The 49,416-nt window shown below is 71.7% G+C and carries 38 protein-coding genes; 29 read left to right on the plus strand and 9 right to left on the minus strand.

What is annotated here, in order from left to right; translation table 11 throughout:
* The 12 genes from ABZ833_RS44095 to ABZ833_RS44150 all read left to right on the plus strand — a co-directional run.
* Window positions 1-917, plus strand: a 917-nt coding sequence (locus ABZ833_RS44095; RefSeq protein WP_361059302.1) for a carboxyl transferase domain-containing protein, incomplete at its 5' end; no start/stop codon positions are given.
* 67 nt (window positions 918-984) lie between these two features.
* Window positions 985-1,596, plus strand: a complete 612-nt coding sequence (locus tag ABZ833_RS44100) for a ScbR family autoregulator-binding transcription factor (protein WP_361059306.1) — start codon at window positions 985-987, stop codon at window positions 1,594-1,596.
* A gap of 378 nt (window positions 1,597-1,974) precedes the next feature.
* Window positions 1,975-5,259, plus strand: a complete 3,285-nt coding sequence (locus ABZ833_RS44105) for a condensation domain-containing protein (RefSeq protein WP_361059308.1) — start codon at window positions 1,975-1,977, stop codon at window positions 5,257-5,259.
* 408 nt (window positions 5,260-5,667) lie between these two features.
* Window positions 5,668-6,498 (plus strand): AfsR/SARP family transcriptional regulator, encoded by an 831-nt coding sequence (locus tag ABZ833_RS44110; protein ID WP_361059310.1) that lies wholly within the window; start codon window positions 5,668-5,670, stop codon window positions 6,496-6,498.
* Between the two features lie 179 nt (window positions 6,499-6,677).
* Complete coding sequence (locus tag ABZ833_RS44115; protein ID WP_361059312.1) at window positions 6,678-7,427, plus strand: acyl carrier protein; 750 nt, start codon at window positions 6,678-6,680, stop codon at window positions 7,425-7,427.
* An 80-nt stretch (window positions 7,428-7,507) separates the two neighbouring features.
* Window positions 7,508-8,338 (plus strand): 4'-phosphopantetheinyl transferase superfamily protein, encoded by an 831-nt coding sequence (locus tag ABZ833_RS44120; protein WP_361059314.1) that lies wholly within the window; start codon window positions 7,508-7,510, stop codon window positions 8,336-8,338.
* Window positions 8,339-8,557: 219 nt separating this feature from the next.
* Window positions 8,558-9,379, plus strand: a complete 822-nt coding sequence (locus ABZ833_RS44125) for an AfsR/SARP family transcriptional regulator (protein WP_361059316.1) — start codon at window positions 8,558-8,560, stop codon at window positions 9,377-9,379.
* A 123-nt stretch (window positions 9,380-9,502) separates the two neighbouring features.
* A complete protein-coding gene (locus ABZ833_RS44130) occupies window positions 9,503-10,267 on the plus strand; it encodes a thioesterase domain-containing protein (RefSeq protein WP_361059318.1) in 765 nt (254 codons plus the stop codon).
* A gap of 55 nt (window positions 10,268-10,322) precedes the next feature.
* Window positions 10,323-11,588 carry a beta-ketoacyl-[acyl-carrier-protein] synthase family protein gene (locus ABZ833_RS44135; RefSeq protein WP_361059319.1) on the plus strand — a complete coding sequence of 422 codons (1,266 nt, stop codon included), beginning with the start codon at window positions 10,323-10,325 and terminating at the stop codon, window positions 11,586-11,588.
* The gene (locus ABZ833_RS44140) at window positions 11,585-12,841 is read left to right on the plus strand and encodes a beta-ketoacyl synthase N-terminal-like domain-containing protein (RefSeq protein WP_361059321.1); all 1,257 of its coding nucleotides are present in this window, start codon (window positions 11,585-11,587) and stop codon (window positions 12,839-12,841) included. The genes ABZ833_RS44135 and ABZ833_RS44140 overlap by 4 nt, the downstream gene beginning before the upstream one ends.
* Window positions 12,842-12,913: 72 nt before the next feature.
* On the plus strand, window positions 12,914-13,177 hold the full coding sequence (locus tag ABZ833_RS44145; RefSeq protein ID WP_361059323.1) for an acyl carrier protein: 264 nt from the start codon (window positions 12,914-12,916) through the stop codon (window positions 13,175-13,177).
* 35 nt (window positions 13,178-13,212) lie between these two features.
* The gene (locus tag ABZ833_RS44150; RefSeq protein ID WP_361059325.1) at window positions 13,213-14,130 is read left to right on the plus strand and encodes an MBL fold metallo-hydrolase; all 918 of its coding nucleotides are present in this window, start codon (window positions 13,213-13,215) and stop codon (window positions 14,128-14,130) included.
* Window positions 14,131-14,154: 24 nt separating this feature from the next.
* On the opposite strand, the gene ABZ833_RS44155 is transcribed toward ABZ833_RS44150, so the two are convergent.
* Window positions 14,155-14,637, minus strand: a complete 483-nt coding sequence (locus tag ABZ833_RS44155) for a nuclear transport factor 2 family protein (protein WP_361059327.1) — start codon at window positions 14,635-14,637, stop codon at window positions 14,155-14,157.
* Window positions 14,638-14,797: 160 nt separating this feature from the next.
* Between ABZ833_RS44155 and ABZ833_RS44160 the strand changes: the two genes are divergently transcribed.
* The 13 genes from ABZ833_RS44160 (at window position 14,798) to ABZ833_RS44220 (ending at window position 34,737) form a co-directional block, all read left to right on the plus strand.
* Window positions 14,798-16,399, plus strand: coding sequence for an AMP-binding protein (locus tag ABZ833_RS44160; RefSeq protein ID WP_361059329.1), 1,602 nt, complete (start codon window positions 14,798-14,800; stop codon window positions 16,397-16,399).
* Window positions 16,400-16,448: 49 nt separating this feature from the next.
* Window positions 16,449-18,218: an FAD-dependent oxidoreductase gene (locus ABZ833_RS44165; RefSeq protein ID WP_361059331.1), complete on the plus strand. Its 1,770-nt coding sequence runs from the start codon at window positions 16,449-16,451 to the stop codon at window positions 18,216-18,218.
* Window position 18,219: 1 nt separating this feature from the next.
* Entirely contained in the window at window positions 18,220-19,002 is a 783-nt protein-coding gene (gene fabG / locus ABZ833_RS44170; RefSeq protein WP_361059332.1) for a 3-oxoacyl-ACP reductase FabG, read from the plus strand.
* A 34-nt stretch (window positions 19,003-19,036) separates the two neighbouring features.
* The gene (locus ABZ833_RS44175) at window positions 19,037-19,993 is read left to right on the plus strand and encodes an aromatase/cyclase (RefSeq protein ID WP_361059375.1); all 957 of its coding nucleotides are present in this window, start codon (window positions 19,037-19,039) and stop codon (window positions 19,991-19,993) included.
* Between the two features lie 109 nt (window positions 19,994-20,102).
* Window positions 20,103-23,666, plus strand: a complete 3,564-nt coding sequence (locus tag ABZ833_RS44180) for a DUF5302 family protein (RefSeq protein WP_361059334.1) — start codon at window positions 20,103-20,105, stop codon at window positions 23,664-23,666.
* Window positions 23,667-23,905: 239 nt separating this feature from the next.
* Window positions 23,906-25,660 carry an acyl-CoA dehydrogenase gene (locus ABZ833_RS44185; RefSeq protein WP_361059336.1) on the plus strand — a complete coding sequence of 585 codons (1,755 nt, stop codon included), beginning with the start codon at window positions 23,906-23,908 and terminating at the stop codon, window positions 25,658-25,660.
* Window positions 25,661-25,694: 34 nt separating this feature from the next.
* Complete coding sequence (locus ABZ833_RS44190) at window positions 25,695-26,525, plus strand: 4'-phosphopantetheinyl transferase superfamily protein (RefSeq protein ID WP_361059338.1); 831 nt, start codon at window positions 25,695-25,697, stop codon at window positions 26,523-26,525.
* A gap of 271 nt (window positions 26,526-26,796) precedes the next feature.
* Window positions 26,797-27,960, plus strand: a complete 1,164-nt coding sequence (locus ABZ833_RS44195) for an acyltransferase (RefSeq protein ID WP_361059340.1) — start codon at window positions 26,797-26,799, stop codon at window positions 27,958-27,960.
* A 607-nt stretch (window positions 27,961-28,567) separates the two neighbouring features.
* Window positions 28,568-29,650, plus strand: coding sequence for a bifunctional DNA primase/polymerase (locus ABZ833_RS44200; protein WP_361059342.1), 1,083 nt, complete (start codon window positions 28,568-28,570; stop codon window positions 29,648-29,650).
* Entirely contained in the window at window positions 29,647-31,212 is a 1,566-nt protein-coding gene (locus ABZ833_RS44205; protein WP_361059344.1) for a phage/plasmid primase, P4 family, read from the plus strand. Before ABZ833_RS44200 ends, ABZ833_RS44205 begins: the two co-directional genes overlap by 4 nt.
* A 148-nt stretch (window positions 31,213-31,360) precedes the next feature.
* Window positions 31,361-31,750, plus strand: a complete 390-nt coding sequence (locus ABZ833_RS44210; RefSeq protein ID WP_361059346.1) for a DUF6009 family protein — start codon at window positions 31,361-31,363, stop codon at window positions 31,748-31,750.
* A gap of 169 nt (window positions 31,751-31,919) precedes the next feature.
* A complete protein-coding gene (locus ABZ833_RS44215; RefSeq protein WP_361059348.1) occupies window positions 31,920-34,172 on the plus strand; it encodes a helix-turn-helix domain-containing protein in 2,253 nt (750 codons plus the stop codon).
* 7 nt (window positions 34,173-34,179) lie between these two features.
* Window positions 34,180-34,737, plus strand: coding sequence for an XRE family transcriptional regulator (locus ABZ833_RS44220; protein ID WP_361059350.1), 558 nt, complete (start codon window positions 34,180-34,182; stop codon window positions 34,735-34,737).
* Between the two features lie 84 nt (window positions 34,738-34,821).
* On the opposite strand, the gene ABZ833_RS44225 is transcribed toward ABZ833_RS44220, so the two are convergent.
* The 3 genes from ABZ833_RS44225 to ABZ833_RS44235 all read right to left on the minus strand — a co-directional run bounded on the left by ABZ833_RS44225 (window position 34,822) and on the right by ABZ833_RS44235 (window position 38,912).
* Complete coding sequence (locus ABZ833_RS44225; RefSeq protein ID WP_361059351.1) at window positions 34,822-36,189, minus strand: FG-GAP and VCBS repeat-containing protein; 1,368 nt, start codon at window positions 36,187-36,189, stop codon at window positions 34,822-34,824.
* 579 nt (window positions 36,190-36,768) lie between these two features.
* The gene (locus tag ABZ833_RS44230) at window positions 36,769-37,209 is read right to left on the minus strand and encodes a peptidase inhibitor family I36 protein (protein ID WP_361059353.1); all 441 of its coding nucleotides are present in this window, start codon (window positions 37,207-37,209) and stop codon (window positions 36,769-36,771) included.
* A gap of 221 nt (window positions 37,210-37,430) precedes the next feature.
* Window positions 37,431-38,912, minus strand: coding sequence for an MFS transporter (locus tag ABZ833_RS44235; RefSeq protein WP_361059355.1), 1,482 nt, complete (start codon window positions 38,910-38,912; stop codon window positions 37,431-37,433).
* A gap of 619 nt (window positions 38,913-39,531) precedes the next feature.
* Here ABZ833_RS44235 and ABZ833_RS44240 point away from each other — a divergent pair.
* A complete protein-coding gene (locus tag ABZ833_RS44240) occupies window positions 39,532-40,635 on the plus strand; it encodes a DNA alkylation repair protein (RefSeq protein ID WP_361059357.1) in 1,104 nt (367 codons plus the stop codon).
* A gap of 1,119 nt (window positions 40,636-41,754) precedes the next feature.
* On the plus strand, window positions 41,755-42,093 hold the full coding sequence (locus ABZ833_RS44245; protein ID WP_361059359.1) for a MerR family transcriptional regulator: 339 nt from the start codon (window positions 41,755-41,757) through the stop codon (window positions 42,091-42,093).
* A 118-nt stretch (window positions 42,094-42,211) separates the two neighbouring features.
* On the opposite strand, the gene ABZ833_RS44250 is transcribed toward ABZ833_RS44245, so the two are convergent.
* Window positions 42,212-42,850 (minus strand): DUF4232 domain-containing protein, encoded by a 639-nt coding sequence (locus ABZ833_RS44250; protein WP_361059361.1) that lies wholly within the window; start codon window positions 42,848-42,850, stop codon window positions 42,212-42,214.
* A gap of 751 nt (window positions 42,851-43,601) precedes the next feature.
* The gene (locus ABZ833_RS44255; protein WP_361059363.1) at window positions 43,602-44,021 is read right to left on the minus strand and encodes an ester cyclase; all 420 of its coding nucleotides are present in this window, start codon (window positions 44,019-44,021) and stop codon (window positions 43,602-43,604) included.
* A gap of 99 nt (window positions 44,022-44,120) precedes the next feature.
* Between ABZ833_RS44255 and ABZ833_RS44260 the strand changes: the two genes are divergently transcribed.
* Complete coding sequence (locus ABZ833_RS44260; protein ID WP_361059365.1) at window positions 44,121-44,699, plus strand: PadR family transcriptional regulator; 579 nt, start codon at window positions 44,121-44,123, stop codon at window positions 44,697-44,699.
* 20 nt (window positions 44,700-44,719) lie between these two features.
* Window positions 44,720-45,703, plus strand: a complete 984-nt coding sequence (locus ABZ833_RS44265) for an NADPH:quinone reductase (RefSeq protein ID WP_361059367.1) — start codon at window positions 44,720-44,722, stop codon at window positions 45,701-45,703.
* Here ABZ833_RS44265 and ABZ833_RS44270 read toward each other — a convergent pair.
* The 3 genes from ABZ833_RS44270 to ABZ833_RS44280 all read right to left on the minus strand — a co-directional run bounded on the left by ABZ833_RS44270 (window position 45,687) and on the right by ABZ833_RS44280 (window position 48,764).
* Complete coding sequence (locus ABZ833_RS44270; protein ID WP_361059369.1) at window positions 45,687-46,232, minus strand: hypothetical protein; 546 nt, start codon at window positions 46,230-46,232, stop codon at window positions 45,687-45,689. The two genes, ABZ833_RS44265 and ABZ833_RS44270, sit on opposite strands and share 17 nt — an antisense overlap.
* 84 nt (window positions 46,233-46,316) lie before the next feature.
* On the minus strand, window positions 46,317-47,585 hold the full coding sequence (locus ABZ833_RS44275) for an MFS transporter (RefSeq protein WP_361059371.1): 1,269 nt from the start codon (window positions 47,583-47,585) through the stop codon (window positions 46,317-46,319).
* Between the two features lie 300 nt (window positions 47,586-47,885).
* Window positions 47,886-48,764 (minus strand): helix-turn-helix transcriptional regulator, encoded by an 879-nt coding sequence (locus ABZ833_RS44280; RefSeq protein WP_361059373.1) that lies wholly within the window; start codon window positions 48,762-48,764, stop codon window positions 47,886-47,888.
* Window positions 48,765-49,416 lie beyond the last annotated feature (652 nt).

Below are 49,416 nucleotides of genomic sequence, written 5' to 3' on the forward strand. Positions count from 1 at the left end.
GCCTGGGCGGCGCGGACGTGCACGCCGAGACGTCGGGCGTGTGTCACTTCGCGTACGACGACGAGGAGACCTGCCTCGCCGAGGTCCGCTACCTCCTGTCGATGCTGCCGCAGAACAACCGCGAGGCCGCGCCGGTGATGCGGGGCGGGGACGCTGCCGACCGGCGAACCGACGCCCTGATCGAACTCGTCCCGGTCGAGGGCAACAGGCCCTACGACATGGCCGAGGTCATCGAGGAGCTCGTCGACGACGGCGACTTCCTGGAGGTCCACGAGCGCTGGGCCCGCAACATCATCTGCGCCCTGGCCCGCCTGGACGGCCGCGTCGTCGGCATCGTCGCCAATCAACCCCATGTCCTGGCAGGGGTGTTGGACATCGAGGCGAGCGAGAAGGCCGCCCGCTTCGTCCAGATGTGCGACGCCTTCAACATCCCGATCGTGACGCTGCTCGACGTTCCCGGCTTCCTGCCGGGCGTGGACCAGGAGCACGGCGGGATCATCCGCCACGGAGCCAAGCTCCTGTACGCGTACTGCAACGCCACCGTGCCCCGCATCTCCCTGGTCCTCAGGAAGGCCTACGGCGGCGCGTACATCGTCATGGACTCTCAGTCGATCGGCGCCGACCTGACCTACGCCTGGCCGACCAACGAGATCGCGGTGATGGGCGCCGAGGGCGCCGCCAACGTCATCTTCCGCCGTCAGATCGCGGCCGCCGAGGACCCCGAGGCCATGCGGCAGAAGATGGTCAAGGAGTACAAGGCCGAGCTGATGCACCCCTACTACGCCGCCGAGCGCGGCCTGGTCGACGACGTCATCGACCCCGCGGAGACCCGCGAGGTACTCATCCGTTCTCTGGCGATGCTGCACACCAAGCACGCAGAACTGCCGTCGCGCAAGCACGGCAACCCCCCGCAGTGACCACGCCCCCCGCATCACCAGGACGGTCGTAGACGCCTCGCCCGTCGGCGACCACAGGAGAAGTCGAATGGTCAAGCAGGAACGTGCGGTGCGCACGAGAAAGTCGTTGATCGATGCCGCAGCCGCGGTGTTCGCGGAGGAGGGCTACGTCCCCTCGTCACTCACGACGATCAGCAAGCGGGCAGGTGTCAGCAACGGGGCGCTGCACTTCCACTTCGAGAACAAGAAGGCGCTCGCCCACGCGGTCGAGGAAGCAGCCACCGACGTGATCCACGAACTCGTCAAGCTCTCCAGCCACGCCAGGGCGAGCGCGCTGCAGGTCCTCGTCTACGCGACGCACGGCCTGGTGGGCCGCCTCTTGGACGACATCGTCGTCCGGGCCGGCTTCGATCTCAGCTTCGAGCGTGCGCTGGGTGCCGAAGCCGGCCCGGTGCGGACCTGGCACGGGTGGGTCGAGGAGACGCTGCACCGCGCCGAGTCGGAGGGCCACCTGGCCCCCGGTGTGTCGCCGAGCGACGCCGCGGCGGCGATCGTGGCGGCGACCGTGGGCTTCGAGGTGCTGGCCGGGGCCGATCCGCAGTGGCTCGCCGAGCGGCGGATCATCGGGTTCTGGGAGTTGCTGCTGCCCGGAATCGCGACCGGGGACGTCGTGGTGTCCGCCCGCCCCGAACGCAGGTGAGGTCAGACCACACCGCCCCCGCCCCCGCGTGGCCTCCGGCGCCCGCCACGGCATCGCTGCCGGTGCCGTCCGCTGCAGTGCAGTGGGACTCAGGTGCTTCTCAAGAGCGCGCTGCCACTGTGGGACGTGGCGGCAACTCCGCCCCACGGCCCGTCCCCCCTTCATTCCCCCGTCAGGGGGGCGGGCTACGCCTCGCCCTCTCCTGACGGAATGCCGACGCCGTTGCGGCGGGAGCTCCTGCGTCCGCCTGAGGGCCGGTGGGGGAGCGCTTCAGGGACGCTGGGGAAATCGGACGCGCCGAGCGAGCGCCGCTACCGTGCTGAGCAGGGCGAAAGCGTTTCGCTGTGAGAGGGGGTAGGGGCCCCGCCCCGGATGCCGATGAGCGACAGCCGTGCCACAGCCGAGCGCTTCGCCGACGGGCCGACGACCGTGGTCGTCGACCCCGGCCAGGCGCCCCCTCACGTCCCGCCCGTCCTGGAGGTCCGGGGCCCGCTGGCCGTCGGCCGCGTCTCGGCGGCGCTCGACCACGCCGCCAGGCGCACTCCCGGCGGCGGCCCTTGGCACCACAGGCTGCAAAGGCTCGGGCCCGACCACCACCTGCTGCACGTCGAGCCGCGGACAGGCGCCGCGGTCCCCGGTGCCCCGCATGAGGACCCCGCCCCCTTCCCGGCCGGTCTCGTCGCCGACCTGCTCACCGCCCCCGGCGGTCCGGCCGTCCCCCTCTCGCCGGCCCAACTCGACCTGGCCCGGCGCGCCGACGGCGAGGACGCCCCCGGCCCCGGCCTCTTCCGGGCGCTGAACGCCGCCGAGCCGTTCGACCCGGCCGCGGTGGACGCCGCCCTGCGGGCTCTGGCCCGGGCGCACCCGCTGCTCGGAACCCGAATCGACACGACAAAGGGCGGCGCCCTGCACACGGAGCCGCTCGCGTACACGGCCCAGTGCGTGGTCCTCACCGACGTCGCGCGCGCCCGCGAGCACGAGGCCGTCGCCGCGGCGGCCCGCCGCCTGGATCCCGCCACCGGCGGCTCCCTGTGCGCACTGCTGCTGCGCAAGCGGCACAGGCTCGTGCTGGTGGCCCACGAACTCGTCGCCGACCAGCTCTCGTTGGACATCCTCATGGCCGACCTCCGGGCCACGCTCGCCCGGCCCGGCGAGGAACCCGCGGCCGAGCACGTGCGGTACGCGGACTGGAGCGCCGCACTGCCCGTGGTGGCCACCGATCCCCGGGAGACCGGCCGCTGGCACGCCGTCGCCGAAGGCCGTGCGGCCGCCCGGGCCTTTCGCCCGCGTGCCCCGCTGCCGGACAGCGCCCCGCACCGCCACGCCGGCTTCAGCCTGGGCCGTGCGGCCACCGGGCGGCTGACCGGAGCCGTGCCCCGGGACCTGGGCCTCACACCTGCCCAACTGCTCACCGGTGCCATGGGGTTGGCACTGATCCGGTGGCGCGGCACCCAGCGCGCCTCCTTCGACGTGTTCCTCGACGGACGGCAGGGCGGCCCCGCCCTCGCCCGGACGGTCGGACCGCTCGCCGAGACCGAGCCCGTGCTGCTCGAGGGCGGGGACGAGGAGAGCGCGCGCCAGTTCATCGCCCGGCTCGCCCCGGCGCTGGGCGACCTGGGCCGCGGCGCGTTCGGCGCGTGCCGCGAGCACGCCCCCGACCCGGTGCTCCGGCTCGCGCTGCGCGAACCCGTGCCGGTGCTGGTGCGCTTCACCCCGGACGCGCGCTCCCGCGCGGCGCGACAGCAGCCGCAGCGGGGCGCCGTCTCGTACGCCCTGGACGTCGACGCGCGGATCCGCGGCGGCCGCCTGTGCGTCGGGCTCGACTGGCTGCCCGCCGTACGCGACGGCGTCACCGAGGAGTCCGCCGGCCGGCTCCTGGCCGTACTGCGGGACGTCCTGGACGAGCTGTCGGGCGGCGCCCGCCTGTCGCACCCCACGACGGGCAGCGTCGCCCCCAGCCCGGTGCAGCGCGAACTGCTGGCCGACGCCGACGCGCACCCCGGGACCGGACGGCAGATCGAACAGCTCAGCTGGATCTGGCACGGGCCTTTGGACGTCGCCCGGTTCACCGCCGCGTGGCAGTCCGTCTTCGACCGCGAGGCCGCCCTGCGGTCCGCGTTCGACCACGGCCCGGACTCCATGATCACCATCCATGACCGGGTCGTGCCCGAGGTGGTGCGGACGAGGAACGGGGGCGCCGGGCCCGGCGCCCTCGCGGACGACCGGCGGCGCGGGCTCGATCCGCGCTCCCCGGGGCCGTTGCGGATCACGCTGCTCGACGGCCCCGGCGACATCGGCGCGGCCGTGCCGGCCACGCGGGTGCTGCTCACGTACCACCTGGCGCTGCTCGACACCTGGAGCGTGCGCCTGCTCGTGGCGGAGTTCTGCCGCGCCTATCTGGCGGACGGCCCGCTGCCGGGCGGAGACCGGCGTCCGGACGTACGCGACTACGCGCACTGGATCGAGGGCCAGGACCTCGCCGCCGCGGGGGACTTCTGGCTGCACTCCGCGCTGCGGCCCGCGGCCGCGGTGCCGTCCCACGTCATCGCCTCGCCCGTCGCCCGGGGAAGCGGTTCCGGGCGGGCGCGGGTGCGGCTCACCTCCTCCGAGGCCGCCCGCCTCGACGCGTGGGCCGCCCGGTGGGGCGCCACGGAGAGCGGCGCGCTGCAGGCCGCCTGGGCGCTGCTGCTGTACCGGTCGGCCGAAGCGGACGGCTCGATGCCGGTGCGGTTCAGCGTGGCGGTCTCCGGGCGGGGCATCCCGCTGGAGGGCGTGGAGCTCCTGCCCGGCGCCCTGCGCAACTCGCTGCCCGTCTCGGTCGAGGTCGACCCCGCCGCCACCGTGCCCGACCTGCTGGCCGCCCTGCGGGACCAGGCCATCGACGTGTCGTCGTACGAGTGGGTCTCGGCCGGTCAGATCCACGGCTGGACCGGCGCGGTGCCGGACGGGCCTTTCGGGCAGGAACGGACAACGGAGAGCCTGCTCGTCTTCGAGAGCGGCCCGGACCCGCTGCGACGGTTCGAGCCCTCGTTCGCCGCGGACGGCATCCGCATGGAGTTCCCCGAGACCACGGGCGCCGCGAGCGCCTTCCCTGTCACCCTCGTCGCGCGCCGCGACGGGGCCGGCGGCCTGGTGCTCTCCGTGATCCACGACCGTGCCCGGCTGGCGGACGGCACCGGTCTGCTGTCCGACTGCGCCGACCTGCTGCGTGAACTGCCCCACGAGGCCGACGAGTCGACGCCCATCGCCGAGCTGCTCGGCAGACTGACGGTCACGGCGGCCGCCCAGCCCGCCTTCCTGACGCTACGTCAGGGAACGGGCGGAGTCATCTGCCTGGTGCCCTCGCCGGACGTTCCCCGGGCCTGGTACGCCCGCCTCGCCCGGCAGCACGCGGGGCCGGAGACGGTGATCCTGCTGCGGTTCTCGCCGGAGGGGCCCCGGGCCTGGCACCGGGCGCTGCGCGCGCCGGCCGAAGCGGGGCCGCTGCTGCTCGTCGCCTTCTCGGGCGGCGGTGCGGGCGCCTACGAGACGGCCCGCCGCCTCGCGGCGGACGGATTGCGCACCCGGACGGCCGTGCTGACGGCCGACACCGGTACCGACGTGACGGTGGGCGGCCTGGCGTGCCTGCTCGGCGAGACGGCCCGGCGGCCCGGCGACGCCTGAGCCAGATGTCCCTGTCCGGATGCTCACCCCGGTCATCCCCAGTCATTCGAACGCTCTGGACTCGTGACGGGCTAGAGCGCGGATCGTCCCGTGGGGAGGGCTGCGCGGCACGGCCTGGCCACGGACATCCCCAATAACAGACCGCATGGACTCTTTACCTGCACCTTTGAGGGTGAGGGAACGGCAACATTCCCTGTTTACATCTGTGTTCAATGTCCATGTTTGACCAGTTAAAAGCCTGATTCTCTCCAGCCGGGAAGCCGACGAGGGGCATGATGGGCAGTCAAAACAGCACGGTCGGTTTAGTATTGACAAACCGTCCGTCCTGTTTTTAACTCAGCATACCGAGACAGGGTGAGGGACGGGCCTCGGGCGACTGATGACTCAGGCACGAAGAGGGGAAACGCCGTGGACATCGAAGTACTGGGCACATTGGCCGTCAGGGAGAACGGGGTCTCGGTGACGCCGCGGGCCCCGAAGCCGCGACAGGTGCTGACGCTGCTGGCGCTGCACGCCGATCAGGTCGTGCCCGTCGACTCGCTCATAGAGGAGCTCTGGGGCGACCGCCCGCCGCGCAGCGCGCGGACCACCCTGCAGACGTACGTACTGCAGCTGCGCGAAATGATCGCGACGGCACTGGAGAAGGACCCCGCGGGCGCCCCGGCGCGTACGCCGAAGGACGTCCTGGCCACCGCCCCGGGCGGCTACATGCTCCGCACCTCCGGCGGCTCCAGCGACGTCCGTGAGTTCGACCGGCTCGCCGGACTCGGCTACCGCGCCATGGATGCGGGTGACTTCCCGCGTGCGGCCCGCGAGCTGGGCGACGCCCTCGCGCTGTGGACCGGCTCCGCACTCGCCGATGTGCAGGCGGGGCCGCAGCTGGAGATGCAGACCAGGCGCCTGGAGGAGACCCGGCTGTGCGCGCTCGACCAGCGCATCGAGGCCGACCTGCGGCTCGGCCGCCACCGTGAACTCCTCGGCGAACTGACCGTCCTGGTCAGCCGCTACCGCACGCACGAGAACCTGCACGCCCAGTTCATGCTCGCCCTGCACCGTTCGGGGCGCCGCAGCGAGGCGCTCGACGTGTACCAGCGGCTGCGGGCAACTCTCGTACGGGAGCTGGGACTTGAGCCCTCCTCCGGTCTGCGCCGACTGCAGCGGTCGATCCTGATCGCCCATCCGGAGCACAGCACGGAGCCCGCCGGCGCCGATCGGGAGCGGCTGACCCGCGTGGGCTGACGGCCGCACCCGAGGTCCCTGGGGTGATGGTGTGCCGGCTCACCGCCGTGGCCAGGGCGCTGCCCCCGGCGGCGAACGCGCCCAGCGGCTCGCCGCGTCGCGGGACCTGCTCCTCACCATGCCCGTACCACCGGACGAAGCCGCCCGGTACCGCACCCAGGACCATTGGAGCCCCCCTCATGCCCCGTGAACCCCAGATCGTCCTCACGGCGGCACCCGCCGCCCACGATGCCGACGTGCTCGCCCGGGTCGTGCGCATGCTCGCCGACGTACTGCGCATCAAGCCGGAGAAGATCGACCCGGAGCACACGTTCCGCACCTGCGAGGTCGACTCGCTGCTCGCCGTGGAGTACGTGGCCACGGTCAACGCGTACTACGGCACCGCGATCAAGCCCGCCGCCCTCCTCGACCACCCCACACCGCAGCGCTTCGCCCGGTACGTGGCCCGCGAGACGGCGCCGGCACCGGCCCGCGCGATGCCCGCGCAGCCGGCCACGGTGCCGATGCCGTCCGTGGCGGCGTCCGCGGTGCCCGCACCCGCCTCCCGCGCCTCCGTGCCCGCACCGCCGGTCCTCGACATCCTGCGCGAGGAGATCGCCCGCCTCCTGTGCTGCGACCCGTGGGACGTCGACACCGACGAGCCCTTCTCCGCCCTCGGCGTGGACACCGGGCTCGCCGGGGAGTTCGTCTCCGTCATCAACCTCGTGTACAAACTGCGCGAGCACTCCGGGGTGCTGTACGACCACCCCAGCCTCAGGGCGCTGGCTGCCCACATCGCCGCGCAACTGCCCGCGCCCGGCCCCGACCCGGCCGCCGTGGCGCCGCCCCGGGCCGCCGGACCGATGCCGCTGGAGGAGCTGCTCGACGCGGTGCGCGACGGGCGGGTCACCGTGGACCAGGCCCTCACCCTGCTTCCCCGTCAGGACTGAGACGGCACGCACATGGGCCACAGCGACACACTCATCCGATGCGAGACCGGCGGCACCGGCCGGGGGAGCGAGCCGCCCGCATGACGTCTCCCGCACCGGTGGACCCGACCGAGCGGGTGCCGCAGGCCGCGGCACCCGTCAAGCTGTGGTTCTGCCCCAACGAGGCCCTCGGTCCGGCCATCGCCACCGTGCTCGCGACGAACTGGCTGGACGAGGAGGAACAGGAGACCGCCGGGCGCTTCCTGTTCGACCGTGACCGGCGCCAGTACCTGGTGGCGCACGCGCTCGTCCGCCGGGTCCTGGCTCTGGAGAGCGGCATCCCCGAGGCGGAGGCCGTGCTCTGGCGCTCGTCGCGGGGCCGGCCGTTCCTGCGCAAGCCCGTGGAAGGGCTGCCGCGCGGCGGCCGGGAACTGGACTTCAACCTGTCGCACGCGGGCGGGTACAACCTGCTCGGTGTGGTGCGCCGCCACCGCATCGGTGTCGACGTGGAACGGCTCGACCGCGGCGACCGGGGCCTGGACGCCATCGTGGAGAGCTTCGCGCCCCAGGAGATCGCCTGGGTGGCCCAGGCCGCCCCGGGCCGGGCGCGCGATCGCCGGGTCCTGCGGCTGTGGACGCTGAAGGAGGCGTACGCCAAGGCACGCGGCATCGGCCTCGGACTCGCCTTCGACTCCTTCGTGTTCACGCTCGCCGATGACCGGGGCGTGCTCGCCTTCCAGCCGCCCGACGACGAACCCCCCAGACGGTGGCGCTTCGCGGAGCTGGAGCCCGAACCCGGCGTGCTCGTCGCCGTCACCGTCATGACGGGCCCCGACGAGGACCCCGTCCTCCACCTGCACCACGGCTTCCCCTGGAGCCGGGAGGCACCGCGGCGGCTGCGCCTGCCGCAGCCGGTGGGAGCCCCCGGCTAGAGCCCGTCCCCGGGCGCGCGCCGAGCGGGCCTGTTCCCGCACCGGAGCCCTGCTGTGTGCTGTCCGCACGCCCTGGCGTGCCCCAGGTCCGGCCGGTCGCTTTGGAGCGGTGCTCGAGCTGCGGTGGAGATACCGGGGGCGGCCGGGAGAACACGGCTACCGTGCGACGCGCCGGTGGTTTCGAACCACCGCGGACTCGACCGGGTATGGGAGGAAGCCGTGCAGATTCAGGTTCTGGGCCCGTTGAGCGCCGACGTCAACGGGGTGTCCATCGTGCCGACCGCGAGCAAGCCGAGGCAGATCCTCGCGCTGTTGTCGTTCTATCCGGGCCGCGTCGTGCCCGTGTCCACGCTCATGGAAGAGATCTGGGTGAGCAACATGCCCCAGAGCGCGATGACCACGCTGCAGACGTACATCCTGCAGCTGCGCCGGCGCCTCGGCACGGCGATGGGGCCCGACGCGCCCGACACCGCCAAGGAAGTCCTCGCCACCCGGCACGGCGGATACCTGCTGCAGGTGCCACCGGAGTGTGTCGACGTGCACCGGTACGAGGAGCTGGTCACCGGGGGGCAGACCTCGTTCGAGGCGGGCGACGACGAGCGGGCCGCCGCACAGTTCCGCGAGGCGCTCGGGCTGTGGGAGGGCGCCGCCCTGGTGGATGTGAGCACGGGGCCGATCCTGGAGATCGAAGTGATGCGCCTGGAGGAGAGCCGCCTGGTCACCGTCGAGCGCCGCATAGACGCCGACCTGCGGCTGGGCCGGCACTCCGAGGTCATCGCCGAGCTCGCGGATCTGATCGCCCGTCACCCCCAGCACGAGGGGCTGCACTCGCAGGCGATGGTGGCCCTGTACCGCTCGGGGCGCCAGGCCACCGCCCTCGACGTCTACCGCAGGCTGCGCCTGCGGCTCGTCGAGGACCTCGGCGTCGAGCCCTCGCCCCAGCTGCAGCGCCTGCACCAGGCGATGCTCGCCGTCGACCCGGCCCTCGACGTCAGCTGCGGACCACGCCGCGGCTCCACCTTCAACCTGTACGCGGCCTGAGCCCCAGCGCCCGTCGAGGCGCGCCCGGCAGCCTCGTGGACGGTGAGCTCCGCGAGCCGGCGCCCGCGCAACCCCGGACCGCCCCACCGGCGCGTTCCGCACGCCCCCCGAGGAGGACGCCGCATGTCCGACGAACGGTCCCTGCCGGTCCACTGCTTCGCGCACGCCGGGGCCGGCGTCTCCTCCTTCGCCCGCTGGAGCCGCGACCTCGGGCCCGGCGCGCGGACCGTGCCGCATCTGCTGCCCGGCCGTGACACCCGGCGCCGCGAGCCGCGCGTCACCGGGCAACAGGCCCTGCTCACCGACCTGCTGCACCACTTCACCCGGGCCGACGGCACCGGCACCCGGTCCACCCCGTACCTGATCTACGGGCACAGCCTCGGCGCCCTGGTCGCCTACACGATCACCCGGGCCCTGCGCGAAGCCGGTCTGCCCGGCCCCGCACTGCTCGTCCTCGGCGCCTGCCCGCCGCCCGACGCGCCCCTGGGCCCGTCGGACCCCTGCCGGGCCCAGGACGAGGACATGCTGCGCCTGCTCGGCGGGCTCGCGGACCTCCCCGGAGGCACGGCGCCCGGAAGCCTCTGGGACCGGGTCGTGATGCCCGTGCTCCGGGACGACCTGCTGCTCGCCGACGCCCTGCGCGCCGCCGCCCGCAGGCCCTCGCCCGCCGGGCCGCTCGACGTGCCGGTACTGGCCGTCGCGGGCCGCAGCGACCCGCTGGCCCCGGCCGGGGCCGCGGCGGGGTGGCGGCACTGGACCACCGGCCCGTTCGCCCTGCGCACGGTGCCGGGCGACCACTTCTTCGTACGAGGCCGCGAACTGCCGCGCCTGATCGGGCGCGCGAGCCGGGTCGTGCGGCGGCTTGCGCCCGTCGCCGCCGGCTGTTGAGCGCCCGACAGGGCCCGGCACAGGAACAGGAGCCGACCGACATGAGGGGCAATCGATGAGACGAGTCGTCATCACCGGGATCGGGGTGGTCGCGCCCGGCGGCGTGGGCACCGGGAACTTCTGGTCGCTGCTGACCGAGGGGCGCACCGCGACCCGCCGCATCACGCGCTTCGACGCCGCCACGTTCCGCTCGCAGATCGCCGCCGAGGCCGACTTCGATCCGGCCGACCACGGCTTCGACCCCGCCGAGGCGCACCGCCTGGACCGCGTCGCGCAGTTCGCCCTGGTCGCGGCCCGGGAGGCCGTCGCCGACAGTGGCGTCGCACTCGCCGCGAAGGGGGAGCGCACCGGCGTCACCCTGGGCACGGCGGTCGGCTGCAGCAGCGGCCTCGACGAGGTGTACGCGCACGTCAGCGAGTCGGGCAGCCGGTGGCTCCTGGACCACACACGGGCCGAGGCCCGGCTCGGCGACTACCTCGCACCGAGCTCCGTCGCGGCCGAAGTGGCCCGCGACGCGGGCGCGTTGGGGCCGGTCGCCGTCGTCTCCACCGGCTGCACCTCCGGGCTCGACGCGCTCGGCCACGCCGTCGAGCTGATCCGCGAGGGCAGCGCCGACGTCATGGTGGCGGGCGCCTCGGAGGCACCCATCACCCCCATCACCCTGGCGTCGTTCGACGCGATCCGTGCCACATCGGCACGCAACGACGAGCCCGGGACGGCCTCACGGCCCTTCGACCGCACCCGCAACGGGTTCGTGCTCGGCGAGGGCAGCGCGGTGCTCGTCCTGGAGGACCACGACCACGCGGTACGGCGCGGCGCCCGTGTCTACGCGGAGATCAGCGGATTCGCCACCCGCTCCAACGCGTACCACATGACCGGACTGCGCCTGGACGGCGGCGAGATGGCCGAGGCCATCCGGCTGGCCCTCGACGAGGCCCGCCTGAACGCCACCGACGTCGACTACGTCAACGCTCACGGTTCGGGCACCAAACAGAACGACAAGCACGAGACGACCGCGTTCAAGACGAGCCTGGGACAGCACGCGCACCGGGTGCCGGTGAGCTCCATCAAGTCGATGATCGGCCACTCGCTCGGCGCGATCGGCGCCCTGGAAATCGCCGCCAGCGCGCTGGCCATCGCCCACGACACGGTGCCGCCCACCGCCAACCTGCACGAACCCGACCCGGACTGCGACCTCGACTACACACCGCTGACGGCACGCGAGCAGCGCACCGACACCGTGCTCAGCGTCGGCAGCGGCTTCGGCGGGTTCCAGAGCGCGATGGTGCTCACCACCCGGCACCTGGGGGCGGCCGCATGACCGCCGTGGCCCCCGAACACACCGGCCTGATCGAGCGGCGCGACGTGAGAGCGGCCGTCACCGGGCTCGGTGTCGTCGCGCCCGGCGGCATCGGTGCCCGGACCTGGTGGGAGGCGACGCTGCGCGGCGAGCCCGCCATCGCTCCCGTCACCCGCTTCGACGCCTCCGCGTATCCGGCGACGCTCGCCGGCGAGGTCGCGGAGTTCGTCGACGAGGACCACGTACCGGCGAAGCTGCTGCCGCAGACGGACCGGGTGACGCGGCTCTCGCTCGCCGCGGCGGCCGAGGCGCTGGACGACGCGTGCCTGGACCCCGCGAACCTGCCCGACTACGCCATGGGCGTGGTCACCGCCAACGCCCTGGGCGGCTTCGAGTTCGGCCAGCGCGAACTGCAGGCGCTGTGGAGCAAGGGGCGCCGGCACGTCGGCGCCTACCAGTCCTTCGCCTGGTTCTACGCCGCCAACTCCGGCCAGCTGTCCATCCGGCACGGACTGCGCGGGCCGAGCGGTGTCGTCGTCAGCGAGCAGGCGGGCGGCCTGGACGCCGTGGCCCAGGCCCGCCGCCGGCTGCGTACGGGTGTGCGCGCCGTGCTCACCGGCGGCTTCGACGCCGCCCTGTGCCCCTGGGGCTGGACCGCGCAACTGGCAGCGGGCGGCATGAGCACCTGCGGCGACGCCCGCCGGGCCTATCTGCCCTTCGACGCCGACGCGTCGGGGCACGTGGTCGGCGAGGGCGGCGCCCTGCTCGTCCTGGAGGACGCCGACGCGGCCCGCGCCCGCGGCGCCGCCGTGCTGGGCACCGTCGAGGGCTGCGCCGCCACGTTCGACCCGGCACCCGGCACGGGCGCCCCCCGGCTGCTCGCCGCGGCCCGACTGGCCCTCGCCGACGCCCGGATCGACCCCGCCGACGTGGACGTGGTGTTCGCCGACGCGGCAGGCGAGCGGGACGCCGACCGGGCCGAGGCCGCGGCCCTCGCCGAGCTGTTCGGCCCGTACGGGGTCGCGGTCACCGCACCCAAGTCGCTGACCGGGCGGCTGGGTTCGGGCGGTTCCGCGCTCGACCTGGCGGCCGCCCTGTGCGCCCTGCGCGATCAGGTGATCCCGCCGACGGCCGGCACCGTGCGGGCCGCCGACGACTGCCCGGTGGACCTGGTGACCGGTGCACCGCGCCCGGCCCGGCTGCGCCACGCCCTGGTCCTGGCACGGGGCCGCGGCGGCTTCAACGCGGCGACGGTCGTGCGCGGCGCGCACTGACCGAACCGACAGCTCACGACAGACCCCGAAGACCAAGACAACCGGGGCAACCGAGGAATGAGGAACAACACGATGGAACGGCTGGAGCTGACCGAACTCGCCGTCCTGCTGCGCGAGGCCGCGGGCGGGGACGAAGGGGTCTTCCTGGACGAGGGCACCCTGGACACCTCGTTCCCACAGCTGGACTACGACTCCCTGGCGCTGCTTCAGGTCACCGGCGTCATCGAGCGCGACCACGACGTGATGCTCGACGAGGAGGCACTGGCCGAGGTGGAGACACCGCGCCAGTACCTCGACCTCGTCAACGGGGCACTGGCCGCGCGCGCCGCGGCTTGAGGGGCGCCGCAGTGGATGCAGCGGCGGATGCAGCAGTGGATGCGCAGGACACCCTCACCGCGGGCCGGTTCGCAGAAGTCGCCGACGGCGTCCACGCCTACGTGCAGCCCGACGGCGGCTGGTGTCTGAACAACGCCGGGCTCCTGGTGGCGGACGGCGCGTGCCTCCTGATCGACACCGTGGCCACCGAGGCGCGGGCCCGCAGGCTCAGGGAGCACGTCCTGCGCGTGGCGGGGCGGGCGCCGCGGTTCCTCGTCAACACGCACTTCCACGGCGACCACACCTTCGGCAACTTCGTCTTCCCCGAGGCCACGGTCGTCGGCCACGAGCGGGCCCGCCAGGAGGCCGCCGCGGCCGGAACGCACCTGACAGGACTGTGGCCGGACGTGTGCTGGGGCGATCTGGAGATCGTCGTGCCGGCCGTCACCTACCGGGACCGGATGGACCTCTACGTGGGCGCACAGCAGGCCCGGCTGCTGCACCCCGGGCCCGCCCACACCACCGGCGACACCGTCGTCTGGCTGCCGGACCAACGGGTGCTGTTCGCCGGTGACCTGGTGATGGCGGGCGCCACGCCGTTCTGCCCGATGGGTTCGGTGTCGGGATCGCTGCAGGCCCTCACGCAGCTGCGCGCCCTGGGCGCCGTGACCGTCGTGCCCGGACACGGCCCGGTCGGCGGCCCCGAGCTGTTCGACACCAACGAAGGCTATCTGCGCCGGCTCCAGCGCCTTGCGGCCGACGGCATCGCGGCCGGCCTCACCCCGCTGGAGACCGCCCGGGAGGCCGGGCCTGGACCGTACGCGGACCTGCTCGACGCCGAGCGCCTCGTGCCCAACCTGCACCGCGCCTACGCCGAGGAGCTCGGCACGGCGCCCGGTGACCCGCTGGACATCCCCGCGCTGTTTCGCGAGATGGCCGAGCACCACGGCGGCCTGCCGGCCTGCCGGGCCTAGAAGGCGTCTGCGCCCCGGGCCCGGTCAGGCCGCGCTCTCAGGGGCCGGGGCGAGGTCGTCACGGGTCACCAGGCGTGAGCGGGCGCGCCACTTGCCGCGCGAGCGCACCAGCACGTCCTCCATCACACACACCCGCGACACCGTCGACCCGCCGCCCCGGGGCGTCGCGTACACCAGGGCGTAGGCCCGCGTGCGCAGCGTCCCGTCGGTCTGCGGTTGTACGTCGAGCATGCCGATCCAGTGCCGCAACTGTTCGCCGCTGCGCGCCTGCTGCTCCTTGTTGCGGCGCACGTTCGCGGCCAGCGATGCGCGTCCGCGCACCGGCGCGTCCAGGGTGGGCACGACGAAGACGGCATCCTCCGTGAACGTACCCGCCCAGCGTTCGGCGTCGTGGTCGTCGAAGAGCTGCATCTGGTGCGCGTAGAACTGCTGGATCGTCGCGTACAGCGCGCCGAACCCCTCCTGCGATGAGGCGGGTTCGGCAGGGATCAGTACGTCGATGGCCATGGCCCGTCCCTTCCTTTCGTCACCGGTCCGTTGCATCGGATGCCGACACTGTCTGTGGTGCCGATCGAGCGCTCTTCGAAGATTCCTCGAGCGCTCCGGCGGACGGTGAGTGCGTCCAGCGGGGTACGCCCGCAGAGCCGGAGCCGGAGGAGAACGCGCGTTGCCGAACTTCGCCCATCCAGACCTCCCCGTCGACGGACTGCTGCGACGCGCCGCACGGCGCGACCCGGACGGCGTCGCGATCCGCACCGCGGCCCGCTCGGTCGGCTTCGCCGAACTCGACGCGTGGGCCGACCGGATCGCCGCCTTCCTGCGCCGGGCGCTGCCCGACGCGTCCGGCGCCCGCGTCGGCGTGGCGAGCGCCCTCGACCCGGTCTTCGCCGCCGCCTACTACGGCACGGCCCGCAGCGGCGCCACCGTCGTCCTGGTCAACCCGCTGGTCAGCCAGGACGGTCTGCGTCACGTCCTTGCCACGGCACAGGTGGAGATCGCCCTCGTGCCCGCGGCCACCGCGGGGCTGCTCGCCAAGATGCGGGCCGACCTGCCCGCGCTGCGCGCGATCGTCGTCACGGACGCCCCCGACAGCGTGGTGCCCGGCGGCACCGTGCCGCTGCACGAGGCCCTGGACGGTGTGCCGGCCCGGCACACCGGAGCCCCGGCCGACCCGGGAGCCGTCGCCTGCGTGCAGTTCACGACCGGGACCACCGGCCGCCCCAAGGGCGTTCTCCTGACCCACCGCAACCTGGTCGCCAACGCCAAGCAGATCGCCCTGGCGCACCACGTGGACGCCGACTCGGTCACCCTGAACCACCTGCCGCTCTACCACGTGATGCACCTCAACTCCGGTATGTACGCCGGTGCCTGCCAGGTGCTGTGCCAGGACCCCGACCCCGTCGCGTCCCTCGCCGCCGCCGCGGAGGCGGGCGCCACCCACTACTACGGCCTGCCCGCCCGGCTGCACGCCCTGGCCGGGGACGGACGCCTCGCCGGTGCCGTCCACCCCGGGCCGCGGCTGACCGCCGTGCTCTCCGGCGGCTCGGCGCTCGCCCCGCAGGCGGCGCGCACACTGCGCGAACGGCTCGGCGTCCCGGTCATCCAGGGCTACGGCATGGCCGAACTCTCCCCGCTCACCCACTGCCAGCAGCCCGGCAGCTACCGCCCCGGCACGGTCGGCGGTGTGGTGCCCGGCACCGAATGCCGGCTCGTCGACCTGACCACGGGCCTGCCCGTCGACGCCCGGTCGACCGGCGAAGTCCAGGTCAGGGGACCGCAGGTGATGGCCGGATATCTGGAGGGCGGGCACGGGGGGCGGATCGACCCGGACGGCTGGTTCTCCACCGGCGACATCGGCCGCCTCGACGACGACGGAGCCCTGCGCCTGGTGGACCGGCTCGCCGACGTCTTCAAGCACGACAACGAGATCGTCGCACCGAGCCGGGTCGAGCAGGTCATCCGCGAGGACCCGCGCGTCGCCGACTGCATCGTGGCCGACTGGCCCGATGCCGAGCACGGCGCGGTGGTCTGGGCGGGCATCGTCCTGACCGACGACGCCGAGGGCGAGTCCCGCGCACCCGGGGACGCCCTGCCCGGCCTCGGCATCCTCGACGTCCTCGACTCGATCACCTCGCGGGCCAACGAACACCTCGCCTCCTTCGAGCGGATCCGGTTCGCCGAGGCCATCGACGCCGTGCCGCGCACCCCCACGGGAAAGCCCGAACGACGTTCCGTACGGCTGCAGTTGCTGCACCGGGCCGCCGCATGATCCGCCCCGCGACCGCCCCCGCGACCCACCACCGACCCTGGAGCAGACCATGGTGAACCCCGTCGGCCGGCCGGCCGGTCCCACCCCTTCGATCCAGGTGCTGATCGTCGGCGCGGGCCCCGTCGGACTGACCGCCGCCCACGAACTCGCCCGTCGCGGCCTTGGGGTGCGGCTGATCGACGCCGCGCCGGGGCCGGCCCGCACCAGCCGCGCCGTCGCCACCCACCCGCGCACCCTGGAGACGTACGACCAGATGGGCATCGTCGACGACGTGCTGCCCCGGGGACGGCGCAACAAGGCGTTCACCATGTACGCCGGAGGGCGGCGCCGGGTGCGCCTGCGGGCCGACTACGCGACGATGCCCACCCGCTACCCGTACACCCTGGTCATCGAGCAGACCGAGACCGAGGCCGCGCTGCGCTCGGCGGTGGCCCGGCTCGGGGTGCACGTCGAATGGGGTGTGCGCCTGGCGGACTTCACGCAGGACGCCGACACGGTGCGCGCACACCTGGTGCACGCCGACGGCCGCGAGGAGGTGTGCACGGCGTCCTGGCTGGTGGGCTGCGACGGCGGCCACAGCACCGTACGCAAACGCCTCGGCCTCGAACTCGTCGGCGAGAGCAGCGAGACGTGGATGCTCGCGGACGTCCCGGTCGACACCGAGGTGGAGCCCGACAGCATCTACTGGACGCACACCGGCGGGCAGGCCCTGATGATGGTGCCCTACGCCCGCGACGGGCACTGGCGGATCCTGGACACCGTGCCCACCCCGGGCGCGGACCGGCCCGGCCGCGCCCAGGAGCTGCTCTCCGCCAAGCTCAGCGCGGGCCTCGGCCACCGGGTGCGGGTCGGCGAGCCGTCCTGGACGTCCGTGTTCACCTTCCAGCAGCGGATGGTGGAGCGCATGCAGGGCGGCCGCGTCCTCGTGGCCGGCGACGCCGCGCATGTGCACAGCCCCGCATCGGGGCAGGGCATGAACACCGGTATCCAGGAGGCGTACAACCTCGCCTGGAAGCTGGCCATGGTCGAACAGGGCCACGCGGGAGCGGAGTTGCTGAAGACCTACAGCGAGGAGCGCGTCCCCGTCGGCGCGGCCCTGCTGGGCTCCACGCGCACCGCCACCACCCTGGTCCAGCTGAAGAACGCGCTCGCGGGCGTGGTCCTGCCGATCGCCCTGCACGTCGTGAACACGGTGCGGCCGCTGCGCCGGGCCGTGCAGCGCAAGGTGCTGGGCGGCATGTCGGGCCTGAAGATCGGTTACGGCGCGTCGTCGCTGACCACAGCGGACTCCCGCACCTTCACCTACCTCGCGGACGCCGGATCCGTCCTGATGAGCGCGCGGAAGCCGGCCCCGCAGGCCCCCGGCCCCGGCGACCGGGCCACCGCCGTCCGGACGCCCGACGCGCTCGGCCCTGCCCTCCGGGCCTTCTATGCCGAACTGCGCGATCCGCGCTGGACGCTGCTGCTCGCCGCGGGCGGTCACGGGCCGGGCGACGTCCCCGTCGGCGTGGCCGTCACCGCGGCCGCCCAGTACGGCGAGTGGCTGTCGGTCAGGACCGCCGGCGGCAGCGGGCCCGACGGACCCGCGCCGCTCGCCGACCCCGACCGGCACCTGCGCACCGCGCTCGGCCTGCTGCCCGGCGCGTGGATCCTCGTACGGCCCGACGGCTACGTCGCGGCCCGCGGCTCCCTGCTGTCCCGCCCGGCACTGCGCCGGGCCCTGGCCCCGCTGGCGCCCCCCGTCCCCCTCGCCGACGAGGCACGGCGCGAGCCGGGTCTCCTCCTGCGCGCCGCCACCCCCGACCTCGAGGAGCACTGACATGCCCGACCACCGTCCCGTCGCACTGGTGACCGGAGCCACGAGCGGCATCGGCCTTGAATCGGCCCGGCAGCTGGGCCGCGACGGGCACCGGGTCTTCCTGTGCGCCCGCACGGCACAGGACGTGAAGCAGACCGTGCAGGACCTGCGTGCGGAGGGCCTCGACGTCGCGGGGCAGGCCGCGGACGTGCGCTCCCGCGAGTCCGTGGCCGCGCTCGTGGCCGAGGCCGTCTCGACGTACGGGCCCCTCAGTGTGCTCGTCAACAACGCCGGGCGCAGCGGCGGCGGCGTGACCGCCGACCTCACCGACGACCTCTGGTACGACGTCATCGACACCAACCTCAACAGCGTGTTCCTGGTGACGCGCGAAGTGCTCAAGAACGGCGGCCTCACCGACGCCGCCTGCGGCCGGATCATCAACGTCGCCTCCACCGCAGGCAAGCAGGGCGTCCTGCTCGGCGCGCCCTACAGCGCCTCCAAGCACGGCGTCGTCGGCTTCACCAAGGCGCTCGGCCGGGAGCTCGCCCCCCGCGGCATCACCGTCAACGCGGTCTGCCCCGGCTACGTGGAGACCCCGATGGCCCAGCGGGTGCGCCAGGGCTACGCGGCCGCCTGGGACACCACCGAGGAGGAGGTGCAGACGCAGTTCGAGGCGAAGATCCCGCTCGGCCGCTACAGCACGCCCCAGGAGGTGGCCGCCCTGGTCGGCTATCTGGCCTCCGCACCCGCCGCCTCGATCACCGCGCAGGCGCTCAACGTCTGCGGCGGTCTGGGCAATTACTGACCTTCGTCAAGGAATCGAGGAAGACGTGAACGTGGTGTCGAGCGAGCGAGTGCACCGCACGGTGCACTCCGTCGAGGTGAACGCGCCGGCCGGTGTCGTCTACGGGCTGATCTCGGACGCGGTGCAGTGGCCGCTGTACTTTCCGCCGAACGTGCACGTGGAGCGGCTGGAGTTCGACGGGACGCACGAACGGCTGCGGATGTGGGCGACGGCCAACGGAGAGGTCCGCTCATGGATCTCGCAGCGGGTGCAGGACCCCCAGGAGCGGCGCATCGAGTTCCACCAGACCCGGCCGCAGGCACCGGTCCAGACCATGCGGGGCAGCTGGATCGTGGAGGAACGGCCGGGCGGCACCAGCCTGCTGACGCTGCTGCACGACTTCACGGTCGCCGACGACCGCCCCGACGACGTCGCGTGGGTGACGAGCGCCTGCGAGAGCAACTCCCGTGCCGAGCTGGACAACATCGAGCGCCTCGCCGCGCGCTGGACGCGCCTGGACGAGCTCGTCCTGTCCTTCGAGGACTCCGTGCGGGTCAAGGGGCCGGCCGAGCTGGTCTACGACTTCCTGTACCGCGTGGGCGACTGGCCCGACCTGATCCCGCACGTCTCCCGCCTGGACCTGACGGAGGACAGCCCCGGCGTCCAGGTCATGTCCATGGAGACGCTGACGGCCGACGGCAACGCGCACACCACCGAGTCGGTGCGGGTCTGCTTCCCGCACGCCGGGCGCATCGTCTACAAGCAGACGGTGACGCCCGCCCTGATGGAGGCACACACCGGCGAGTGGTCGGTCGTGCCCGACGAGACGGGCGTGACGGTCGTCTCGCAGCACAGCGTGGTGCTGCGCGAGGAGGCGGTGACGCGGGTGCTGGGCCCGGCCGCCGACCTGACCACGGCCCGCCGGTACGTGCGCCAGGCGCTGGGCCGGAACTCCACCGCCACCCTCGAACTGGCCAGGCGGCACGCGGAGTCGGCGATCCGCGTGCTGTGACGTCCCGCACCTCGACCGCGCCTCGACCGCACTCCGGCCCCGCTCGAGCCGTTGCGACCAGGCTGGTGGGGCCGACGGCACCGGTTCGACGAACTTCAAGGATGGGCAGATGAGCTTGGTCCAGGTGAACCGGCACACCACGCCCGCCCGCGGGCACCCGCGAGCCCACGAGCCGATCGCGATCGTCGGCATCGGCTGCCGTCTGCCGGGAGGCGTCGACACCCCCGCGACCCTGTGGCAGGCACTGCTCGACGGCGCCGACCGGGGGGCCCTTGGCACGACGCCCACCGGCCGGGGCGCTTTCCTCGACGACATCGACGGTTTCGACGCGGACCTGTTCCGCATCCCGCCCGCCGAGGCCCGGCACATGGACCCCCGCCAGCGCATCGCGCTGGAGACCGCCTGGGCCTCGCTGGAGGACGCCCGGATCGTCCACGACAGCCTCCCGGGAAGCCGTACCGGCGTGTTCATGGCCACCACGGGACCGCACCGCGCGGCCCGCCGGGACACCTCCACCGTCGCGGCCCGCATCGCGCGCGCCCTCGGCCTCACCGGCCACGCGCCCGTCGTCGCCACGGCGGGCGGCTCCTCGCTCACCGCCGCCCACCTCGCCGTGCGCAGCCTGCGCGACGCGGAGGTGGACCTGGCTCTCGCGGGAGGCGTCCACGTGGTGCTCGACCCGCACGCCGTCGACGCTGCGGCCGGACACGTACGCGGTGAGGGCTGCGGCGTCCTCGTACTGCGGCGCCTGTCCGACGCGCTGGCCGCGGGCGACCGCGTCTACGCCGTCATCCGCGGCAGTGCCGTCGGCCATGACGGCGTCGCGGACGTGATGCGCGCCGCCTGGCAGGACGCCGGCACCGGCCCCGGGCAGGTCTCCTACGTCGAGGCTCACGGCTGCGGCACGTGCCCCGGCGGCCCCGTCGAGGCCGAAGCCCTCGGCACCGTCTTCACCGACGCCGCCCGCACCCAGGCGCTGCTCATCGGCTCCGGCACGGCCGACTTCGGTCACCTGGAAGCCGCCGCGGGCGTCGTCGGCCTGATGAAGACCGCGCTCGCCCTGCACCACGGCGAGCTGCCCGCCGACCGTCAGGTCACCGCCCCCGACCCGCTCACCGGCACCGGCACCGGGACCAGCCGCCTCGAAGCCGCCACCGCGCGCACGCCGTGGCCGGGCGACGCCCGCCGCTACGCGGGTGTCGGCGGCTTCGGCCCCGGCGGCGCCCACGCCCACCTGGCCCTGGAGGAGGCTCCGCACCGGCGACGCCTGTTCGTGCCGCTCGCCGCCGACAGCGCGGACGACCTGCGCGCGGCCGCCGACGAACTCACCGGCCGGAGCCGCGCGGACGGGGCCTGGTACGCGCCCGAACTGCTCGGCCGCGCCCCGGGCACGCACCGCGTCGTCGCCGCCGTCACCCACTCCGGCGAACTGGCCGGCGCACTGCGCACACAGGTCGCGGCCCACACCCGGGACCGCGCCGTCACACCGGACGCGCTCGCCTTCTGCTTCTCCGACCGCGGCTCGCAGTGGCCCGGCATGGGACGCACCCTGCTCGGCGACCCCGCCTTCCGGGCCGCCCTCGACGCGTGCGACCGGGCCCTGCGGCCCTTCACCGGATGGTCGGTCACCGCGGAACTCCTCGCGGACCCGGTCACCTCCCGCCTGGGGCGCACCGATGTCGCCCAGCCCGTCCTGTTCGCCCTCCAGACGGCCCTGGCCCGCACCCTGCGCGCCTGGGGCGTCGAGCCCGCCGTCGTCCTCGGGCAGGGCACCGGCGAGGTCGCCGCCGCGGTGTTCGCGCACGCCCTGCCGCTCGCGGAAGGCGCCCGCCTGATCGTCGCCCTGTCCCGCCTCGACGCCGAACACGCCCATGGGGCAAGGGAGTTGAGACAGACCCTGGGCGCTCTGCGCGGCCGGCCCACCGCGGTGCCGTTCTGGTCGACCGTCACCGGCGGGTACGTCGAGGGCACGGACCTCGACGCCGCGTACTGGGCCCGCAGCCGGTGCGCCGGCCCGCGCCTGATCGAGGCCGCCCGCGAGCTCGCCGGCGGGCGCCGGCTGCGCGTCGTCGAGATCACACCGCACCCCGTGGCGCACCACACGCTGCAGCACGGCCTCGACACCGTCGACGGCCTCGGCGCCGACCAGCCGCGCGTCCTGAGCACGGGCCACCGCGACCGGGAGGCCCGCCAGGCTCTGGAGGATGTGGCCGCCACGCTGTGGTGCGACGGATTCGCCGTGGACTTCGGCGCCGTCACCGGCCGCCGCCCGCGCCGCACCGCACCGGGCCCGGTCGTCCTCACCGTCTCGGGCCGCACCGCGCGGGCCCGCGCCGAGAACGCGGCCCGGCTCGCGAGCCTGCTCGACGGCACACTCGACGCCGGTCTCCTCGACGTGGCGTACACCGCCGCCCGGCACCGCCCCCACCTGGAGCACCGTGCGAGCGTCGTGGCCGCGTCGTCCGCCGAGGCGGCACAGGCCCTGCGCGCTCTCGCGGACGGCCGCGGCCACCCCTGCCTCGTCGCGGGGACGGCGGCCGCGGGGACGGACCTCGCGGTGCTGTTCACCGGTCAGGGCGGTCAACGCGTCGGCATGGGGCGGGAGTTGTACGCGGCGTTCCCGGAGTTTCGGCGGGCCCTCGACGAGGTGTGCGCCGCGCTCGATCCGTATCTGCGGCTGCCGTTGGTGGCGGTGCTGTTCGCCGCGCACGACGGCCCCGACGCGGCGTTGATCCATGAGCCCGAGTTCGCGCAGCCCGCGTTGTTCGCGGTCGACGTGGCGCTGTTCCGGCTGTGGACGTCGTGGGGTGTGGCGCCGGCCGCGGTGGCCGGACACGGGGTGGGCGAGGTGGCGGCGGCGCATGCGGCCGGGGGGCTGGATCTGGCGGATGCGGCACGGTTGGTGACGGCGCGGGGCCGGTGGACGCAGGCGGGCGAGCCCGGCGCGGAGGAGTTCGTGCGGGCCGTGACGCAGTGCGTGTTCCGTGAGCCGTCGACGGCCTGGGTGTCGACGGTGACGGGCGGCGCGGTGACGGCCGGTGAGGTGGCGGATCCGAGGTACTGGATGCGGCAGGTACGCGAGGACGTGCGGTTCGTGGACGCGGTGCGCACGTTGGAGCGCTCGGGCGTGGGCCGGTACGTGGAGTGCGGTCCCGCCGGGCCGCTGTCCACGGTGGGTGCCTCGTGTGTGCGTGCTCCCGCGGTGTTCGTGGCCTCGCAGCGGGCGACACCGGGAACGGACGAACCGGTGCATGAAGTACGCGACCTGGTCCGGGCGTTGGGCGCGCTGCACGTGGCGGGGCAGGACATCGCCTGGGAGCGGGTCTTCAGCACGGGGGTCCCCGTCGATCTGCCGACTTATGCTTTTCAGCGCGAGCGACGCTCGACCGAACGTCCAGCTCCGATCGTGACAGTGGTGATGCCGTGCAACTCCGGCAGGGCTGTTCCTTACGGCGAGGAGAACCGTATGACTGAAACTCCGCAGAGCAACCGCAACGAGGACGAGAACACGGGCACGGGCGCGGACGCGGTACGCGCGAAATTCAAGGCGGCGCTGGAGCGCAAGTCGCAGGCTTCGCGGGCCAAGCAGGCGCACGAAGAAGGCCGTGCGAAGGTCAAGAACATGAACAATCCCGCAGGCCAGAAGCGGAACTTCCGCCGCAAGACCGGCTGATCGAAAGCCCCTTTTGGGCAACGCTGCGACACCCGATCACGGGGTGTCGCAGCGCTTTTTTTTGGACCGCTCAAGAAAAGACGGAGGAATGCTCTTGGCCCGCCGGGGCCCGGCTTCAGGAACACCGGAGCGTAAGTCGAGAGCACTTCCACCCGGACTCGAGGAGAGGCGTTCAGTGTCTGGATACGGGTGCGCACGCTGCGCCCCTTGCCGCGACGAGGGAGCTGACCACCGCCGCCATGACCATCACCGCCGAGATCATCCATCCCCCGGTCACGCAGCTCGGACGGACAGAGGCGGACGCCCTCGCGCGGGCCGCGCGGCTCGAGACGCTGCTGGGCGACCCCTACGACCCGGCGAACCCCCACGGCCTGCGGGCGCTGTTCGCCGCCGACGACCGGGCCCAGCCGCCCGCCGCGACCGAGGCGCTGCTCCGCGCGGCAGGGCTCGACGCCGAGTTCGTGCCCGCCGCCAACGGCGGCCGGCTCACGCGGGCCGACCTGCTGGCACGGGTCCTGCGCCCCGTCTTCCGACGCGACGTCGCGCTCGGCTTCGGCTACGGGATGACCTCCCTGTTCGCCGTCGGCGCCGTCTGGACGTCGGGCGACGCACGCCAGCGCCAGGACGTCGCCGACCTGCTGCTGAACGGCGGGCGGGCCACGATCCTGCACCACGAACTCGCGCACGCCAACGCGATCCTGCGCCACGAGTTCAGCGCGCGCGACGCCGGGGACGGCTACCGGCTCGACGGCCGCAAGGACGTGATCATCAACGCGGCGCGCGCCGACCTCCAGGTCGTCTACGCCCGCACCGACGCCGCCCGCGGACCGCGCAGCCACTCCGTGTTCCTCCTCGACCCCGCCCAAGTCGGCACCGGCCACGTACGGCACCTGCCGCGCGTCGAGCTGGCGGGCATGCGCGGAGCCCTCTTCTCCGGCCTGGAGTTCACCGACTGCCCCGTCCCCGCCGAGGCGCTGGTCGGCTCCGAGGGCGACGGAGTGGGCGTCGCGCTGCGGGTGTTCCAGGTCAACCGGAGCGTGATCTGCGGTGTGGTCACCGCGGCCGTCGGCACCGTGCTGCACTCGGCCGTCCGGGCCGCGACCGACGGCCGTACGGGGCCGGTGGCCAAGCGCTGGCACAAGCCGCTCGCCGGTGTCTTCGCCGACCTGCTGGCCTGCGACGCCATGTCCACCGTCGTCCTGCGGGCCCTGTCCCTGCTGCCCGCCCAGGCCCATCTCTTCGCCGCCGCCGTCAAGTACGTGGTGCCCGACCTGCTGCGCGAGGACCTGGAAGAGCTCGCCACCGTCCTCGGCGCCCGCGGCTACGACCACGCCGACCCCGCCTACGGGGCGCTCGACAAGCTCCTGCGCGACCTGCCCGTGGCCGGACTCGGTCACGCGGGCAGCGCCTCGTGCCAGTCGGTGCTCGTGCCCCAGCTGCGAGGTCTGGCCGAGCGGTCCTGGTTCGCCGAGGAAGAGCCGCTGCCCGAGCTGTTCCGCTCCGGCAGCGAACTGCCCGACCTCGACTACCGGTTGCTCGGCATCGCCGGCGGCGGCGACTTCATGGCCGCCGCGCTCATCGGTGCCGCCGACCGGCTCGCCCACGCACGCGGCACCCGGGGCACCCTGGGGGCCCTCGCCGACCTCGCCGAGGCGTTCGTCACCGAACTGCGTGCCCTGCGCGAGCAGTGCCGGCGCCTGCCCGCGTCCGGCGCCGCCCTCACCGACCCCGCGGTGCTCGTGCTCACCGACCGCTACGCCGGCATCGTCGGCGCCGCAGCCGTCCTCGGCGTCTGGGAGAGCCAGGACGGCACCGACCCGTTCCTCGCCGACCCCGCCTGGGCCGTCCTGACCCTGTCCCGGCTCGCCGGCCGGTTCGGGGTCCCGGTGCCCGGCCAGTCCGACGGCGTCCAGGCGCAGGTGCTCGACGAACTCCTGCGCCGCTACCGGGAGGGCCGCAGCTGCGACCTCGACGCGGTCACCTACGCGCCATGACACCCGCCACAACGCCCCAGGGAAGGAAGGCCCCTTGACGACCATCATCCCCACCGGCGCGGAGCACATCAGCACGCCGTTCCACGTCAGCGGACCGGACGCCCCCTGGTACCGGGTACGCGAGGCGATGGACCGCCACGGCAACGCCGTCGTCCACTCCACCTGGGGCGAATGGCTCACCGCAGCCGTCGCCCAACCCGGTCTTCGCCCGCTGCTCGGCCGCGACTGGCAGCGCTACCGCCGCACCACCGACCCCACCGTCCGCCACCGGTTCGTCGCCTCCCGCCTCGTCACCAAGTACGCAGCGGCCGCCGCCCTGCACACCGACCCGGTGGAGCTCGACCTCTCGTACAAGGTCGGCGGGCGTCCCTACCTGCGCGGCCTCGACCAGATCGACGTGAGCCTCACCCACACCGACGACCTGATCGCCGTCGGCGTCAGCCGCGACGGCCGCATCGGCGTCGATGCCGAACCGGCCGAACGCCGCATGTCGTACGACCTGCTGAGCGGCCACGTGCTCACCCCCGCCGAACGCGAGGTGCTCGAGCAGCTCGGCGACGCGGCACGCAGGGCCGCCATGCTGCGCCTGTGGACCCTGAAGGAGGCCTACACCAAGGCGCTGGGGCAGGGGCTGCGGCTCGCCTTCACCGAGTTCGGCTTCGGCGTGGACAGCGGCGACCTGCTCGGCCCCGACGGCAGGCCCGCCGCGCGGGGCGAATGGGCCTTCGCCACGCACCGCGTCCTCGGCCGCTACCTGCTCAGTGTGGCCCGCCACGACGCCGGCCTGGACAGTTCCCGCGACACGGCGCCGCACACCATGCTCGACGAGGGGTTCATGGGCGCCGTCACCGAACTTCTGGGCTGACCGAACTCCTGGGCCGACGACCCGAACCTCGCCCCGGACAGGCCTCTCTGGAGGCCTCCAGAGAGGGACGCCGCAGGTCCCGGCCGGTGCGCCAGCCGAAATCGAGCACATCCCGTGCGGCGCTCAAGCGAGTCCTGCGACCGTCCACACCAAGGGCGACCACCCCCCAAAGGTCCCGGAGACAAGCGTCCTTGCACCAGTGCGTGACCAGGACGCAAGGCCACTGGTCCGCTTCCGCACGATCACACACGACCAGTGCTCTAGGAGTGTCATGCCGACCCGACCGTCCACCCTCGAAAGACCCGGCACCGCCCGTGCCGAGAAGACCGACTTCCGTCCGGACATCCAGGCACTGCGCGCCCTGGCCGTGGGACTCGTCGTCTTCCACCACCTGTGGCCGACCGTCCTCACCGCGGGCTTCGTCGGAGTCGACGCCTTCTTCGTGATCTCCGGCTATCTCATCACCGCACAGCTGGCCCACGAGATCAACGCCACCGGCCGCATACGGATCGCGGACTTCTACGCCCGGCGCATACGCCGCCTGCTGCCCGCCGCCCTCTTGGTACTGCTCAGCATCGTCGTCGCCGTACACGCCCTCGTCCCGCAGCCGCGCTGGGCCGACTACGCCCGTCAAGTGATGGCCAGCGCACTGTACGGCCAGAACTGGCTGCTCGGCGCCGAGCCCGTCGACCCCACCAAGGTCACCGGCACGGCGCACTACTGGTCGCTGTCGGTGGAGGAACAGTTCTACTTGCTGTGGCCCCTGCTCCTGCTGCTGTTGTTCACCCTGCGGGCACGCTGGGCGCGCCTGGCCATCACCGCGGGACTGGGACTCGTCTCGCTGATCTGGTGCATCTACCTCACCGAAGCCGACCCGGCGGTGGCGTACTTCATCACGCCGGTCCGGGTGTGGGAGTTCACGATCGGCGCGGTGATCGCTCTGGCCGGCACGAGGTTCGTTCTGCCCAGAGCCGGGGCCATCGCGGCCTCTCTGCTCGGTTTCGCCGCCCTTGTGGGCTCGGCGGTCCACTTCACCGGCCTCACGCCCTACCCCGGCTCCGCAGCGCTGGTCCCGACCGTGGGCACGGCTCTGATCATCGCCGCCGGCAACGGTCGGCAACAGCAGTGGCACAGCGCGCTGACCTCATCGAAGCCCGTGCAACTCCTGGGCGACATCAGCTACTCGCTCTACCTCTGGCACTGGCCGCTGCTCATCCTGGCGCCCCTCGCCGTGTCCGAAGGGGTCCTGAACCTCCCTGTGCGGCTGGGGGTCCTGGCGTCGGCACTGATCCTCGCGTACGCGACCAAGCGCCTGGTCGAGGACCCCATCCGCACCTGGCCCCCGCTGACAGGCAGCACGCGGCTGACCTTCATCGCGATGGTTGCCGGTCTGGCCACGGTCTGCCTGGCGGCGGGCAGCCTGCTCTGGACCTGACACAGCCCGTCTGCCCGCCCGCCCCGGCACCGCGCCTGTTGACCAGGCAGGTGCCGGGGTTTTTCGGGCCCCTTCCCGCACGGGGGTTACGGGGCTCACGGGGCTGAACTTCGCAGCTGGCGGGGAATTCTCCCGGGTACGGGACTCTCAGTCCCGCACCTCTTTGGTCCCGTGCCTGGCCCCAGAGGAAAAGCGCAGGTCAGATGGTGTGCCTCCATAAAGCACGGGACTGACGGGACCCAGCCCAGTAGTTATCACCCAGCGAAACACATCCAACATGCGCGCGCGCATATCGAGGGAGGGTGATTCTGAACAGCTTATAACTACCGGGTCCAGTCCCGTCAGTCCCGTAGCGCCCGGGGAGACCCTCTCTGAGCAGGAGTTTCGTGGCACGGGACTGAACCTGCCCCTCCCCTGCGGGACTGAACTGAGCCCGCGCCACCCGGAGCTGCGGGACTAACGGGACCCAGAAATCCCGACACGCCAGGGGCGTTCCTCCTCCGCCCCCTCCCGTGGGCTACGCTCGTGCCGCAAACTCGAAACCTCAGTCCCTTCAGACCCGTTGGTCCCGCCGGAGACCGACACAAATCGCGACAAGGACGATCCGTTGACCCGCCAGCCCTCGACCGAGCCGACGGCCCCGGACGAGGCCGTGCACGCAAACGCGATCGCCCGGTGGTGCGCCCAAGCAGGCTGGCCCGTACACCCCCTTGCCCCGCAGCAGAAGGTCCCGCCGGCCAACTGCCAGGCCTGCAAGGAGGACCGGCACCTGCCCGCGGCCTGCCCCTGCCTGCCTGCTGGACGCTGGTGCCACGGGTTCCACGCCGCGACCACGGATCCCGAGCGCATCGACACCTGGTGGCACGCGCAGTCCCGTTTCGGTGTCGGCGTCTCCTGCGGTCCCGCGGATCTGGTCGTTCTCGACGTGGACGCCCACGCGGCACAGGTTCCCGAGAGGTCCCGGCTCCTGCCGGGCATCCCCATCGCCCCGCAGGTCAACCTGTCCGGCCTGGCCACCGGCTTCGACACCCTCGCCCTGCTGGCCGCGCTGCGAGGCCAGCCAAGTCCGGCGGAGGACACCTCGACGCTGCGCGTGCGCACCCCCTCCGGCGGACTGCACATCTGGTACCGCAACCCGCACCCCGAGACCCGTTACCGTTCCTCCACGGGGTCCAGCCCGAAGACGGCGCTGGCCTGGCAGGTGGATGTGCGCTCCGACAACGGCTACATCGTGGCCCCCGCGACCCGGACCACCGCAGGCAGTTACCGTCCCCTGGGAGCAGCCCGCCGACCGGCGTCGCTGCCGCAGTGGCTGGCAGCAGAACTCGTACGCACACACCATGTGCCTGCCGCGATCCCTCAGCCCGCCGCAGCCGAGGCCGAGGCTCCGCGCCGTCGGCGCCGCTCGGTGAAGGGCGCCGAACGCCTCCTGAACCCTCTTCTGGCCGAGGTCTCCGCCTGCGCGGCCACCCGGGAAGGAGCGAGCTTCACGGAAAAGCTCAACCGCGCCGCGTATACCGCCGGGGGCCTGGTCCAGGCGGGCCACCTGGACCAGGCAGACGCGCGGGACCTGCTGCTGGAGGCGGCGCATGCCGCGCGCCCTGCTCAAGAGAGCCGCAATCTCACGATCATCGAGTCCGCTCTGTCCGCGGGCGCCCAGCGACCACTCCATCCCCGAGGACGCCCATGAGCGCCGAGCCCGCACGCTTCGACGCCGAAGCGGCCGCCGCACAGATCCAGCAGCAGAGCCTCGACTTCGTTCTGCCGGAGCCACATGCCAGCCTGCCGGCCCAGCAGACCGAAGCCCGCTACCCGCCCGCGGCCGAATCAGAGGGACTGATGCCCAGCGCCCTGACCGACCGGGGCAACGCCAAGCTGTTCGCCCGCCTCTACCGCGACCAGTTCCGCTACGTCATCGGGATGGGCTGGCACTCCTGGGACGAGTACCGCTGGAAACTGACCGGCGGCGACGAAGCAGCCGTGTGGGCGGCGGGGGAGATGGCGGAGCAGATCCCCGACCACGACCCCCGGGGGAAGTTCAGCGACCGTCAGCTGGCCGCGCACCGCCGGCACTCCGAGTCGACCTCGGGGCTGAAGGCCCTGCTGTACCAGGCGCAGGCCGCACCGGGGCTGCGCCTGGACCCCGACGTCCTGGACGGCGACATCTACGCCCTGTGCACACCGGCCGGGGTGGTCGATCTGCGGACCGGGATGCTGCGCAAGCCCGATCCGCTCACGGACATGCACTCGCGGGCCACTCTCGTGGCACCCCACGCCATGCCCATCCCGCGCTGGCAGAGCTTCCTGCGCGACACCTTCGGGGCCGACGCGAAGGGCCTGGAGACCACCCGCTTTCTGCACCTCCTGCTCGGCTACTCGATCACCGGCGACGTCGGCGCGCAGGTCCTGCCCTTCCTCTACGGCTCCGGCGCCAACGGCAAGTCCGTGCTGCTCGAGGTGATGACGCAGATCCTGGGCGACTACGCCAACGCGGCCCCGCCCGGATTCCTCATGGAGAAGGGCAAGTTCACCGAGCACTCCACGGAGCTCACCGAGCTGCACGGACGGCGCATCGTCGTGTGCAGCGAACTCAAGCCCAACGACAAGTTCAACGAGGCCCGCGTCAAGCTCCTCACCGGCGGCGACACCATCACCGCCCGGCGGATGCGGCAGAACTTCTTCACCTTCACCCCCACGCACAAGCTGTGGCTGCTGGGCAACCACCGTCCCGAAGTCGGCACCGGCGGCTATGCGTTCTGGCGCCGCATGCGGATCATCCCGTTCGAGCGGAGCGTGCCCGACGAACGGAAGATCGACAACCTGGCCGCGGAACTCGTGCGCGACGAGGGTCCGGGCATCCTGCAGTGGCTGATCGAGGGCGCAGGCCGCTATCTGTCCACGCGTGATCCGCTCACCGGTCCGGCGTCCGTGCGGGTGGCGACCGCCGCCTATGAGACGACCGAGGACCATGTGGGCCGCTTCATCAACGAGTGCTGCACCAAGGGCGAGGACGGCCGCGCCAACCCTGAACTGCGCGTCGAGCAGAAGCTGCTGTACGAGACCTACGGGCGCTGGTGCTCCGAGGAGGGGATCAGGGCCTCCACCAGCCGCGCGTTCGCCAGCCGCATCCGGCAGGAGCTCGGTCTGGCCTCACCCGCAGAGATGATCAAGAACAATGTGAAGAAGCTGTACCCCGGCCTCGCCCTGCTCACGGACGAGAGTGCCGCCGATGACAGAGGCCGGACGCCGTGAGGAGCCGCTGCGGGCGGGACGCGTGCGGTGGCCGACCGTACGATGGACGACGCCTGCTTTCTCAGCTCGCCCCGCGAGCCGGAAAAACCGGCCGCGTGTATGCCACATCCGAAGGCCGTTGCCCGGCCGCCAAGACCCAGGAGGCCTGATGAGCGCGATTCCGCAGGAAGGCGATCTCGTCCAGGAAGCCGAGGTCGTCTGGCTGGAGGACACCGAGAACCTCGACTACGTCCGCCAGGCCCTGGACAAGGTCAGCACCCGCAAGGGCAAACCGCGCTACGAGCGGGACGGCCGGATGATCGGCTACTCGAACCTGGCGCCGAACGCGCCGCGCAGCGCCGACAGCGGCCTCTTCGCCCGCCGTACGTTCTATCTGCTGCCGCACGACCGCCCCAACCGGCCGGACGATCCCGAGTGCCCCTACCGGGTGGGCTCCCCGCTGGAAGCCGTCGACCCGCGGACGGTCGAAGCGGGGAAGGCCGGGGCGAAGACCCCCCGGTCGCAGGCGACGTCGGAGATAGTGCCCGCCCGTTCGTGACACACGCCCCGCGTGGAGAACCACCGGCTCGCTGATCGCTGCGTCGACCGTTCAGACCGCTGGACTCTCCCACGGATCGACGCCGCCGTACGCAATGCGTATGTAATACGTACGCTCAATGAGCGGGATTTGTACGGTTCACGGGTAGGGTGCGGGGCAGGAGGTTCCCATGTCCGAGTTGTTCGATGCCGTCGATGCCCTGGTCGCGTCCCGCTCCCCGCTGCCGATGCCGGAAGAGCGCAAGCGGCTCCGGCAGGCTCACGGCCTGACGCTGGATCAGGTCGCGGGCGCCCTGCAGGTGCGCCGCGCGACCGTCAGCGGCTGGGAATCCAGCAAGACCAAGACGGAACCGCGAGGCCCGGAGCGCGAGGCGTACGCACGACTGCTGGAGCAGCTCGCGAAGCTCTACCCCACTCCCGCTCCCACCCCCGCCAACGCGGCCGAGCCCGACACGGACACGGCGCCGTCCGAGACGTCCACCCGCGTGCCCGCGCCGGCAGCGGAGTCTCCCTCCACGGAAGGGGCGCCGAACTCCGAAGCCGCCGAGGACACCCAGACCGGCACCGCGACGACGAACCCCGCCCCTGCCGCCGCCCCGGCACGCTCGGCACACACGGCCAGGGCATCGACGGCGCCGCGTCGGCCGGGCGCGAAGGCGGCCGCGGCGAAGCCCGCCACCGGCCCGGCCGCTGTCGACGCGCGTTTTGAGAACGGGCCGCTCGCGGTCATCGATGTCGCCGACGGGCAGGTGTCCGCGTACTGCGTCGGCGGCCTGGTCCTGGACGTGCCCGCCAAGTCCGTCGCGGCCCTGGTCGACTGGACGCTGCAGGAGGCACAGCTCGGGGCGCCCAGGCTGTCCGGGCCCGGCAAGGACGCCGATCCGTTGATCGTGCTCACCGAGGCCGCACTGGAGCGCTACGGACTGCCACTGACTCTCACCGCCGACGAGCAGCTCGCCGGGCGGATCCCGGAGAACCACAAGGTCGTCAAGCAACTGGCGCGCGCCAACTGGCAGTTGACCAAGCGCGGGTTCGGGCCGTGGGCACGGATCTACCGCCCCGCGCAGGGCTCGGAACGCTCCTGCGTCCAGCTGTGCATCCCCTCCTGGAACGCGCTCGACACCCGCCACTGGGGCCAGGCCGCTCAGCTCGCACCGGCGGAACTGGCCCGGCTCCTTGGCACCTACGCCTCCCGGGTCATGACGCCGCGCGGATCGACCGCCGTCACCGGCCTGGAGCTGATGACCGCCCTGCACCCGCCGACCCGCGCGAGCGCACCGGGCGCGGACGGCAAACGCCACTCCGAACACAACCCCGGCTCCCTGGGAAAGGATCCGGTCGACTGCGCACCGTGCGAGGCCCCCGACGGGCACCCGCTGCTCGCCGACCTTCCCCGCTTCCACGTCCGCGGCCCGGACCAGAAGCTGTTCGAGGAGGCCTACGACTGGGCTCGCCCGCTCACCGACGACGAATGCATGCGCCGCAATCTGGTGGGTCTCGACGTCAACATGGCCTTCGCCGCCGGAGCCAACGGCCTGATCGTCGGCCTCGGCGCGCCCATGCATGTGCAGGCGCCGGTGTTCGACGCGAAGCTGCCCGGCTCCTGGCTGGTCGACCTGAGCCATGTCGACCTGTCGAGGGTGAAGTTGGGCAAAGAGCGGGTGGAACTGGAGGGCAGCCTGCTGCCCAGCCCGTTCACGCCGAAGGGCGAGCGCCCGCAGGGACCGGCCTGGTACGCGACGCCCACCGTGGCGTACGCGGTGGAGCTGGGCTACGAGGTGGCGCCGACCGAGGCATGGGTGCGCCACGACAACGGCCGCTACCTGGACGGCTGGTACAGCCGGCTGCGCGACGCGTACCTGGCCACCATGGCCGATCTCGGGGTGCCCGCCGACGTCTCGCCGCAGGAGTTCCTGGCGGCGATGGACGGCTACCGGCAGCGCGACCCGGAGCTGGCGATCGTGGTGTCCGCGGTCAAGGCGACCGTGAAGGGAGGCCTGGGCAAACTGCGCGAGCGCCCGCGCGGCGAGGGCTGGAAGCCCGGCCAGCCGTGGCGGGCCCTGTCCCGGCCCACCTGGCGCCCCGACATCCGCGCCGCGGTCATCTCCCGCACCCGCATCAACCTCCACCGCAAACTGCTCAAGCACGCGGCGTTCACCGGGCAGTACCCGGTCGCGATCCTCTCCGACTGCGTCGTGTACGCGGTCGACGGGCAGTCCCCGCTGGACTTTCTGCCCTACCGCGAGGGCAAGCCCCTGCCGGGCGGTCTGAAGCTCGGGGTGAATCCCGGGCTGGTCAAGTGGGAGGGCACCCAGAGCGTGCTGTGGGGCGAAGGAGTCCGGGAGCAGTTCGAGGCCCCGGAGCTCAACTTGGCCCGCTACATCAAGGACGGCACCGTCACCGACCAGGACAACGGGGAGTAGGTAGCCGATGAGCATGTTCGGTGACGGCCTGGACCAGGCGGTGCAGAAGGCGTTCACCCGCCCGATCCCGAAGTCGGCCGGCGCGAGAATGCGCTACCTGGTCAAGCAGCTCAAGGGCACCAAGGCGGTCGCCCAGATGCTGCGGATCTCCCAGCGCACCGTGGAGCGGTATGTGAAGGACCAGATCAAAAAGCCCCGGGAGGATCTCGCGGCCCGGCTGGAGAGCGAGGTCCGCTCCCGGTGGCAGCCGCAGATCAGGGCGAAGGCACGTCAGAAGGCGGCGACGACGGACGGCATCGTCATCGACACCCGGGCCCGGCTCGGGTACACCGCGCCGATCGGGACGAGTGATGAGGCCCGGATCCGGGACCTGACCGTCGCGCTGCCACCCCGGTTCGCCGCCCGTCTCTTCGCCGCCCAGGAGCAGGGCGCCGGCGACGACCAACTGCGGGAGATCGCCGCGGAAGGCCTCAAGGAGACCTATTTCCAGGACGGCGGCCGCCGCGCCGGCTCCCTGGAGGAGGTCCGCTTCACCGACGTCGAACGCCTGGAGTTCGACCTGTAGCCACCCGCGCCGCACGGCGCCGGTCGCCGACCGCCACGGAGGCGGCCGGCCCGACGACTCCAGGCGCACGTTCGCCTGGGGGAGTTACTCCAAGAAGCTGTCGATGGGCACCGCGTCGTATTGCGTCGCGCCCGTCGTGGTGACGCCGCCAGCTGAGCCGGGCAGCCGCAGAGAATCGACGGCGCTCACATACAGGTCGGCCTGTCCGTCACCGTCCGTGTCGCGCAGCCGGACCAGGCCACCGAACTGATCGTCGGCCGACAGCGGACCCGGCACGCCAGGGGTGTTACGGGCGAACCACTGCGAACCGGCACCGGACAGGCCGCTCGCCCGCCCCTTGAAGACGTGCACGCCGCCCGCGTTGTCCTGGCCGTCGATCTCCTCGCCCCGCACGCCGACCGCGAGGTCCGCGTAGCCGTCGCCATTGACGTCACCCGCCGAGACGGATGAGCCGAACTCGTCGTAGTTCTCCGGCGATCCGGCGACGCCGCTCGTCGACTGGGTGAGGCGGGCGCTTCGGGACGGTCCGCCGGACGCGCCGTACCAGACGCTGACGCGGCCCTTGTGCTTCGAGTAGAGGGAGGTGCCGATGGCGATGTCGCCGTAGCCGTCCTTGTCGAAGTCGGCGATGACACCGTCGCCGCCGCGCTCGGAGCTGCCGCCGTTGCCGGACTGGGACTCCAGGCGCAGGCTCTTGCCCGGGGTGAGCGAGCTCGCGCCACCCTTGATGAACCAGGCGTCGGACGCGATGGATTCGGAGCTGACCACGTCGCCGATGATCGCGAGGTCGGTCTTCTTGTCGCCGTTGACCTTGCCGGAGATCAGGGACGAGGCGTAGAAGGACGTCGTCTTGTCGAGCTTGGTCACGGCGCCGGTGGTGCCGGAGCGCTTGAGCGGGCCGCGGTAGACGTAGGTCATGGATTCGTTGATGACGGCCAGGTCCTGCTTGCCGTCCCCGTTGAAGTCACCGGTCGCCAGGTCCTTGCCCATGTAGTTGTTGGGGCCCGGGTTCTTGTTCGGGAGAGTCGTGCCCTTGGACAGGCCGGAGGCGGAGCCCCACAGGATCGTCACGGCGCCCTGGTCGGCGCCGTTTGAGCCGTTCTCGCCGGTCGCCGCCACCGCGAGATCGCCGTACCCGTCGCCGTCGAAGTCCGCGGCGGCCCGTACTTCACCGAACATGTCGTCGGCCTCATCGGCTCCGGGCACGCCGGAGCTCGCCTGGGTGATGCGCTGCTGTCTGGAGCCGGGCCCGGTGGCGGTCCCGAAGACCACGGTGACGCCGCCGCCCCCTCTGGCGCTGAAGCTCGAATACGCGTAGTCGCGGTAGCCGTCGCCGTTGAAGTCGTCGCCGTGCTTCGCGGGCGCGGCGCTCGCTGCCGCGACGGGCAGGCTTAGGGGGATGAGACCCGCCACCAGGAAGGTGGCGAGCGGGGCTGTTGTGCGGATACGCATGGGTGTTGGGGTTCCTTATGAGTCGCGGAGGCGGTGGCCCCGGTCGCGGTGGGCGCGCCGCGCCGTTCACCGGAAGTGGCCCCGGGCGACGCGTGGGGCCGGCGAACAGGAGACGGATGGTGGGGCCGAAGGGTTGTACGTGGGCGCACACGTGACGCGGCGGCTCCCTGCTTGGTCTTCCGCTCCTCGCGATGGAGTACTGCGTGATCCGGGCCATCACCTGGGCCCTGCCCCACCGCCGGTCCATGCGGGCGTACCGCATGGTGGCGGTTTCGCTCGCGCTCGGTGTGTGTGCTTCTGCCCCTCCCAATGACGCCCTGCTTGCGCTCCTGCTGGGGGCGTCATTGGCCTGAAGCTGAGCCGTGAAAAGACACCTCACGATGCCAGCGGTCAAGCGGCGGCCACGGGGTGTGGAGAACGTGGTGATCCGGTTTGCCGTTCGGTCGCCGGCCACCTGAGGCCGTGCGTCACTACGCGGCCCAGCTACGGGAAGACGCGAACGCCGACAGCGCCCGGCGTCCGTGTGGAGCCGGGCACTGTCGGCGTTCGCGGTGCCTTCGGAGGTCGTCCGTTCAGGGCTCAGAACCACTGGACGGAACGGATCGGCCTCGCATGGCTGAAGTGGATGCCGGCCTTGTTGGGGACGACGTAACGCGTGCCCTTCCAGTTCTTCTTCGCGTACGCTGCTACGTCTCCTTTGTGTCCCGAGTAGCCGTTGTTGTACCCGGACTTGAACGTGGACGTCCTGCACCGCTTCGAGCCCCACTCCTTGAAGCTGACGCTGCGCGAGCACCGCTTCCCGGCGTAGTTCTTGCCGGTGTAGAAGCAGATACGTCCCTTCTTGCAGCTGGACGGAGCCGCCTTGCCCTTCACGGACCCGTCCACAGACACGGTCTTCACCTGGCTCGACTGAGTGGACCTGGCCCGCGGCGCGCTGTCCGCGACGGCGGTCAGCGCGCTTCCGCCCGCGACGGCGGCCGTGGCCGTGGCGCAGACAAGGACCTTGTGGATCTTGCGCATTGGTGTTCCCCCGGTCATTCATGAGAGGCGCTTGCACCCGCTACGCGGGCCGGACGAGAAGAACCCTAGGAATGCCGCGAATCCCCCACAATGCTCTTCGGCGCTGCCCGAAACACCGCCTGCGCACTGCCCTGCGCGATGCCCTGATCAACATCGGTGTATTTGGGCGTCGCGGTGCGGCGGCGCCCAGGGTGCAGGTGCCGCCGCCCATGGGAAGTAGCTCAGTCGGCCTGGTGGTCGGCCTGCTTGGGCAGGCAGAACATCAGGGCCCACATCAGGGCGAGGAGGCCGCTGACCCACCACAGCACGGTGACGAACGCGTCGCGGTTGACCGCGCCGTCGCGAGAGCCGCCGGTGATGGCGAAGAACACCACGGCGGTCAGCGCGGTGCCCAGCGCGATGCCCAGGTGAATGGCGGTGTTGAACAGGCCCGAGGCCGAGCCGGCGTCCTCGTGCGGGACCCTGGCCAGCGACAGATCGGCGAGCGGGCCGGAAACCATGCCCAAGCCGAAGCCGATCAGCACCACCGGAGCGGTCATCGCCAGCAGGGTCAGGTCGGCCTGGTGGCTGCCGATCTGGAGCCCGTAGGCGACCATCGCAGCGGTCGCGATGAGAACTCCGGCCTGCGGCAGACGGCGGGCGAAACGTCCGGCGGTCTGCGCCGCGATCGTCGCGCCGCCCAGTTCTCCCACGGAGAGCAGCATGAAGGCCACGGCCGCCTCAAGCGGGCTCAGGGCCAGTCCGCGCTGCAGATACAGCGTCCAGGTCATGAAGAACAGGCCGCACAGCAGGCCGTGCAGCAGGTCTGCGGCCATGCCCCCGGAGAACTGCCTGACCCGGAAGAGGGACAGGGTCACCAGCGGGGCGTTGCCCTGCCTGCACCGCTGGTGGCGCAGGAAGACACCGAGGACAAGGCCGCCGGCGGCGAGCATGACGACGCACCACAGCGGCCATCCGTGGGCGTGGCCCTCGGTGAGCGGGAAGAGGATCAGGACGATGGCCAGGCCGGACAGCAGCATGCCGACCAGGTCGAGCCGGTCGGCCTTGCGGACGGTCGATTCGGGGATGAACGTGCGTCCCAGGAGGAGTACGGTCAGCCCGACGGGCACGTTGACCAGGAAGATCGGCCGCCAGGACAGCCCGAACAGGTCGGCCTGGGTGAGCACGCCGCCCAGGACCGGGCCCAGGACGTTGGCGATGGCCATGACGGCCCCGTACAGGCCGAATGCCTTGCTGCGGTTCTGGCCCTCGAAGGTGACATGCATGGTCGCCAGGACCTGCGGGATCATCACGGCCACGCCGACGCCCTGGAGCAGGCGGGCGCCGATCAGTACGCCCGGGCCAGTGGCCAGTCCGCACAGCAGCGAGGCGGTGGTGAACACGACGGTGCCGATGAGCAGGATCCTGCGGCGGCCGTAGATGTCACCGAGCCGTCCGCCGGTGATCAGCCCGACGGCGACGGGCAGGGAGTAGGCGGTGGTCAGCCACTGCACCGCGACCGGTCCGGCGCCGGTCGACTCCTGGATCGCGGGCAGGGCGGTCAGGACGACCGACTGGTCGAGCATGTTCATCAGCTCGGCGGTCAGCAGTACCAGGAGGGCGATCCAGGCCCCCATGGCCATCTTCGAGGGTCCAGGAGATGGGTGGGTCGGGGTCTGGGTGGTGGTGTGCTCTGGCTCGTTGCCGAGCGCGGAGGAAGACAAGACAGGAGCTCCTGATCCAAAGGAATCGGGGGAGCCCTGCCGACAGCCGCACCGGGGACGGAAAACACGAAACCCGGGGCAGACGGCAGAGCTGCACCCGGGACAGAAAACTGCGGGGAAGAGTGACGCAACTCAGGCCAGCGCGACGTCCGCCCCCAGACACGTGCGACACAACAGCACGCGGGGAACACGGACGACTACATGGCCTGGTTGATAAGACGTCACCCCAAGATCGACACAGAAGGAACAGGAAGTCCGGTCACTGCCACCGAAGCCTCGGCACAGCAACTCGAAAGAGTACAACACCCGCACGGCCCGCCGCACACCAGAACGGACCCGCCCCTGCCCGGCCGCAACACTCAGCCTCCACTGTAAGAAGCGGTCCTTTGCCCGAATCCGGCAGGCTACGCGCAGCGGGGTGTCGTCGCAGCTCAGAGCGCCTGAGGTACCGGCCGCGTGTCAGTGGCCCCTGGCAGACTCGAGAGCATGATGCCCAGGTCGAAATTCACACCGCTCCCGAACGAACAGGGGGAGCGCATCAAGCCCCTCCTCCCGCCGGCCGAGAGCCGGACGGGGCGAGCGGTCGGGGACCTCGACGTGACCGCGGGCGGGCATTGAGATGGCCGATTTCAAAGATGAACTGTCGCCGGAGCTCATCGGGCGTCTTGCAGGCGAACTCGCGGGTGCCTCGGCCTCGTTCGACCGGGCGGCGTTCGAGCAGCTCGCGGGCACCGGTATCGGTGACCTGGAGCTGAAGGCCCGTATCGACTGGATCGCCCGTGCCCTCGCGGCGACGATGCCGACGTCCCCCGAGGAAGCCGGCCGGGTGATCCGTGGTGCCCTCGCCAGCGGGGGCCTCACGGGGTGGGCTTCCATGCCCGTCAACGCCTACGTCGCCTCGGCGCTGCTGGACCGGCCCGATGTCGCGCTGCCGCTGCTGGCCGCGCTCACTTCCCGCTACACCGCCGAGTTCGCTGTCCGCCCGTTCGTCGAAGCCCACTACGAGGTCACGATGGACCAGCTCAGGGCGTGGACCACCGACCCGGACGAACACGTTCGGCGGCTCGTCTCGGAGGGCACGCGCCCGCGGCTGCCCTGGGCGTCACAGCTCTCGCGGTTCGTCGCCGACCCCGCTCCCGCGCTGGCCCTCCTGGAGCCTCTCGTCAACGACGAGTCCCTCTACGTGCGCCGTTCCGTGGCGAACCACCTCAACGACATCAGCAAGGACCACCCCGACCTCGTCCTCGTCACCGCGCGGCGATGGCTTCGCGGCAGCACGCAGGGCGATTTCGTCGTACGCCACGGCCTGCGGACACTCGTCAAGCGAGGACACCCGGAGGCTCTCGCGGTTCTCGGGTTCGATCACCATGCTCCGATCGAGATCACGGACCTCGCCTGCTCGCCCTCCACCATCTCCATCGGGGAGGCGACCACCGTCACCTTCGCGCTGCATGCCACCGACGCGACGAGAGCGGCGATCGACTACATAGTCCACTACCAAGGGGTTCGCGGCCCCAGGGCGGGCAAGGTGTTCAAGCTGACCACCCGGGACCTCCCCGCGGGCCAGGCGGTCGGCTTCTCACGCCGGCACCGGTTCGAGTGCCTCTCGGTCCGCACGATCCACCCCGGCCCGCACCGCATCGAGGTCCAGGCCAACGGACGCGTCCTCGGCGCGACCGAGGTCCACATCACCGCTGCCGAAACATCGCAAGGCCCAGCCTGAGCCTGCTGAACTGAACGCCCAGCGGCCCGGGACGGACCCATGCGACCACCCACACCCAGGTCTCGGCGGCCCGAAGGGGGCCGCCTCCGCCATTGACGGCCCCCGTCGGCAGCCGCGCGACTTCGCCTGACCCACTCTCGAATCACAGAGGCGGCCCATCCTCACCAGCTGAACCGCCACTGTCGCACGTCCCGCCCGGCCACGTCAGCGGACCGGCTGACGCTGCGTTCCAGCGCGCCGCTATCGACGACGCGCAGGGGGCCGGGGCGGATGCGCGGGCAAGGGGGCAGTCGGCTGCTGTGGATGTTGCTGAAACCATCACCCCTCGCTCATGGGGTTCGAATATCTAGCCGTTGGCCTGACGGAAATCTATGTCGGCTGGAGTAGACATTGGGTGGTGGTGTGGTTATGGTTTCTCTCGTAGCCAGAAAGACAGCAGGGCCCGGCAGAGATGAACTGCCGGGCAGCAGTACCCGCAGGTGCAGTACGCAGGACGGTGCGGTGGTGGAGTTCCGAAGCCAGGGTTGATGCAGGACGGTGACGGGACTGACGACCGGACCGGGTGGCCCGCAGTGATCAGGGGCCGCCGTGAGCAGGACCGCAGTTCACGCAAGTGCAGTACAGGTAAGTGCAGTTCGCAGTACCCAGCAGTGCAGGCAAGTGAGCAGCACCTCGGTGAAGGCGTCGGCTGCGGGCGCGCGCACCGGGAGGTTCGGCAGTGGGGTTCTAAGCCAGAGCGGATGCAGGAGAGGCGACGGGGCTGGCTGCCGAAGAGTGACGCTCCATCAGGTCACCAGCAGTTCGCACCACCCAGCAGTATGCAGTTCCCGTAAGTAGCAAGTGATCCAAGAGGGATGAACGGAGGAACCAGGCGCCATCAGGATCGCCCGGACGGAGTGTTGAGTCCGGGTACCGCAGGACATCGATAGTGAGGTGGTCTCCGGTCAAGCAACCGCGATCCCCGCAATCCCGACGCCTTCCAGGTCGGGTCAGCGGAAACAGAAGGCCGGCGCAGTACCAGGGCCGGCAGATGGTGTAGCAGTTTCCTTCGGGGCCCGGGTGCCAGTACGGCACCCGGGCCCCTCCACGCGTTCCACAGAGTTGCATAGAGAGGTGCAGATGACCGCAGACGACTCGTTCGGCCGTCTCGATGACGACGACTACCCCGCCTACACGATGGGCCGAGCCGCCGAGATACTCGGCACCACACAAGGCTTCCTCCGCGCCATCGGCGAAGCCCGCCTCATCACACCGCTGCGATCCGCGGGCGGCCACCGCCGCTACTCCCGCTACCAGCTGCGCATCGCCGCCCGTGCCCGCGAACTCGTCGACCAGGGCACCCCCATCGAGGCCGCCTGTCGCATCGTCATCCTCGAAGACCAGCTCGAAGAAGCCCAACGCATCAACACCGAATACCGCCGCACTTCCGGAACGGCACACCCCACCACCGCGGTCTGAGAACCTGCTGCGAAAGGTCATGCCAAGGGTCGCTGACACAGGCTGACCACACGCTGGATGGTCAAGGTCCTGGCCGGATGGGGCGGTCAGTCACCGGGGCCGACTGCGGGCGCCGCCCCTACTTGGTCGTGTGCGTGGGGTAGACCTCGACGTCGGTGTAGGCGCCCTTGATGTTCCCCGCGCTCGCGGGCCACTCCAGGGTCACGGAGTGGGTCTCGTTCGGGGGCGTCACCAGGATGTTGGTGGGGTGCGAGAGGCTCTCTCCGCTGTTGTCGATGTCGTAGGACAGGTTGAAGACAGCGGCGTCGCCGGGCTTCAACGTGGTGATACGCGGCTGGGCCTGGCCGCGCTCGATGGGGTTGGAGGTGTTGTCGGCGTCCTTGATGTCGACGCCCGCGAAGCCCGTGGCCGAACAGGTGGCCGAACCCCGGTTGATCATGGTGATGTCGATCCTGCCGGAGGCCTCGTCGGGCGCGGCGTCCCGGGTGTTGATGGCCAGGTCCTCCGTCTTGCAGAACGTGACCTTGGCGCCGGTCTTCACTGCGCCGTTCGCGGCGTCGGCGTTGGCCTTGGTGTCCTGTCCGGAGCCCGACTTCGCGTCGCTGGCCTCCGACTTCGAGCCGCCGTCCGAGGACGAAGAAGACGAGGATCCCTTGGAGGACGAATCCTTCCCGGAGTCGTCGCCGCCACAGGCGGTGAGCGAGAGGCTGGCGGCGACGCTGATGGCGGCAAGAGCGGCGATGCGGGTGTACTTCACGGTGTTCCCCCAGAAGGAGCGCGGTGCGTGCGGTCTGAAGTATTTGTATCCCGCACCGAGTTACAGGCTGTCCTCCGCGACGTCTTCGTTCTGTCACAGGCGGCCGACTCAGCAGATCACCGGTCACTTCGGCCACACCTCGTTGGCCTGCGCGTTTCAGGTTCTGAGGAGTGTCGTGATGCCGTGCTCACGGCATGACGGCACCAAGTCTCTTCTCAGCGGATCCGCGTGACTGCCACTGTCGCGTGCCGTGTTGTGCCCGCCTCGACTTCCACCACCAGCCCGGCCCCGGTGGTCGTGTACGCCTCCCCGTCATCCGTCCGCGCCGACACCCCGGCCCCGACTCGGCGACGAGGCGGGCGACTTCGGCCACGATCGGCGGAGCCAGCGCCTGTGACAGCATCCGGGGCCCGTTCGGCGGGCGCTGCCGCACGACCGGGACGGCCGGCGGGTCCGACGTATCCCACGACCTCGGCGTCCACGGTCTCGCTGTGCCACTGGTGGAGTGTCGGTATTCGAGGGTTGCAGTATTCGCCCGCGGGGGAGAGCACTCCCACACCCGGCCCGGTCACGTCAGCGGTGACGAGGCGTACAGCTCTCGCCGCAGCGGGCGCTGTTTGCGCGAAGACGCCGGATCAAGAAGAAGACCGACCTCTTGCGGTGAACCCTCTTGCGGTGAACCCGCACCGTACGGCCCCCTCCCGGCAGCGGCAATCCCGCGCGGCAGAAGGCCCACCCGTCGCTACGACGTTCACGGCGCCGGTACGGCTCCGATCTGCTGCATCACCCCGAGGAGGTCGGGCTGGCCGCGTTCGCCGACGATCCGGCCGTCGGCCAGGTAGTAGAAGTTCATGGCCTGCACCGAGATCGTGTTGCCGCTCGCCGGGATCCCGAAGAATTCACCGTCGTGGGTTCCCCGCATGGTGAACCGCGCGGCCACGGTGTCGCCTTCGGTGACCGTCTCCTCCAGCGTCCACTCCACATCCGAGAAGCCGCCGCGCATCATCCCGAGGACTTCCAAGTACCCATCGGGCCCCCGCAGCGGTTCCGGATGACTGGGCGCGTGGAACACCGCGTCCGGAGAAATGACCTCGCGGGCGAGATCCTCGTTGCCCGTGTTGATGAACTCGACGAAGCGGTTCATCACTGACTCGGTGGACTGCGATGGCATCTTGCTGTGCCTCTCCAGAGACGTTTCGGCGGGTACCCGCGAGCGTAACATCGAATCGATGTTTACATCGATTCGATGTTCGCGTGCGAAGATGGACTCATGCTGGAACTCGCGATACTCGGCTTCCTCGCCGAAGGACCCCTGCCCGGACACGAGCTGCGCCGCCGCGTCTCACAGCTGACCGGCTATACGCGGCCGGTCAGTGACGGCAGCCTGTATCCGGCGATCAATCGTCTGACCAAGGCGGGCTTGATCGAGCGGCGCTCCGCCCCGGCCGCGGGGGCGGCCCGGTACGTGCTCAGCCTGACCGCGGCCGGACGGGCCGACATGCTTCAGCGCCTGCGCAAGCCCGCCGACCACGAGATCACCGACTTCACCCGGTTCTACATCGTCCTGGCCTTCCTCTCCCAGCTGCCCGACGTGACCGAACAGCACGCGGTGCTGCGCAGACGGCTGGAGTTCCTGGAAGAACCGGCGAGCTTCTTCTACGACAACGAGCGGCCCCTGCGTGCCGAGGAGATCGCCGACCCCTACCGGCGGGGCATGCTGCTCACCGCCCGCGCCACCAGTCGCGCGGAGCGGACCTGGCTGCGCGAGACCCTCGGGGACGAAGCCCCCGTATTCGACACCGGATGCGTCGACAGCGACCCGCATGCGCCCGCCGCTCCCGCGACCTGACCGCCCACGGAGGTGCCCCCATGCTTGCTTCCTGGTACGACACCCAGGGCCCCGCCGCCGATGTCCTGCACGTCGGCGAACTCCCTGATCCCGTCCCCGGCCCCGGCGAGGTCCGCGTCCGTGTCACCGTCTCGGGCGTCAACCCCGGCGACACCAAGAAGCGGCGCGGCTGGCTCGGCTCGTCCATGCCCTTCCCACAAGTGATCCCGCACAGCGACGCCGCCGGAGTCATCGACGCCGTGGGCACCCAAGTCGACGCCCGGCGCGTCGGACAGCGGGTCTGGGTGTACGGCGCCCAGTCCTACCGCCCCTTCGGCACAGCCGCCCAGTACACCGTCGTACCCGACCACCAAGCCGTACTTCTGCCAGACCATCTGACTGATGAGCTGGGGGCGAGCCTCGGCATCCCCGGCATCACCGCCCACCGCACCGTCTTCGCCGACGGCCCGGTCGACGGCCAACTGGTCCTGGTCCACGGAGTCCTCGGCGGCGTCGGCTCCCTGGCCGCCCAGCTCGTCCACTGGGCCGGGGCGACTGTGATCGCGACCGTCCGCCGCACCGCGGACCTCGACCGCGTCGACCCGGCCGTCGTCTCCCACGCCGTCGCCCTGGATACCGGCGACCCCGCCGCGGCCATCCGCTCGTACGCGCCACGGGGCGTTGACCGGATCATCGAGGTCGCGCTGTCCGACAACGCCGATCTCGACAACGCCGTCGCCGCCAACAACGCCGTCATCGCCGCCTACGCCACCCGCACGGACCGCACCGAGATCCCCTTCTGGCCCTTGCTGTTCAACAACGTCACCCTGCGACTGCTCGGCAGCGACGACTTCCCCGCCAGGGCCAAGCGCCAGGCCGCCCGCGACCTCACCTCCGCAGCCGCCGTCGGCGCCCTCACCGTCGCAGTCGGCCACCGTCACCCGCTGGACGACATCGCCAAGGCCCACGACCACGTCGACGCCGGCAGTGGCCACGACCGCATCCTGGTCACCATCCCCCTATAGCGCGGACTCGGAACACTGCCCTGCTCAACTGCCTAAATCTGCGGGGCGGCCCGTCGCGCTGCCAAGTATTCGGACCAATTCCGGCCGGCGAGGGTGACTCAGCGTTCGGCTGTCTTGGGGCGGCTGGCGAGCAGGTCGGCGATGACCATGGGCGGCAGTTCCTGTTTCGGATCTTCTTCCAGATTCGGGCGGCCCGGTACACAGTGCTCGCGCGTTTCGCGACGACGCCTTCGATGCCCTGCGCGGGCAGGTGCGTGTACCAGGCGAGTGCGACCTCCGGGTCGTCCGTCGCGGGTGTCGGCTGGATCGGTGGCGGCACATCGGCGAGCACGTCCAGGAGCCCGGCCCGACGCTCCGTGTACGGGCGCCCGCGCGGGTCCATGCCGTCGGCCATGAGGCAGTCCCACACCGAAGCGCGCGGGTTCGCGGATTCTCGGAGTACCAAGACAGCGAACCCGCTCGCCGGATCACCATTGGAAGAAGTTCCGGAGCGGGTTTCGCCGTGCCAACGAGGAGGCGCAGGGGCCACGCCCCGCTGCGGCTGCGCGTGCGCGTGTACGGGCTTTCCGGAATTGGGGCCGGGCGGGGCAGGTGAACGTGTTCCCGGCCCCTGTCAGTTCTGCGTCACCGTTCCCGCCTTGCGCCGCGAGGCGGCCAGCAGGCCCAGTGGCACCAGCGCCAGAAGGGCGAGGACCATGCCAGTCAGAGGCGGCCCCTGCAGGGCCAAGGCGGAGGTGAGGGCGGCGCCCCCGAGCCAGGAGCCGAGGGCGATGCCGACCTGGAACGCGGACGTGGCCAGCGCCATGGGCAGGGCCCGGCCGGCTCCGGCGACGCGGACCACCTCACCGACCACGACCGGGTTGGTCGCGAAGCCGGCGGCGCCGAGCAGCACGACCAGGACCACGGCGAGCACGCTGCTGGTGGCCCACAGGGTGATCGCGGCCAGGATCGCGGCGGTGGCCGCGGTCGCGGGGATGAGGGTGCCGTAGGGCTTGCTGTCGCCGCGGCGTCCGCCGAGCGTGGTGCCGGCCAGCGCGCCTGCGCCGAAGCCGAGCATGGCCAGCGGCACCGCCGCCTCGGCGAGGCCGGCGCCGTCGGTCAGCAACGGGGCGACGTAGCTGTAGGCGGCCATGATGCCGCCCTGGATGAGAGCGATGGCCAGGTAGACCAGCCACAGGCGCGGGTGCTTGAGCGAGGCCGTCTCGGCGCGCAGAGTGCTGTCGGCACCATCGCGGTCGGCGGGCAGCTGGCGGACGATCACAGCGGCGGCGGCCACGGCGAGGGCGGCGAGTACCCAGAAGGGGGTCTGCCAGCCGGACAGCTGGCCTGCGGCGGTGCCCAGGGGCACGCCGACGACGTTGGAGAGGGTGGTGCCGCCGACCATGACGCCCATGGCGCGGGTGCTGGCGGCCGGGCCAGCGGCGGCGGTCGCGATCACTGCGCCCACGGCCCAGAAGGTGCCGTTGCCCAGCGCCGCGGCGAACCGGCCCACCATGGCGAGCCCCAGGCTGGAGCTCAGGGCGCCGACGACGTGGCCGGCGGCGAAGACGAGCAGTGCGGCGATCAATGCGTTGCGGCGTGGCAGGCGCAGGGTGGCCAGGGACATCACGGGGGCGCCGATCATCATGCCGACGGCGAAGATGGTGATCAGCATCCCGGCGCTGGACACGCTCACCCCGAGGGCGCCGGAGAGCTGCGGCAGCAGGCCGGTGACGATCATCTCGCTGGTGCCCATGATGAAGGTGATGGCACCCAACAGCCATACCACCGGCGGCAGTTTGACCTTCCCTGTGAGGGCGGGCGCGCTGCCGTCGTACTCCGGCGAAGCGCCGGATGCGGGGCCTTGCCCGGTGGTGGAGGAGGGGGACGCGGCGGAAGTCACCGAGGGTCCTTTCGATCGGACGGCACGCCCGGCGGGCGCTGGAGAGCGACCGGGGGCGGACGTGCCGTGGGGACGTACCGGCGGGGGCGTCAACACCCCGCCGAGATCTACGGAACCAGCCGCGACGGTTGGCAAACAGTCACGTTTGTGAGGGGTAACGGCAGAGCCCCCTTCAAGCCAAGACCTGTGGGGAGCACGGCAGCACGGCAGCACGCCGGCAGGAGGAGGTCGCCGCAGCAGACGGCAACGCTCACCCGAGTGCAGGCGGGCGTGGACCGGAAGGCGGGACGGGGCTGGGAGTCAGCCCTCGGCGCCGGACTGCTCCGCGGCCGTTTCCTGCTGCCGAGTGGCGGCCCAGCTGGCCAGGAGCTGCAGGGCGTCGGCGGCCGGTGTACCGGGATCGGCGCTGTAGACGGTGAGGGACAGGCCGTCGTCACCGGGCAGGTCCAAGGTCTCGTGGACCAGCTCCATCTCGCCCACCGCCGGGTGCAGGAACCGCTTCGTGCCCTCGGTGAAGACGTGCACGTCTTGCGCGCCCCACAGGGTGCGGAAGGCGTCACTGCGGGTCGACAGCTCACCGATCAGGTTCGACAGCTCGCGATCGTAGGGGTTCTTGGCGACCTCGACCCGCAGCACCCCTACGCCTTCGCGTGCGACGCGGTCCCAGTCGGGGTAGAGGCGGGTGGCCCGTGGGTCGAGGAAGACGAACCGGCAGGTGTTGACCGGTTCGGTCTCGAACAACTCGCAGTGCAGGGCCCGGGCGAGTGGATTGGCGGCCAGGATGTCCATGCGCCGGTTGCGTAGGTAGGCGGGCTGGTCGTGCAGGCCCTCGACGATGCGCAGCACACTGGGCCGCACCGTCGCCTTCTTCGGCCGGCGCTGGCCGCGGGCCGGGCCGGTGTTCGCCGAACGCGCCAGGGCGTACAGGTGGTCCCGCTCGGTGTCGCCCAGGCGCAGGGCCTGGGCGAGGGCGTCCAGCACGCTGTCGGAGACACCGGCGAGGTTCCCGCGCTCCAGGCGCGTGTAGTACTCGACACTCACTCCGGCCAGCATCGCGACCTCGCCCCGGCGCAACCCCGGCACACGCCGCTGCCCGTACACCGGCAGGCCTGCCTGCTCCGGGGTGATCTTAGCGCGGCGCGATTTCAGGAATGCGCAGACTTCGTCCCGGTTGTCCATACGGCCAGCGTAGGGAGCAGAAGCCGAAGGTGGGGGACCCTGCCGTTACCCCTCACGGCAGATACTCCTCCACCCCCTTCTCGTCGTGTGACGAATTGGGCGACAGTCAGGTGCAGATTCCCAAGCGGTGCATCTTCACTTAGGGTGGGGCCGATCGATTCCATAATTAATCTATCTCTTAAAAATGAAGCACCGTACCGAATAGAGTCCCAATTACGCCTGGAGCTGACTAGCCATCAGGCGGCCTGATGGCTAGTCAGCTCCACCCTGCGAGTAGCGCCCCAGTCTTCACGCCCCCTACCGCTTTTCTTGCCGATGCCGGGCCGTCAGGCTTGCGGACACCCCAGCCCAGTAGCCAGCCCGATCCGCCTTAGCTAGCGGCCCTTGACGGTCCTGGAGGCGAAGCAAGAAGGGCCGTTGGGTGGGGGAGAGAGGCGGACCCACTGGGCCGGAGCGCAGCGGAGGCCCCCACTCCGGGAGCGCAGCGGACGGAGTGTCACCCGCCTTGCGCAGCAAGGCGGGTGTGCGTGGGGCGCAGCCCCACGCTGGCGCTCCCGCGGAGTGGGAGCGCAACACCCGGGCGCAGCCCGGGTGTTCGCTTGCATATCGCGCAGCGATATGGTACCCGCTCCAGATAGTAATAGCACACCTC

Source organism: Streptomyces sp. NPDC047525, assembly GCF_040643025.1.
Classification (GTDB): domain Bacteria; phylum Actinomycetota; class Actinomycetes; order Streptomycetales; family Streptomycetaceae; genus Streptomyces; species Streptomyces durmitorensis.

Coding starts and splice junctions, on each gene's coding strand:
- ABZ833_RS44100 (WP_361059306.1), top strand. CDS start 985: ATGGTCAAGCAGGAACGTGCGGTGCGCACGAGAAAGTCGTTGATCGAT.
- ABZ833_RS44105 (WP_361059308.1), top strand. CDS start 1,975: ATGAGCGACAGCCGTGCCACAGCCGAGCGCTTCGCCGACGGGCCGACG.
- ABZ833_RS44115 (WP_361059312.1), top strand. CDS start 6,678: ATGCCCCGTGAACCCCAGATCGTCCTCACGGCGGCACCCGCCGCCCAC.
- ABZ833_RS44120 (WP_361059314.1), top strand. CDS start 7,508: ATGACGTCTCCCGCACCGGTGGACCCGACCGAGCGGGTGCCGCAGGCC.
- ABZ833_RS44130 (WP_361059318.1), top strand. CDS start 9,503: ATGTCCGACGAACGGTCCCTGCCGGTCCACTGCTTCGCGCACGCCGGG.
- ABZ833_RS44135 (WP_361059319.1), top strand. CDS start 10,323: ATGAGACGAGTCGTCATCACCGGGATCGGGGTGGTCGCGCCCGGCGGC.
- ABZ833_RS44140 (WP_361059321.1), top strand. CDS start 11,585: ATGACCGCCGTGGCCCCCGAACACACCGGCCTGATCGAGCGGCGCGAC.
- ABZ833_RS44145 (WP_361059323.1), top strand. CDS start 12,914: ATGGAACGGCTGGAGCTGACCGAACTCGCCGTCCTGCTGCGCGAGGCC.
- ABZ833_RS44155 (WP_361059327.1), bottom strand. CDS start 14,637: ATGGCCATCGACGTACTGATCCCTGCCGAACCCGCCTCATCGCAGGAG.
- ABZ833_RS44165 (WP_361059331.1), top strand. CDS start 16,449: ATGGTGAACCCCGTCGGCCGGCCGGCCGGTCCCACCCCTTCGATCCAG.
- fabG (WP_361059332.1), top strand. CDS start 18,220: ATGCCCGACCACCGTCCCGTCGCACTGGTGACCGGAGCCACGAGCGGC.
- ABZ833_RS44180 (WP_361059334.1), top strand. CDS start 20,103: ATGAGCTTGGTCCAGGTGAACCGGCACACCACGCCCGCCCGCGGGCAC.
- ABZ833_RS44185 (WP_361059336.1), top strand. CDS start 23,906: ATGACCATCACCGCCGAGATCATCCATCCCCCGGTCACGCAGCTCGGA.
- ABZ833_RS44195 (WP_361059340.1), top strand. CDS start 26,797: ATGCCGACCCGACCGTCCACCCTCGAAAGACCCGGCACCGCCCGTGCC.
- ABZ833_RS44205 (WP_361059344.1), top strand. CDS start 29,647: ATGAGCGCCGAGCCCGCACGCTTCGACGCCGAAGCGGCCGCCGCACAG.
- ABZ833_RS44210 (WP_361059346.1), top strand. CDS start 31,361: ATGAGCGCGATTCCGCAGGAAGGCGATCTCGTCCAGGAAGCCGAGGTC.
- ABZ833_RS44215 (WP_361059348.1), top strand. CDS start 31,920: ATGTCCGAGTTGTTCGATGCCGTCGATGCCCTGGTCGCGTCCCGCTCC.
- ABZ833_RS44220 (WP_361059350.1), top strand. CDS start 34,180: ATGAGCATGTTCGGTGACGGCCTGGACCAGGCGGTGCAGAAGGCGTTC.
- ABZ833_RS44225 (WP_361059351.1), bottom strand. CDS start 36,189: ATGCGTATCCGCACAACAGCCCCGCTCGCCACCTTCCTGGTGGCGGGT.
- ABZ833_RS44230 (WP_361059353.1), bottom strand. CDS start 37,209: ATGCGCAAGATCCACAAGGTCCTTGTCTGCGCCACGGCCACGGCCGCC.
- ABZ833_RS44240 (WP_361059357.1), top strand. CDS start 39,532: ATGGCCGATTTCAAAGATGAACTGTCGCCGGAGCTCATCGGGCGTCTT.
- ABZ833_RS44245 (WP_361059359.1), top strand. CDS start 41,755: ATGACCGCAGACGACTCGTTCGGCCGTCTCGATGACGACGACTACCCC.
- ABZ833_RS44255 (WP_361059363.1), bottom strand. CDS start 44,021: ATGCCATCGCAGTCCACCGAGTCAGTGATGAACCGCTTCGTCGAGTTC.
- ABZ833_RS44260 (WP_361059365.1), top strand. CDS start 44,121: ATGCTGGAACTCGCGATACTCGGCTTCCTCGCCGAAGGACCCCTGCCC.
- ABZ833_RS44265 (WP_361059367.1), top strand. CDS start 44,720: ATGCTTGCTTCCTGGTACGACACCCAGGGCCCCGCCGCCGATGTCCTG.
- ABZ833_RS44280 (WP_361059373.1), bottom strand. CDS start 48,764: ATGGACAACCGGGACGAAGTCTGCGCATTCCTGAAATCGCGCCGCGCT.